This is a genomic window from Streptomyces sp. NPDC102451, from assembly GCF_044765485.1.
Lineage (GTDB): Bacteria > Actinomycetota > Actinomycetes > Streptomycetales > Streptomycetaceae > Streptomyces.
Map to the genome: position 1 here is coordinate 1 of NZ_JBIWKD010000018.1, position 56,691 is coordinate 56,691.

The 56,691-nt window shown below is 71.1% G+C and carries 52 protein-coding genes and 2 pseudogenes (1 of these 54 only partly in view); 29 read left to right on the plus strand and 25 right to left on the minus strand.

The annotated features are described in order from the left end of the window. Positions 1-90 precede the first annotated feature (90 nt). Positions 91-1,302: pseudogene (locus tag ACIRD8_RS30235) on the minus strand (tetratricopeptide repeat protein); the annotation flags it as partial. A 202-nt stretch (positions 1,303-1,504) separates the two neighbouring features. Between ACIRD8_RS30235 and ACIRD8_RS30240 the strand changes: the two are divergent. The 4 genes from ACIRD8_RS30240 to ACIRD8_RS30255 all read left to right on the plus strand — a co-directional run bounded on the left by ACIRD8_RS30240 (position 1,505) and on the right by ACIRD8_RS30255 (position 4,499). Beyond that, positions 1,505-2,254 carry a hypothetical protein gene (locus tag ACIRD8_RS30240; RefSeq protein WP_403998444.1) on the plus strand — a complete coding sequence of 250 codons (750 nt, stop codon included), beginning with the start codon at positions 1,505-1,507 and terminating at the stop codon, positions 2,252-2,254. Between the two features lie 79 nt (positions 2,255-2,333). Further along, positions 2,334-3,245, plus strand: a complete 912-nt coding sequence (locus ACIRD8_RS30245; protein ID WP_403998447.1) for an aminoglycoside phosphotransferase family protein — start codon at positions 2,334-2,336, stop codon at positions 3,243-3,245. Then, positions 3,246-3,938, plus strand: coding sequence for an SAM-dependent methyltransferase (locus ACIRD8_RS30250; protein ID WP_403998450.1), 693 nt, complete (start codon positions 3,246-3,248; stop codon positions 3,936-3,938). It abuts the gene before it with no gap. A 15-nt stretch (positions 3,939-3,953) separates the two neighbouring features. Then, positions 3,954-4,499 carry an HAD domain-containing protein gene (locus ACIRD8_RS30255; protein WP_403998453.1) on the plus strand — a complete coding sequence of 182 codons (546 nt, stop codon included), beginning with the start codon at positions 3,954-3,956 and terminating at the stop codon, positions 4,497-4,499. Positions 4,500-4,737: 238 nt separating this feature from the next. Here ACIRD8_RS30255 and ychF read toward each other — a convergent pair whose 3' ends face one another. After that, a complete protein-coding gene (gene ychF, locus ACIRD8_RS30260; RefSeq protein WP_403998456.1) occupies positions 4,738-5,826 on the minus strand; it encodes a redox-regulated ATPase YchF in 1,089 nt (362 codons plus the stop codon). A gap of 229 nt (positions 5,827-6,055) precedes the next feature. On the opposite strand from ychF, the gene ACIRD8_RS30265 reads away from it, so the two are divergent. Beyond that, the gene (locus ACIRD8_RS30265; protein ID WP_403998459.1) at positions 6,056-6,679 is read left to right on the plus strand and encodes a DUF6542 domain-containing protein; all 624 of its coding nucleotides are present in this window, start codon (positions 6,056-6,058) and stop codon (positions 6,677-6,679) included. A gap of 27 nt (positions 6,680-6,706) precedes the next feature. Here the strand turns inward: ACIRD8_RS30265 and ppgK are convergent, their stop codons facing one another. Together ppgK and ACIRD8_RS30275 are read right to left on the minus strand one after the other, a co-directional pair. Then, positions 6,707-7,444 carry a polyphosphate--glucose phosphotransferase gene (gene ppgK / locus ACIRD8_RS30270; protein WP_403998462.1) on the minus strand — a complete coding sequence of 246 codons (738 nt, stop codon included), beginning with the start codon at positions 7,442-7,444 and terminating at the stop codon, positions 6,707-6,709. Between the two features lie 99 nt (positions 7,445-7,543). After that, complete coding sequence (locus tag ACIRD8_RS30275; RefSeq protein WP_187281816.1) at positions 7,544-8,533, minus strand: 4-hydroxy-3-methylbut-2-enyl diphosphate reductase; 990 nt, start codon at positions 8,531-8,533, stop codon at positions 7,544-7,546. 78 nt (positions 8,534-8,611) lie between these two features. On the opposite strand from ACIRD8_RS30275, the gene ACIRD8_RS30280 reads away from it, so the two are divergent. The 4 genes from ACIRD8_RS30280 to ACIRD8_RS30295 all read left to right on the plus strand — a co-directional run bounded on the left by ACIRD8_RS30280 (position 8,612) and on the right by ACIRD8_RS30295 (position 12,236). After that, positions 8,612-9,955, plus strand: coding sequence for an APC family permease (locus tag ACIRD8_RS30280; protein ID WP_403998782.1), 1,344 nt, complete (start codon positions 8,612-8,614; stop codon positions 9,953-9,955). Positions 9,956-9,985: 30 nt separating this feature from the next. Next, complete coding sequence (gene xseA / locus ACIRD8_RS30285) at positions 9,986-11,197, plus strand: exodeoxyribonuclease VII large subunit (RefSeq protein WP_403998465.1); 1,212 nt, start codon at positions 9,986-9,988, stop codon at positions 11,195-11,197. Between the two features lie 61 nt (positions 11,198-11,258). Further along, positions 11,259-11,513 (plus strand): exodeoxyribonuclease VII small subunit, encoded by a 255-nt coding sequence (locus ACIRD8_RS30290; protein WP_403998468.1) that lies wholly within the window; start codon positions 11,259-11,261, stop codon positions 11,511-11,513. Between the two features lie 132 nt (positions 11,514-11,645). Then, positions 11,646-12,236 (plus strand): malonic semialdehyde reductase, encoded by a 591-nt coding sequence (locus ACIRD8_RS30295; RefSeq protein WP_403998471.1) that lies wholly within the window; start codon positions 11,646-11,648, stop codon positions 12,234-12,236. Between the two features lie 93 nt (positions 12,237-12,329). Here the strand turns inward: ACIRD8_RS30295 and ACIRD8_RS30300 are convergent, their stop codons facing one another. Next, positions 12,330-12,884 carry a DUF4245 domain-containing protein gene (locus ACIRD8_RS30300; RefSeq protein WP_403998474.1) on the minus strand — a complete coding sequence of 185 codons (555 nt, stop codon included), beginning with the start codon at positions 12,882-12,884 and terminating at the stop codon, positions 12,330-12,332. 144 nt (positions 12,885-13,028) lie between these two features. Between ACIRD8_RS30300 and glpX the strand changes: the two genes are divergently transcribed. Next, the gene (gene glpX, locus ACIRD8_RS30305; protein ID WP_403998477.1) at positions 13,029-14,060 is read left to right on the plus strand and encodes a class II fructose-bisphosphatase; all 1,032 of its coding nucleotides are present in this window, start codon (positions 13,029-13,031) and stop codon (positions 14,058-14,060) included. 61 nt (positions 14,061-14,121) lie between these two features. Here the strand turns inward: glpX and ACIRD8_RS30310 are convergent, their stop codons facing one another. Together ACIRD8_RS30310 and ACIRD8_RS30315 are read right to left on the minus strand one after the other, a co-directional pair. Continuing rightward, on the minus strand, positions 14,122-14,487 hold the full coding sequence (locus tag ACIRD8_RS30310; protein WP_099174696.1) for a WhiB family transcriptional regulator: 366 nt from the start codon (positions 14,485-14,487) through the stop codon (positions 14,122-14,124). Positions 14,488-14,650: 163 nt separating this feature from the next. Then, positions 14,651-15,322, minus strand: a complete 672-nt coding sequence (locus tag ACIRD8_RS30315; protein ID WP_403998480.1) for a DUF1707 domain-containing protein — start codon at positions 15,320-15,322, stop codon at positions 14,651-14,653. 191 nt (positions 15,323-15,513) lie between these two features. Between ACIRD8_RS30315 and ACIRD8_RS30320 the strand changes: the two genes are divergently transcribed. The 5 genes and pseudogenes from ACIRD8_RS30320 to ACIRD8_RS30340 all read left to right on the plus strand — a co-directional run bounded on the left by ACIRD8_RS30320 (position 15,514) and on the right by ACIRD8_RS30340 (position 23,132). Continuing rightward, a complete protein-coding gene (locus ACIRD8_RS30320) occupies positions 15,514-17,184 on the plus strand; it encodes a fumarate hydratase (RefSeq protein WP_403998483.1) in 1,671 nt (556 codons plus the stop codon). A gap of 149 nt (positions 17,185-17,333) precedes the next feature. Beyond that, positions 17,334-18,737, plus strand: a complete 1,404-nt coding sequence (locus ACIRD8_RS30325) for a class II fumarate hydratase (protein ID WP_403998785.1) — start codon at positions 17,334-17,336, stop codon at positions 18,735-18,737. Between the two features lie 44 nt (positions 18,738-18,781). Continuing rightward, complete coding sequence (locus ACIRD8_RS30330; RefSeq protein ID WP_403998486.1) at positions 18,782-19,534, plus strand: DUF402 domain-containing protein; 753 nt, start codon at positions 18,782-18,784, stop codon at positions 19,532-19,534. 382 nt (positions 19,535-19,916) lie between these two features. Next, on the plus strand, positions 19,917-21,860 hold the full coding sequence (locus tag ACIRD8_RS30335; protein ID WP_403998489.1) for a SpoIIE family protein phosphatase: 1,944 nt from the start codon (positions 19,917-19,919) through the stop codon (positions 21,858-21,860). A gap of 114 nt (positions 21,861-21,974) precedes the next feature. Further along, positions 21,975-23,132 (plus strand): annotated as a pseudogene (locus ACIRD8_RS30340) (catalase). Between the two features lie 69 nt (positions 23,133-23,201). Here ACIRD8_RS30340 and ACIRD8_RS30345 read toward each other — a convergent pair. Continuing rightward, positions 23,202-25,433 (minus strand): transglycosylase domain-containing protein, encoded by a 2,232-nt coding sequence (locus tag ACIRD8_RS30345; protein WP_403998492.1) that lies wholly within the window; start codon positions 25,431-25,433, stop codon positions 23,202-23,204. A gap of 227 nt (positions 25,434-25,660) precedes the next feature. Here ACIRD8_RS30345 and ACIRD8_RS30350 point away from each other — a divergent pair, with 227 nt between their 5' ends. From ACIRD8_RS30350 to ACIRD8_RS30370, 5 genes are all read left to right on the plus strand, one after another. Further along, complete coding sequence (locus ACIRD8_RS30350) at positions 25,661-26,632, plus strand: SPFH domain-containing protein (protein WP_403998495.1); 972 nt, start codon at positions 25,661-25,663, stop codon at positions 26,630-26,632. Beyond that, the gene (locus tag ACIRD8_RS30355) at positions 26,629-26,892 is read left to right on the plus strand and encodes a hypothetical protein (protein ID WP_403998498.1); all 264 of its coding nucleotides are present in this window, start codon (positions 26,629-26,631) and stop codon (positions 26,890-26,892) included. The genes ACIRD8_RS30350 and ACIRD8_RS30355 overlap by 4 nt, the downstream gene beginning before the upstream one ends. Before the next feature lie 188 nt (positions 26,893-27,080). Then, positions 27,081-27,605, plus strand: coding sequence for a PadR family transcriptional regulator (locus ACIRD8_RS30360; RefSeq protein ID WP_403998501.1), 525 nt, complete (start codon positions 27,081-27,083; stop codon positions 27,603-27,605). Continuing rightward, positions 27,602-28,288, plus strand: coding sequence for an ABC transporter ATP-binding protein (locus tag ACIRD8_RS30365; RefSeq protein ID WP_403998503.1), 687 nt, complete (start codon positions 27,602-27,604; stop codon positions 28,286-28,288). Before ACIRD8_RS30360 ends, ACIRD8_RS30365 begins: the two co-directional genes overlap by 4 nt. Then, positions 28,285-30,681, plus strand: a complete 2,397-nt coding sequence (locus ACIRD8_RS30370; protein ID WP_403998506.1) for an FtsX-like permease family protein — start codon at positions 28,285-28,287, stop codon at positions 30,679-30,681. The genes ACIRD8_RS30365 and ACIRD8_RS30370 overlap by 4 nt, the downstream gene beginning before the upstream one ends. A 29-nt stretch (positions 30,682-30,710) precedes the next feature. Here the strand turns inward: ACIRD8_RS30370 and ACIRD8_RS30375 are convergent, their stop codons facing one another. After that, positions 30,711-31,676: a LysR substrate-binding domain-containing protein gene (locus tag ACIRD8_RS30375; protein WP_403998509.1), complete on the minus strand. Its 966-nt coding sequence runs from the start codon at positions 31,674-31,676 to the stop codon at positions 30,711-30,713. 132 nt (positions 31,677-31,808) lie between these two features. On the opposite strand from ACIRD8_RS30375, the gene ACIRD8_RS30380 reads away from it, so the two are divergent. Both ACIRD8_RS30380 and ACIRD8_RS30385 read left to right on the plus strand, forming a co-directional pair. Continuing rightward, positions 31,809-32,363: a peroxiredoxin gene (locus ACIRD8_RS30380; RefSeq protein ID WP_014154322.1), complete on the plus strand. Its 555-nt coding sequence runs from the start codon at positions 31,809-31,811 to the stop codon at positions 32,361-32,363. Between the two features lie 11 nt (positions 32,364-32,374). Then, positions 32,375-32,908 (plus strand): alkyl hydroperoxide reductase, encoded by a 534-nt coding sequence (locus ACIRD8_RS30385; RefSeq protein WP_073744727.1) that lies wholly within the window; start codon positions 32,375-32,377, stop codon positions 32,906-32,908. Between the two features lie 59 nt (positions 32,909-32,967). Here the strand turns inward: ACIRD8_RS30385 and ACIRD8_RS30390 are convergent, their stop codons facing one another. The 4 genes from ACIRD8_RS30390 to ACIRD8_RS30405 form a co-directional block, all read right to left on the minus strand. After that, positions 32,968-34,362: an AI-2E family transporter gene (locus ACIRD8_RS30390; protein ID WP_403998512.1), complete on the minus strand. Its 1,395-nt coding sequence runs from the start codon at positions 34,360-34,362 to the stop codon at positions 32,968-32,970. A 128-nt stretch (positions 34,363-34,490) separates the two neighbouring features. Beyond that, positions 34,491-35,192: a lytic transglycosylase domain-containing protein gene (locus ACIRD8_RS30395; RefSeq protein WP_403998515.1), complete on the minus strand. Its 702-nt coding sequence runs from the start codon at positions 35,190-35,192 to the stop codon at positions 34,491-34,493. A gap of 389 nt (positions 35,193-35,581) precedes the next feature. Then, on the minus strand, positions 35,582-36,904 hold the full coding sequence (locus tag ACIRD8_RS30400) for a PhoH family protein (protein WP_403998518.1): 1,323 nt from the start codon (positions 36,902-36,904) through the stop codon (positions 35,582-35,584). A 335-nt stretch (positions 36,905-37,239) separates the two neighbouring features. Further along, positions 37,240-38,001 (minus strand): isoprenyl transferase, encoded by a 762-nt coding sequence (locus tag ACIRD8_RS30405; protein ID WP_403998521.1) that lies wholly within the window; start codon positions 37,999-38,001, stop codon positions 37,240-37,242. Between the two features lie 229 nt (positions 38,002-38,230). Here ACIRD8_RS30405 and mgrA point away from each other — a divergent pair, with 229 nt between their 5' ends. Next, positions 38,231-39,268, plus strand: coding sequence for an L-glyceraldehyde 3-phosphate reductase (mgrA, locus tag ACIRD8_RS30410; RefSeq protein WP_403998524.1), 1,038 nt, complete (start codon positions 38,231-38,233; stop codon positions 39,266-39,268). Positions 39,269-39,532: 264 nt separating this feature from the next. Then, positions 39,533-40,681 (plus strand): winged helix DNA-binding domain-containing protein, encoded by a 1,149-nt coding sequence (locus tag ACIRD8_RS30415; protein ID WP_403998526.1) that lies wholly within the window; start codon positions 39,533-39,535, stop codon positions 40,679-40,681. 71 nt (positions 40,682-40,752) lie between these two features. Here the strand turns inward: ACIRD8_RS30415 and ACIRD8_RS30420 are convergent, their stop codons facing one another. From ACIRD8_RS30420 to ACIRD8_RS30430, 3 genes are all read right to left on the minus strand, one after another. Next, a complete protein-coding gene (locus ACIRD8_RS30420; protein WP_403998529.1) occupies positions 40,753-41,208 on the minus strand; it encodes a hypothetical protein in 456 nt (151 codons plus the stop codon). A 103-nt stretch (positions 41,209-41,311) separates the two neighbouring features. Further along, a complete protein-coding gene (locus ACIRD8_RS30425; protein WP_403998532.1) occupies positions 41,312-42,145 on the minus strand; it encodes a class I SAM-dependent methyltransferase in 834 nt (277 codons plus the stop codon). An 82-nt stretch (positions 42,146-42,227) separates the two neighbouring features. Next, positions 42,228-43,019 carry a prepilin peptidase gene (locus ACIRD8_RS30430; RefSeq protein WP_403998535.1) on the minus strand — a complete coding sequence of 264 codons (792 nt, stop codon included), beginning with the start codon at positions 43,017-43,019 and terminating at the stop codon, positions 42,228-42,230. Between the two features lie 105 nt (positions 43,020-43,124). Between ACIRD8_RS30430 and ACIRD8_RS30435 the strand changes: the two genes are divergently transcribed. Beyond that, positions 43,125-43,514, plus strand: a complete 390-nt coding sequence (locus tag ACIRD8_RS30435) for a DUF192 domain-containing protein (protein ID WP_403998537.1) — start codon at positions 43,125-43,127, stop codon at positions 43,512-43,514. Here ACIRD8_RS30435 and ACIRD8_RS30440 read toward each other — a convergent pair. The 7 genes from ACIRD8_RS30440 to ACIRD8_RS30470 form a co-directional block, all read right to left on the minus strand. Beyond that, positions 43,486-44,253, minus strand: coding sequence for a hypothetical protein (locus ACIRD8_RS30440; protein ID WP_403998539.1), 768 nt, complete (start codon positions 44,251-44,253; stop codon positions 43,486-43,488). The two genes, ACIRD8_RS30435 and ACIRD8_RS30440, sit on opposite strands and share 29 nt — an antisense overlap. Positions 44,254-44,339: 86 nt before the next feature. Then, complete coding sequence (locus ACIRD8_RS30445; protein WP_403998542.1) at positions 44,340-45,527, minus strand: hypothetical protein; 1,188 nt, start codon at positions 45,525-45,527, stop codon at positions 44,340-44,342. Between the two features lie 102 nt (positions 45,528-45,629). Continuing rightward, positions 45,630-46,073 carry a hypothetical protein gene (locus ACIRD8_RS30450; protein WP_403998544.1) on the minus strand — a complete coding sequence of 148 codons (444 nt, stop codon included), beginning with the start codon at positions 46,071-46,073 and terminating at the stop codon, positions 45,630-45,632. Positions 46,074-46,206: 133 nt separating this feature from the next. Beyond that, positions 46,207-46,686 carry a hypothetical protein gene (locus tag ACIRD8_RS30455; protein ID WP_403998546.1) on the minus strand — a complete coding sequence of 160 codons (480 nt, stop codon included), beginning with the start codon at positions 46,684-46,686 and terminating at the stop codon, positions 46,207-46,209. A gap of 66 nt (positions 46,687-46,752) precedes the next feature. Further along, positions 46,753-47,286, minus strand: coding sequence for a hypothetical protein (locus tag ACIRD8_RS30460; protein ID WP_403998548.1), 534 nt, complete (start codon positions 47,284-47,286; stop codon positions 46,753-46,755). A gap of 29 nt (positions 47,287-47,315) precedes the next feature. Next, on the minus strand, positions 47,316-47,645 hold the full coding sequence (locus ACIRD8_RS30465; RefSeq protein WP_403998551.1) for a hypothetical protein: 330 nt from the start codon (positions 47,643-47,645) through the stop codon (positions 47,316-47,318). A gap of 54 nt (positions 47,646-47,699) precedes the next feature. Beyond that, positions 47,700-49,160 (minus strand): Hint domain-containing protein, encoded by a 1,461-nt coding sequence (locus ACIRD8_RS30470; RefSeq protein ID WP_403998554.1) that lies wholly within the window; start codon positions 49,158-49,160, stop codon positions 47,700-47,702. A gap of 277 nt (positions 49,161-49,437) precedes the next feature. Between ACIRD8_RS30470 and ACIRD8_RS30475 the strand changes: the two genes are divergently transcribed. From ACIRD8_RS30475 to ACIRD8_RS30485, 3 genes are read left to right on the plus strand one after another with little or no spacing between them, the layout of a single operon-like run. Further along, on the plus strand, positions 49,438-51,426 hold the full coding sequence (locus tag ACIRD8_RS30475; RefSeq protein ID WP_403998557.1) for a hypothetical protein: 1,989 nt from the start codon (positions 49,438-49,440) through the stop codon (positions 51,424-51,426). A 20-nt stretch (positions 51,427-51,446) separates the two neighbouring features. Continuing rightward, positions 51,447-52,028, plus strand: a complete 582-nt coding sequence (locus tag ACIRD8_RS30480; RefSeq protein WP_403998560.1) for a hypothetical protein — start codon at positions 51,447-51,449, stop codon at positions 52,026-52,028. 20 nt (positions 52,029-52,048) lie between these two features. Continuing rightward, positions 52,049-52,492 (plus strand): DUF3592 domain-containing protein, encoded by a 444-nt coding sequence (locus ACIRD8_RS30485; protein ID WP_403998563.1) that lies wholly within the window; start codon positions 52,049-52,051, stop codon positions 52,490-52,492. A gap of 110 nt (positions 52,493-52,602) precedes the next feature. On the opposite strand, the gene ACIRD8_RS30490 is transcribed toward ACIRD8_RS30485, so the two are convergent. Then, on the minus strand, positions 52,603-53,478 hold the full coding sequence (locus ACIRD8_RS30490; RefSeq protein WP_403998566.1) for a hypothetical protein: 876 nt from the start codon (positions 53,476-53,478) through the stop codon (positions 52,603-52,605). Continuing rightward, a complete protein-coding gene (locus ACIRD8_RS30495) occupies positions 53,475-55,916 on the minus strand; it encodes a Tox-REase-5 domain-containing protein (protein ID WP_403998569.1) in 2,442 nt (813 codons plus the stop codon). Before ACIRD8_RS30495 ends, ACIRD8_RS30490 begins: the two co-directional genes overlap by 4 nt. Positions 55,917-56,114: 198 nt before the next feature. On the opposite strand from ACIRD8_RS30495, the gene ACIRD8_RS30500 reads away from it, so the two are divergent. Further along, a protein-coding gene (locus ACIRD8_RS30500; protein WP_403998572.1) for a hypothetical protein crosses the window boundary here: on the plus strand, positions 56,115-56,691 show its 5' portion. 428 nt of this gene lie beyond the right edge of the window; the window shows 577 of its 1,005 coding nt (coding positions 1-577); its start codon is at positions 56,115-56,117; its stop codon lies beyond the right edge, outside the window.

The window sequence follows — 56,691 nt, forward strand, 5'->3', positions numbered from 1 at the left end:
GCCCTGCCTTCATGCACCTACCGCCGGAAGATCACCCCAGCGGGAAACCCGTTCGACTCACACGTTCCATCATCGGTTGAGATACGGCTTCTGAGTCCAGGCCGCGACCGCTTCGTCGGCTCGGGCCTGGGAGGCGAGGCTGTCGCCCAGGTCGGCGTGGGTGAGGGCGTGGACTCGCTTGTACTTCTCCGGGTCCCAGCGGGTGAGCGCGTCGCGGTGCTGCTGTTCCGTGCCGATATGGTCGGCGAGGTCGGTCAGCGTGCGTGCGGTGTGGCTGGCCACGGTGCCGGCGGCGGGGCCGCTGACGCGGGAGAAGCTGGGCTGGGGTCCGTCCTCGCGCAGGAGGGCGTCTTCGGCGGCGAGGAGAGCACGAGCGGCCAATGAGTTCTCGCCGACCGCTGCATAAGCGCGGGCGTGCGTGATGTGGAGGAGCGCTTCCGTCTGGCCGTCCACGTGGCCGAGGCCGCGGGTGAGGGCTCCCTTAACGAGATCCACGCAGTGGTGGGGTTGCTTGAGGCTGAGGGACTGGTGGGCGAGGGCGCGCATCATCCAGGCGGCATGGCCGTGAGGGTCGGCTTCGCAGGCGAGCTGATAGCCGACCTGGTAGTAGCGCTGGGCAGCGCCTTCGTGTCCAAGGTCGTGGTGCTTCCACCCTGCGAGGTAGGCGAGTTCGGCGACGGCGCCGAAGGCGGCCTGGCGTAAGACTTCTGCGGGGAAGCGGCCGCGCAGCATGGGGGCTGCCGTGTCGGCGAGGTACGCGGTGACCGTGGTCAGGCCGTGCCCGCCGCCGAGCCGTTCGTCGGCGGCGCTGAAGGCTGCCGTGATCTGTCGTACGACGTCGATGTCGTCGCTGCCGACGAGGGAGCGGGCGGTGCGGGCGCGGAGCATCCGCGAGGTGGATTCGTGGTCGTGCAGGAGCGGCATGGCCACGCCGGCCGTGGTGAAGGCGGCGATGGCGAGGAAGCGGCGGCGCTCGACGTCCGCGCGGCCGAGGTCGGTGACCGCGGTGACGGGGTCGGTGTCCGGGGGCGACTCCGTGTCGGGTGAGTGGAGGCCGAGCTCGGTTCGGGTGACGACGCGGCCCAGCCGCCGGGAGAGGGCTTCGGCGAGGTACTGGCCTGCCTGGCCGGACGGCGTGCGGGCACCGCCCACCCAGTGGGAGATGGCCGACTTGTTGGTCTGGAGCAGTTCGCCGTTCTCGGCGGCGATGCGCCGTACGTCCTTGGCGAGTGCGTCGTACGTGCACCCGGCGGCGTTGATCGTGTCGCGCAGGCGGGAGTTGGCGCTGGTCGATGCTGGCACGATCGCCTCCGCTCCGGATCCGTAAACCGTGTATACCGCTTGGCCTCGCTCACACCGTACCCACTCTGCGTAGCGGACGGTTCACTTATCGACAGCCGCCCCACTCACGGCATCGCGGGCCGGGCGGCCCCCAAGTTCCGTACGCCCCACCGGGCTCGGGCATTCCTGTGCCCCGGCCCGGACGATCAGAGACGGAGATACGGTGACCACCATCGACACCGCGACCATCACGGTCGAGCTGCCCGACGCCTTCGACCCGCGCTGGAACCGCCTGCCCGGCATCCACGTGGACGGCCGGAGCATCACCATCGACCCGGTCGAGTACTTCTTCCGCTTCGAGTCCAACACCTGGCTCGTCGCCGACTGGGAGCTGGTCAAGACTCAGCTCCTGGACGTGGACGAGACCACCGAGAGCGCGGTCGAGCAGCTCGCGCTCGACTTCATCAAGAACCACGGCGAGTCCACCTCCGACGCGGCCCGCGTGCTGGCAACGGCGTACGCGGTGTACTCGTACCTCTTCCGTGAGGAGCACCTGGCCGGCCTCCGCCTCCCGCAGATCACTGCCGACCACCTGCGCATGCTGCGTGAGGCGGCCACGCTGATGGCGCTCAACAAGGTCGAGCTGGACGGGCACATCTCCAACGTCGGTCCGTGCTGGTTCTTCCCCGCCGCCGCTTCCGTCGTCTTCGACCTGGACGACGCGACGGGCGGAATGCTGGACGAGGTCTACCACGGCGGCTGGTTCAACGAGCACCGCCGGATCGAGTCCATCAAAGCCCACGCCGCGCTCGGCGGCCGGCTCGTGCACGGCTGCCAGTCCGTGCCGGACCAGTCCGGCGGCGTCGTCGCGCCCTACGGTGCCTCGATGGCCAATTTCCGTGACGACCTGGCCGAGTTCAAGGCGGGCTGGATCGAGCAGGTCTACGCCCACCGCGTGACCGCAGCCGAGTAGCTCCCACCCCAGTACGGCTCCGGGGGGGGCCAGCTCGCGCGCGCCCGCCCCGGAGCCCACCAGTCCCCTGGAGACCCCCATGGACCAGAGCCTGTCCGCCACCCTGCTAGACGACCTGTGCACCCTCGTCGGCAAGCCCCTCCCCAACCGTGCCGAGATTCGCGTCTGGGGCATGTCCGGCGTCGAACGCGTCACCTTCCCCGACGGCACCACAGCCGTCTTCAAGTACGCCAAGGAGCCCTTCGACCGCGAGGCCCAGGCCCTGCGGGCGGCATACCAGCGCGGGCTCCCGGTCCCCGCCCTCCACGCCACCGCCATGCAGGACAAGTGGCTCGGGATGCTCATGGACGACCTCGGCACTCCCGTACGGGACGCCGACGACCTCGACGGCGTCGCCGCCGCCGTCATGCTCCATGCCGCCCGCCCTGCGGGTGGTCTGCCCCTCCTCGACGGGGCGGGCCTCGCGGCTCTGCCCGGTCGAGCCCTCGATCACCTCCAGCAGCTGCGGAAGAGCGACCGCTGGGCGGACTGCGACGACATCGAGACCGCGCTGGGGAAGATCTCCGCCGCAGCCGAGACCCGTGTCCAGGGGGCGACGCTCGACCCGTTCGGCTGGGTCCACTCCGAGTTCCACCCCACGAGCGTCCACATCGGAGAACACGGCTGGCACCTCCTCGACTTCGCCCGCGCCTTCACCGGACCCGGCCTGATCGACCTCGCCTCGTACCACGGCACCACCGACGTGCCGAGCCCCTTCCGCATGCGGGCGTTCCTGGAGCAGTACGTCACCGCAGGCGGTCACGCGGACGCCCTCGCCGCCCGGGGCGGCCTGACCGCAGAGGCATGGGCCCTGGGCTGGCACCGCATGTGGGCCGTGGAGTGGTTCATGGAGCAGGCCATCCGCTGGATCGACGACCCGGCCAAGGACCCCGCGTACATCCCCGTCGTCCGCCGCCACCTGAACGACGTGGTCCAACTCCTGGAGGTCTAAGTGCTCGCCCAGATCTCCCCCTGGTACGCCCACGCAGCCCAGCGCACGGCCGCTGCTCCCGCGCACACCCTCACCGCACCGGCCCGGATGGAATGGAGTACCCACGCGGGCATCGGTCCCGGCGCCGAAATCCTGGGACGGGACCTGTGCGGTAAACGCGTCCTGGAGCTGGGCTGCGGCCCCGGCCACAACGTGGCCCACATCGCGAAACACCACCAGGCCCGCGCCACCGGCGTGGACCTGGTCGGCCTCCAGGTACGCCGCGCCCGCTCCCACTACGGCCACATCGACGGTGTCACGTTCGCTGCCGGGCACGCACTGCACCACCTGAAGGCCACCGGCCGGGCCTTCGACGCGATCTACTCCGTATTCGGCGCTGTCGGCCTCGTCGCCCCCGAGCTCCTCCTCGCCGCCGTTTCCCGACGTCTGAAGCCGGGTGGTGTCCTGGCTTTCTCCGTTCCTCACCCGGCACGGGCCGGAAGACATCCATCGACGGACGACCGTCCGCGCGAGGACTACGTCACCATGCCCGACCGCACCCGACTGCCCCTCGCTCGATGGGAGTTCGACGCCCGCCGCTGGGGAGCCCACCTCTCCCGGGCGGGCCTGCGCGTCACCTCGACGGTGGAGCTGCGGCACCCGCGCCGCGACCCGTGGGCCACCACCCTCTTGATCACCGCCCGCAAACGCTGACCACCGGAGGCAACGATGCCCCTGCCCTATCTGCTTCTCGACATCGACGGCGTCCTCATCCCGTTCCCGGCCGCCGACGGCAGCACCCCGCCCACCCACGTCCGTCACACCGTCCTGCCCACCGGCCGACACCCCAACGACCCTGTGCCCATCTGGCTCGACCCGAGTCAGGGCAGCATCCTCACCGGCCTCACGACCAGCGGACTCTTCACCCCCGTGTGGTGCACGAGCTGGCGCAAGGACGCCACCACGATCATCGGCCCCCTCCTGGGGCTGCCCGACTTCCCCTACCTCGACCTGCCTCGCCTCCAGATCACCACCAGCCACCCCGACGGCTACCTCTGGAAACGCGACCACGTCGACGTCTGGCTGGCAGACGCCCCAGCCGTCTGGATCGACGACGACTTCACCAGCCTCGACCACGCATGGGCAGCGGAGCGCACCGCCGGGGGAGCGCCGACCCTCCTCGTGCAGCCCGACCCACATCGCGGGCTGCAGCCCGAGCATCTGACCGAGGTGACGAAGTGGGTCTCGCAGTTACCCACAGCCCGCGCCATCTGACGGCTGATGCCCTCGCCGCAGTCGGCGCCGCCGCGCTCCATACGGTGCGGACCTGGTCGCAGGCCAATACCGTCCGGCCCGGCGAACTCTTGGCTGCCGTCGTTGGCGGCGAGCCGCTCTGTTCAACTGCGGACTCGTCCTACCCTCTGGCGCAGTCGGAACGCTGCGGACTCCGTGCGGACCGCAAAGGCCGCCCAACCCACTCCGCCGCAGGTCAGACGGCCTTTCGCCGAACGTATTAGACGTTGAAGCGGAACTCCACCACGTCCCCGTCCTGCATCACGTAGTCCTTGCCCTCCATGCGCGCCTTGCCCTTGGCGCGGGCCTCGGCGACCGAGCCCGTCTCGACCAGGTCCTCGAAGGAGACGATCTCCGCCTTGATGAAGCCCTTCTGGAAGTCGGTGTGGATCACACCGGCCGCCTCCGGGGCCGTGGCGCCCTTCTTGATCGTCCAGGCGCGGGCTTCCTTCGGGCCTGCCGTCAGGTAGGTCTGGAGGCCCAGGGTGTCGAAGCCGACGCGGCCGAGGGTGGCCAGGCCGGGCTCTTCCTGGCCCATCGACTGGAGCAGTTCGAGGGCCTCGTCGTCGTCGAGCTCGATGAGCTCGGACTCGATCTTGGCGTTCAGGAAGATGGCCTCGGCCGGGGCGACCAGGGCGCGCTGCTCGTTCTTGAAGTCCTCGTCGACCAGCTCGTCCTCGTCGACGTTGAAGACGTACAGGAAGGGCTTCGTCGTCAGCAGGTGCAGCTCGTGGAGCAGGCGGCCCTTCTCGGTGCCGGCCGTGATGCCCTGGGAGAAGAGCGTGTCGCCCGCCTCGAGGATCTTCTGGGCCTCCTCGACGGCGGCGAGGACCGCGACCTTCTCCTTCTGGAGGCGGGACTCCTTCGTCAGGCGCGGGACGGCCTTCTCGACGGACTGGAGGTCGGCCAGGATCAGCTCGGTGTTGATCGTCTCGATGTCGTCCTTGGGCGAGACCTTGCCGTCGACGTGGACGACGTTCTCGTCCTTGAAGGCGCGGATGACCTGGCAGATCGCGTCGGACTCGCGGATGTTCGCCAGGAACTTGTTGCCCAGGCCCTCGCCCTCGCTCGCGCCCCGCACGATGCCCGCGATGTCGACGAAGTCGACGGTGGCGGGGAGCAGCTTCTGCGAGCTGAAGATCTCGGCGAGCGTGTGCAGGCGGGGGTCGGGGACGCCCACGACGCCGACGTTCGGCTCGATGGTGGCGAACGGGTAGTTGGCCGCCAGCACGTCGTTCTTGGTCAGGGCGTTGAACAGGGTCGACTTGCCGACATTCGGCAGGCCGACGATTCCGATCGTGAGCGACACTTTGGCGACTTCCTGAAGTGAGGAGAGGGGCTGTGCGGGCGGGCCGGGAGTGGACCGATTCTCCAGTTTACGGGCGGGGCCGGGCGTCCCGTCACGGGTGCGGAGGAGGGGGCCGGCCGAGGGCCGAACGGTGCGGTTTCGGCCGTGTGTGGTCGAACGCAACGCCAAGGTCACCCAAAGCGCGTGTCCAACGCCCGAAAGAGTGCACCCGGCGACCTAGGTTGTCGGGGTGGAGCAGCACAGGACACGTACCCCGCAGCGCGCGCAGTCCCCGCAGGTTCAGCCCGCCCCGCCCGGCGGCCTCGGCGAGGTCACGGCCGCGGCCGGCTATCCGGTGACGGTCGCGGTCGCCCCTGCGCCGACGACGGGCCCGGGGCCGGCGGCGCGGGGTTCCCGCCCCGGCGGCGTTCCGCCCGTGGTCCTGGCGCTGCGCAGATTCCCCAACCCGCGGCTGACCGGCATCGGCGCCGGGCTCTTCGCGGCCCTGACCATGTTCCTGCTGGCCTGCGTGGACCAGTTGCTGTTCGGCGGTTCGGACATCGTGTACGGGCTGCTGTTCCTGCCCGTCAGCGCCCTGACCGCCCTCTGGGTGCGGCCCGCCGACCTGGTGACCGCCCCGATCATCGTGCCCATCGCCTTCGCGGTCGGCGTGATCCCGGTCGCCGGGGGCTCGGGCGGCTTCGGCGGGCAGGCGATGGCCGTGGTGACCGCGCTCGCCGTCCATGCCGGCTGGCTGTACGGCGGCACGCTCGTCGCGGGTCTCATCGCCTCCGTACGGAAGATCCGGCAGATGCGGGAGCGGCAGCGGCACCTGCTCAGGGCCGGCCGCGCCGCCCGCCGCCCCCGCACGTAGGAACCGCACATAGGAACCGCGCGGGGACTACTTGCCGGCGGCCGCCATGGCGGCGCCCACGATGCCCGCGTTGTTCTGCAGCTGGGCCGGGACCATCTCGGCCCGTACGTGTTCGATGAGCGGCAGGAACTTCTCCGCCTTACGGCTGACGCCCCCGCCGATGATGAAGAGCTCCGGCGAGAACAGCATCTCCACGTGGACCAGGTACTTCTGCACCCGGTGCGCCCAGTGCTGCCAGCTCAGGTCCTCGTCCTCCTTGGCCTTCGTGGAGGCGCGCTTCTCCGCGTCGTGGCCGTGCAGCTCCAGGTGGCCGAGCTCGGTGTTGGGGACCAGCTGCCCGTCGGTGAAGACGGCGCTGCCGATGCCCGTACCGAGGGTCAGCATGATCACCGTGCCCTTGCGGTCGCGGCCCGCGCCGAAGGTCATCTCGGCGACCCCGGCGGCGTCGGCGTCGTTGAGGATCCTGACGGGCTGCCCGATCCGGTCGCTGAGCAGCGCCCGGGCGTCGGTGTCGATCCAGCCCTTGTCCACGTTGGCCGCGGTCCTGGTGATACCGCCCGTGACGACTCCGGGGAACGTGATGCCGACCGGGCCCTGCCAGTCGAAATGGCCGACGACCTCGGCCACACCGTCGGCCACGCTCGTGGGCGTGGCCGGGTGGGGTGTCAGTACCTTGTGGCGCTCCTGCGCCAGCTCTCCGCGGTCCAGGTCCACGGGCGCACCCTTGATGCCCGAACCGCCGATGTCCACACCGAAGATCTCCATGTGATCCACGGTACGGGCAGGTGGCGGGGATCACTCCCCGGAAGGGCGATCCGGCGGACGTGCCAGGGGGCGCCCGACGGGGAGCCGGGCGCTCCGGCGCTACTCCGCGGCGAGCGCGGCCGCCTCGGCGCGCAGGTCGCGCCGGAGCTCCTTGGGCAGTGAGAAGGTGATCGACTCGTCGGCCGTCTTCACCGTCTCCACGTCGGCGTAACCCCGCTCGCCGAGCCACTCCAGCACCCCGTCGACCAGGACGTCGGGCACCGACGCGCCGGAGGTGAGGCCGACCGTGGTGACGCCCTCCAGCCAGGCCTCGTCGATCTCGTCGGCGAAGTCCACCAGGTGGGCGGCGGGCGCGCCGGCGTCCAGGGCGACCTCGACCATGCGGATCGAGTTGGAGGAGTTCTTCGAGCCGACGACGATGACCAGCTCGGCGTCCTCGGCCAGCTTCTTCACCGCGATCTGGCGGTTCTGCGTGGCGTAGCAGATGTCGTCGCTCGGCGGGGAGAGGAGGTTCGGGAACTTGTTCTTGAGCGCGCCGACGGTCTCCATCGTCTCGTCGACGGAGAGCGTGGTCTGGGAGAGCCAGACGACCTTCGACTCGTCGCGCACCTCGACGTTGGCGACGTCCTCCGGGCCGTCGACCAGCGTGATGTGGTCGGGCGCCTCGCCGCTCGTGCCGATGACCTCCTCGTGGCCCTCGTGGCCGATCAGGAGGATGTCGTAGTCCTCCTTGGCGTAGCGGACGGCTTCCTTGTGGACCTTGGTGACCAGCGGGCAGGTCGCGTCGATCGTGGCGAGCTTGCGCTCGGCGGCCTCCGCGTGGACGGTCGGGGCGACCCCGTGCGCGGAGAACATCACGATGGAGCCCTCGGGCACCTCCGCGGTCACGTCGACGAAGATCGCGCCCTTCTTCTCGAGCGTCTGCACGACGTACTTGTTGTGCACGATCTCGTGACGGACGTAGACCGGGGCACCGTACTGCTCCAGGGCTTTCTCGACGGCGATCACGGCGCGGTCCACACCCGCGCAGTAGCCACGGGGTGCGGCGAGCAGGACACGGCGGGCAGGCGTTGCAGTCATGCGTCCCATCGTAAGGCCGTATCGAACAGGCGCCGGGACGGTGTGGTGGTGAGACTGATGCGTACGCGGACCAGCGACGGAGGCTTCATGGCGGGGAGCAGTACGGAGAAGGGGAAGCTGCGGCGCACACTCGGGTTCCGGGACCTGGTGGTCTACGGACTGCTGTTCATCGCGCCGATGGCCCCGGTCGGGGTCTTCGGCACGCTGGACGCCAAGTCCGACGGGGCCGTGGCGCTGGTGTACCTGGTGGCGACGGTGGTGATGGCCTTCACCGCGTTCAGCTACGCCCAGATGGTGCGCGTGGCCCCGTTCGCCGGATCGGTCTTCGCGTACGCCCGTAAGGGGCTCGGGGAGGGCCCCGGGTTCATCGCCGGCTGGATGGCGATGCTCGACTACCTGCTCATCCCCGCCGTCGCGTACCTCTTCTCCGGGATCGCGATGAACGCGCTGGTCCCCGAGGTGTCGCGGTGGGTGTGGACGGCGATCGCGGTCGTCGTGACGACCCTGCTCAACCTCTGGGGCGTACGGGCGGCTGCCCGGGTGGGCTTCGCGGTGCTCGCCATGGAGATCGTGGTGCTGCTGGTGTTCGTGGTGTCGGCGGTGGTGGTGCTGGCCCGGGACGGGGCGGAGCGTGGCTGGCTGACGCCGCTCACCGGGGACACCGGGTTCTCGATGACCGCGGTGCTGGGGGCGGTGTCCGTCGCGGTGCTCTCCTATCTGGGCTTCGACGCGATCGCCTCGTTCGCGGAGGAGGTGACGGGGGGTTCGGCGAAGGTGGCGCGTGCGGTGCTGTTCTGCCTGGTGCTCGCCGGGGCCCTGTTCGTGGTCCAGTCGTATCTGGCGGCGCTGCTGGAGCCGGTGAGTTCGGCGGAGCTGGCCGCGGACCCGGTGAAGCAGGGGTCGGCGTTCTACGACGCGGTGGACGCCTCGGTCGGGACGTGGCTGCACGATCTGGTGGCCGTCAGCAAGGCGATCGGCGCGGCCTTCGCGGCGCTGGCCGGGCAGGCGGCGGCGGGCAGGCTGGTGTTCGCGATGGGCCGGGAGGGGCGGCTGCCGTCGTTCCTGTCCCGGGTCGACAGCCGGTCCGGGGTGCCGCGTGTCGCGATCGCGTGCGCCGCGGTCGTGACGCTGGTGGCGGCGGTGTGGGCGGCCCGGCGCGACGACGGCCTCGACCATCTGGTGTCGATCGTGAACGTGGGCGCGCTCACCGCGTTCGTGCTGCTGCACGCGTCGGTGGTCGGCTGGTTCGCCGTACGCCGGATGGAGGGGCCGCCGAGCTGGTTGCGCCACATCGTGGTGCCGGTGGTGGGCGCCGCCGTCCTGGTCGCGGTGATCCTGGAGGCGACGACGAGCGCCCAGCTGGTGGGTGTGTGCTGGCTGGGCATCGGGCTGGTGGTGCTCGCGGTGCAGTGGGGGCGGCGGGCGGCCTGATTGTCCTTACCGGCCGATACGCTCGCCCGTATGGCTCTCACTACGTCCCCGGAAGCCCCGCTGCCCGTCGGCGACGTGTCGCGGCTGATCGGCGGGTGGATCGACCGGCTCGGCGCGGTCTGGGTCGAGGGGCAGATCACCCAGCTCTCGCGCCGGCCCGGCGCCGGGGTGGTGTTCCTGACGCTGCGCGACCCGTCCCACGACATCTCGGTGAGCGTGACCTGCTTCCGGCAGGTCTTCGACCGGATCGCGGATGTGGTGACGGAGGGCGCCCGGGTGGTCGTCCTCGCCAAGCCCGAGTGGTACGCCCCGCGCGGCCAGCTGTCCCTGCGGGCCACGGAGATACGGCCGGTGGGCATCGGCGAGCTGCTGGTGCGGCTGGAGCAGCTGAAGAAGTCGCTGGCCGCCGAGGGGCTCTTCGCCCTGGACCGCAAGAAGCCGCTCCCCTTCCTGCCGCAGCTGATCGGCCTGGTCTCGGGGCGGGCGTCGGCGGCGGAGCGTGACGTCCTGGAGAACGCCAGGCGGCGCTGGCCGGCGGTGCGCTTCGAGGTGCGCAACACCGCGGTGCAGGGGGTCCACGCCGTGAACCAGGTGGTGCAGGCGGTCCAGGAGCTGGACGGGCTGCCGGAGGTCGACGTGATCGTCGTCGCCCGGGGCGGCGGCAGTGTCGAGGACCTGCTGCCGTTCTCCGACGAGGCGCTGATCAGGGCGGTGGCCGCGTGCCGTACGCCGGTGGTCTCCGCCATCGGGCACGAACCGGACTCCCCCCTGCTCGACCTGGTGGCCGACTTCAGGGCGTCGACGCCGACGGACGCGGCGAAGAAGGTCGTGCCGGACGTGGGCGAGGAGCTCGACCGCGTCCAGCAGCTCAGGGACCGCGCGCTGCGGACCGTGCGGGGGCTGATCGACCGGGAGGAGCGGGGGCTGGCCCACGCGCTGGGCAGGTCCTCCATGGAGCGGCCGCAGCGGATGGTGGACGAGCGGGAGGCGGAGGTCGACGCGCTGGTGGGGCGGAGCCGCAGGGTGCTCGGGCATCTGCTGGACCGGGCCGACTCGGAGCTCGCGCACACCCGGGCCCGGGTGGTGGCGCTGTCGCCCGCGGCGACGCTGGAGCGGGGTTACGCGGTGCTCCAGCGGCCGGACGGCCATGTGGTGCGCTCCCCCGCGGACGCCGGGGCGCCGGGCGAGGAGCTGCGGGCGCGGGTCTCCGAGGGCGAGTTCACCGTACGGGTCGCGGAGTGACGGCCCCGGGCGAGCTCGTGAGGGGCCGGGTTTGTCGGAGGCCGCGCATAGGGTGGTCGGCATGACGGACGACGGGACGACGACGGCTGCCGCGACGGGCACGCTCGGGTACGAGCAGGCGCGGGACGAGCTGATCGAGGTCGTACGCCGCCTGGAGGCGGGCGGCACGACGCTGGAGGAGTCGCTGGCCCTGTGGGAGCGCGGCGAGGAGCTGGCGAAGGTGTGCCGGCGCTGGCTGGAGGGCGCCCGGGCCCGGCTGGACGCGGCGCTGGCGCGCCCCGAGGAGGCCTCGGAGCCCGGCGGCACCTCGGAGTAGGGGCGGCCCGGGCGTTTCGCGGGGGCTTGTGCGGTGGATCACTCCGGAGCAGATTTAGTTGAAGTTTAATCTATTCCTCGGTTACGGTGATCGCATCGCTTGACCCGCACCGTCCGGAAGGTAACGCTCCAGATGTCCCTCGTTCTTGACCCCGCCGCCCAGGACCTCCTCTTCCGCGAGGCCCGCACTGCCAACACGTTCACCGACGAGCCGGTGACCGACGAGCAGGTCCAGGCGATCTACGACCTGGTCAAGTACGGCCCCACGGCCTTCAACCAGTCGCCTCTGCGCGTCATCCTGGTGCGTACGCCGGAGGGTCGCGAGCGTCTCGTGAAGCACATGGCCGAGGGCAACCGGCCGAAGACCACCGCCGCCCCGCTGGTCGCGCTCCTCGTCGCGGACCACGAGTTCCACGAGGAACTCCCGGCGCTCATGCCGCACTTCCCGCAGGCCAAGGACGCGTTCTTCTCCGAGCGCCCGGTCCGCGAGCAGTCGGCCGCGCTGAACGCCGCGCTGCAGGCCGCCTACTTCATCATCGGCGTCCGCGCCGCCGGTCTGGCCGCCGGCCCGATGACCGGCTTCGACGCCGCGGGCATCGAGAAGGAGTTCCTGGACGGCGACCACAAGCTCCTCATGGCCGTCAACATCGGCAAGCCGGGCGAGGACGCCTGGTTCCCGCGTCTGCCGCGCCTCTCCTACGACGAGGTCGTCACGACCGTCTGAGCCCCTGCCCGGGACGGCACGAGAGCCCCCGGACAGCACAGAGCCCCGCAACGCCGAGCGTCGCGGGGCTCTCGCGTGGTCGCGTGCGGCCCGTCAGGAAGCGGCGGGAGAGGCGGAGGCGTCGTCGGCGGAGGCCGTCTTCAGCGCGGCGGCCATCTCCGCCAGCCGGTCGGCGGGGGCGGAGCCGGTGACCACCGTCGTCACGCCCTCGGCATGCAGCACCAGCGCGTCGTACTTCGGCCCCTTCCAGACCTCCCAGGCCCGGCCCGAGACATCGCGCGTGCGGCCGGTGTTCTCGGCGTCCTGGCTGACCGCGGGGATGTACTTCTTCGCCGGGGTCGTCGACTGCTCCACGGCCACGTACTTGTCGTCCGGGTCGAGGAAGCCGAGGTGCCAGCCCGAGCCGTTCTGTCCCTCGTACGAGACGGAGGTCGGCTTCCAGCCCTCCGGCAGCCCGGCCGGGGCCGCCACCGGGTACGGCGCGGCGCGTCGGGCCGTCGCGAGCTCGACCCGGTAGTCGACCGCCTTGATCGGGTCGGCCTTGTCGTCGTGCGGAATGAAGATGTAGACGACGCCCGCCACTGCGGTGATCACGAGCATCGACAGGATCATGTCCCGGACGGTCTGCTTGCCTCGCTTGCTTGCCACGGACTCAATGGTGGCATGAGCCGCCGGGCGCCCGGCCAGCGGGCACCCGCTCATAAGTGACCCGCCCTGCTCATTTTATCGACCTACCGATAGAGTCACAGCACCCTCTTTTCCGGTCGTCGTCGTACAGAAAGGTGCGCTCCGATGTCCGAGCATCATCTGCCGTCCCAGCTCGAGGTCTCCCCGGAGGCCCCCGACCGCAACCTGGCCCTGGAGTTGGTGCGGGTCACCGAGGCCGCCGCCATGGCCGCCGGGCGCTGGGTCGGCCGCGGCGACAAGATCGGCGCCGACGGCGCCGCCGTGAAAGCCATGCGCACCCTCGTCTCCACCGTGTCGATGAACGGCATCGTCGTCATCGGTGAGGGCGAGAAGGACGAAGCCCCCATGCTGTTCAACGGCGAACGCGTCGGCGACGGCACCGGAGCCGAGGTCGACATCGCCGTCGACCCGATCGACGGCACCACGCTCAACGCCAAGGGCATGCCGAACGCGATCGCCGTCCTGGCCGCCGCGGACCGCGGCGCGATGTTCGACCCGTCCGCGGTCTTCTACATGGACAAGCTGGTCACAGGGCCGGAGGCGGCGGACTTCGTCGACATCAACGCGCCCGTGGCGGTGAACATCCGGCGCGTCGCACGGGCGAAGAACTCCGCGCCCGAGGACGTCACCGTCGTCGTCCTGGACCGCCCCCGGCACGACGGCATCGTCAAGGAGATCCGCGAGACCGGCGCCCGGATCAAGTTCATCTCCGACGGCGACGTGGCGGGCTCCATCATGGCCGCCCGGGAGGGCACCGGCGTCGACCTGCTGATGGGCATCGGAGGCACCCCCGAGGGCATCATCTCGGCGTGCGCCATAAAGTGCCTCGGCGGTGTCATCCAGGGCAAGCTCTGGCCCAAGGACGAGGCGGAGCGGCAGAAGGCGCTGGACGCGGGCCACGACCTGGACCGGGTGCTGTCGACCGACGACCTGGTCAGCGGCGACAACGTGTTCTTCGTGGCGACGGGGATCACCGACGGTGAGCTGATGCGCGGTGTGCGGTACCGCGCGGAGACGGCGACCACCGAGTCGATCGTGATGCGGTCCAAGTCCGGCACGATCCGGACGATCTCCTCGACCCACCGGCTGTCGAAGCTGCGCGCCTACAGCGCGATCGACTTCGACCGCGCCAAGTAGCCCAGGAGCGCATGGATGTGGGGGACGCCCGGCCGGGCGTCCCCCACATCCACGTACGGTCTCAGCCGGCTATCCGGCCTGTCGGCGCCGCGGCCTTGAGCTCCACGTCCCGCCTGCGGCGCCGGGCGAGCACCACACGGCGCTCGGCGGCGGTGAGGCCGCCCCACACCCCGTAGGGCTCGGGCTGCACGAGCGCGTGCTCCCGGCACTCCACCATCACCGGACATCCCGCGCAGACCTGTTTCGCGGCCTGCTCACGGGACAGCCGGGCAGCAGTCGGCTCCTTCGACGGGGCGAAGAACAGCCCGGCTTCGTCCCGGCGGCACACCGCCTCCGAGTGCCAGGGCCCCGCCTGGTCCTCCCGCGCGGGTGTGCGCTGGGACGGAACGGCGGCGACCTGCAGGGGCTGATGCGGCATGTGCAGCACGGTCCACTCCTGACGACGGCTTCGGCTTCGTGAGCGAGAGGCGATGCAGCACTCCCTACCCGCTGTACGCACGCCTATGCACTGAGTGGCGCCGCCGTCCGGCCCCCGCCGCGCCACCGTGTCGCCCGTTGGCCTGAATTCGCCGTGAACCGGCCACCCGGCCTCAGTGGCCGAGGTGCTTGCGCAACTGCTTGTGGAGATTGGTGATGAGCTTGCCACGCTTGGGCTTTGCCTCGACGGTCCCGAACACCGAGTAGCCGTTCACGACGACCACCGGGGCTTCCGGGTCGGTGGATTCCAGAGTGTCGACCTCGAAATTGCCGAAAATGCCCGTCCCGCTGCCGCGCAGCGAGATGTTCTCGGGGACCTTGATCTCGACGCTGCCGAAGATGGACGTCGCGTTGATGACGGTCAGACGCTGGCCGAACAGGGCCTCGGTCAGGTCGATCTCCACGCTGCCGAAGAGCGAGAACGCGTTCGTACGCCCGCCGACGCGCCAACGGCCCCTGCGGGTGGAGCTGCTGAAGACCGCCACCAGGTTCTCGGCGGGGCCGGTCGCCGCCTCGGGGCCGTAGCTGTAGGGCGAGGCGGCCGGCCGGGCCGCGCCGCCCGCCGCCGGCAGGTCCTGGACCAGCGGCTCCAGCTCGCCGACGGTCTTGGCCCGGTAGACGAGGTCGACCCGCTCGGCATGCTCCTCGGCGGTCAGCCGGCCCTCGGCCACGGCGTCCCGGAGGATGTCCGCGATCCGGTCACGGTCCGCGTCGGAGGCGCGGATTCCGGCGGGCGCGGGACCGGCCGGAGCGACGGGCTGCTGGGGCTGCTTCTCGAGGTCCACCGGCCCAGCGTACCCAAACGCGATAGATCGCGACCAGTACCTCTCCGGCCTTGCGCGGAATCGGCCGTACGGGATCAAGCGTTCCGGGGTGAGCCTTACCTCACAGGCCCGGCGCGTCGGCGGCGTTCTACCCTGGTGGATGCGCTGCCCAAGGGTGGTCAGCTGCTGTCGCCGAGTGAGGAATGGCCGTAATGCCAGAGTTTGCGTACTCCGATCTGCTCCCCCTGGGAGAGGACACCACGCCGTACCGGCTGGTGACCGCCGACGGCGTCTCGACCTTCGAGGCCGACGGCCGTACGTTCCTCAAGGTGGCTCCGGAGGCCCTGCGCACGCTGGCCGCCGAGGCCATGCACGACATCTCGCACTACCTGCGCCCCGCCCACCTGGCGCAGCTGCGCCGCATCGTGGACGACCCCGAGGCCTCGTCCAACGACAAGTTCGTCGCGCTGGACCTCCTGAAGAACGCGAACATCGCCGCCGCGGGCGTCCTGCCGATGTGCCAGGACACCGGTACGGCGATCGTCATGGGCAAGCGCGGGCAGAACGTGCTGACCGAGGGCGGTGACGAGGAGGCCCTGTCGCACGGCATCTTCGACGCGTACACCAAGCTCAACCTGCGCTACTCGCAGATGGCCCCGCTGACCATGTGGGACGAGAAGAACACCGGCTCGAACCTCCCGGCCCAGATCGAGCTGTACGCCACCGACGGCGGCGCGTACAAGTTCCTCTTCATGGCGAAGGGCGGCGGCTCGGCCAACAAGTCGTTCCTCTACCAGGAGACGAAGGCGGTCCTCAACGAGGCCTCCATGATGAAGTTCCTGGAGGAGAAGATCCGTTCGCTGGGTACGGCGGCCTGCCCGCCGTACCACCTGGCGATCGTCGTCGGCGGTACGTCGGCGGAGTTCGCGCTGAAGACCGCGAAGTACGCCTCCGCGCACTACCTGGACGAGCTGCCCGCCGAGGGCTCCCCGACCGGCCACGGCTTCCGGGACAAGGAGCTGGAGGAGAAGGTCTTCGAGCTGACGCAGAAGATCGGTATCGGCGCCCAGTTCGGCGGCAAGTACTTCTGCCACGACGTGCGGGTCGTCCGCCTGCCCCGGCACGGCGCCTCGCTGCCCGTCGCCATCGCCGTGTCCTGCTCGGCCGACCGCCAGGCCACCGCGAAGATCACCGCCGAGGGCGTCTTCCTGGAGCAGCTGGAGAAGGACCCGGCGCGCTTCCTCCCCGACACCACCGACGAGCACCTCGACGAGGCCGGCGGGGACGTCGTGGAGATCGACCTCAACCGGCCGATGGACGAGGTGCTGGCCGAGCTGACCAAGTACCCGGTCAAGACCCGGCTCTCGCTGACCGGCCCGCTGGTCGTGGCGCGCGACATCGCGCACGCCAAGATCAAGGAGCGGCTGGACGCGGGCGAGGAGATGCCGCAGTACCTCAAGGACCACCCGGTGTACTACGCGGGCCCGGCGAAGACCCCCGAGGGTTACGCCTCCGGCTCCTTCGGCCCGACGACGGCCGGCCGCATGGACAGCTACGTCGCGCAGTTCCAGGCGGCGGGCGGCTCCAAGGTGATGCTCGCCAAGGGCAACCGGTCCAAGCAGGTCACCGACGCGTGCGACGCGCACGGCGGCTTCTACCTCGGCTCGATCGGCGGCCCCGCCGCGCGTCTCGCCCAGGACTGCATCAAGAAGGTCGAGGTCGTCGAGTACGAGGAGCTCGGCATGGAGGCGGTCTGGCGGATCGAGGTCGAGGACTTCCCCGCGTTCATCGTGGTCGACGACAAGGGCAACGACTTCTTCACCGAGCCCGCCCCGGCGCCGACCTTCACCAGCATCCCGGTCCGCGGCCCCGGCCTCGGCTGACCGCACACCTGACGGAGGGGCGCGACCGGTGACGGGTCGCGCCCCTCCGGCGTGTCCGGAGGGGCACACGGCCGGGCAGCGGGTAGCAGAGGGAGCGGGGAATACGGCGGGCGCGGACCGTGCTCGCACCGGCAGGAGGTATGAACACCATGGGCGAACCGGCCGAGGACACGCAGTACCGCGTCGAGCACGACTCGATGGGCGAGGTGAAGGTGCCCGTCCACGCGAAGTGGCGGGCGCAGACACAGCGCGCGGTGGAGAACTTCCCCGTCTCGGGGCAACGGCTGGAGCGGGCCCACATCGAGGCCCTGGGCCGGATCAAGGCCGCGGCGGCCAAGGTCAACGCCGAGCTGAAGGTGCTGGATCCGGACATCGCGGACGCAATCCAGGAGGCCGCCGCGGAGGTGGTGGCGGGGCGCTGGGACGAGCACTTCCCCGTCGACGTGTTCCAGACGGGCTCCGGCACGTCGTCCAACATGAACACCAACGAGGTCGTGGCGACGCTCGCCACGGAGCGGCTGGGGCGCGAGGTCCACCCCAACGACCACGTCAACGCCTCCCAGTCGTCGAACGACGTGTTCCCGTCGTCGATCCACATCGCCGCGACCGCCGCCGTCACCGCGGACCTGATCCCGGCGCTCGAACACCTGGCTGCATCCCTGGAGCGGAAATCAGCCGAATTCTCGGAGGTCGTGAAGTCGGGCCGTACGCACCTGATGGACGCCACCCCCGTCACCCTGGGCCAGGAGTTCGGCGGTTACGCGGCGCAGATCCGCCACGGCGTCGAGCGGCTGCACGCCTCGCTCCCCCGGCTCGCCGAACTCCCCCTGGGCGGAACCGCGGTGGGCACGGGGATCAACACCCCGCCCGGCTTCTCCGCCGCGGTGATCGCCGAGGTCGCCCGCTCCACCGGGCTGCCGCTCACCGAGGCCCGGAACCACTTCGAGGCGCAGGGCGCCCGGGACGGGCTCGTCGAGGCGTCGGGCCAGCTCCGTACCATCGCCGTATCGCTCACCAAGATCTCCAACGACCTCCGCTGGATGGCCTCCGGGCCCCGCACCGGTCTGGCCGAGATCAGCCTGCCTGACCTGCAGCCGGGGTCCTCGATCATGCCGGGGAAGGTCAATCCGGTCATCCCCGAGGCCGTGCTGATGGTCGCGGCCCAGGTCACGGGCAACGACGCCACGGTCGCCGTCGCGGGAGCGGCCGGCAACTTCGAGCTCAACGTCATGCTCCCGGTGATCGCGAAGAACCTGCTGGAGTCGGTGCGGCTGCTCACCAACGCCTCCCGGCTGCTCGCCGACCGTACGGTCGACGGCATCACGGCCCATGTGGAGCGGGCCCGGCAGTACGCGGAGTCCTCGCCCTCGGTCGTGACCCCGCTGAACAAGTACATCGGCTACGAGCAGGCGGCGAAGGTCGCCAAGAAGTCCCTGGCCGACGGCACGACGATCAGGGAGACCGTGCTGGCCGGAGGATACGTCGAGCGCGGCGACCTGACGCTGGAACAGCTCGACGAGGCCCTGGACGTGTTGCGTATGACCCGACCCTGACGCGTAACGCACCGTGCGGGCGGGCGCGTCCCTAAGATCTCTTCATGACAGCGACGGAAGCGGGTACGGGAGCAGGCACCGGGGCGGGTGCGGGGGACGGCGGGCGCTGGTCGCCCGGGGACCGGATCCTCTGGCGCTACCGGGACAACGGAAGACCCCGTCCCGGCAACGGCCACGGCAACGCCGGTGGCAGTGGCGGTGGCGGTCAGGCGGTCCACATCTGCCGGCCGGTCACCGTCGTCCAGGACACCGACGAGCTACTGGCGGTGTGGATGGCGTCCGGCACCGAGTGCGTGAAACCCGTCCTCGCCGACGGCACCCAGGTGCACGCCGAGCCGCTCGCCACCCGCTACACACGCCCGCGCACGACGGTGCGCTCCCGGTGGTTCGGCTCGGGTGTGCTGAAGCTCGCCCGGCCGGGCGACCCCTGGTCGGTCTGGCTGTTCTGGGACCGCGGCTGGCTCTTCCGCAACTGGTACGTCAACCTCGAGGAGCCTCGCTCACGCTGGGCGGGCGGGGTCGATTCGCAGGACCATTTCCTGGACATCTCGGTACGTCCCGACCACAGCTGGGAGTGGCTCGACGAGGACGAGTTCGCACAGGCGCAGCGGGTCGGGCTGATGGACGAGGCCACCGCACGGCGGGTGCGGGAGGCGGGGCTGGCGGCCGTCGAGGTGATCCAGCGCTGGGGCACGCCGTTCAGCGACGGCTGGGAGCACTGGCGGCCCGACCCCCGCTGGCAGGTGCCCCCGTTGCCTGATGACTGGGACCGCACCCCTGCCCCCACGCCGCCGTGAGACCCTTGATGCACCCCAGGGGGGCAAACGTAGGATCGCCCTCCACGACCGCTCCGCCGGACCGATGTGCCACAACCGGCGTGACCGGCCAGGGGCCTGACCACCAGTCACCGCACGCACCGCATGAGTCGCACGGCCCACGGAGCCGGGCGGACCGTGCGTCGCACGAACCACTTACGAGGGGTGGAGACGTGTTCGCTGTCCGCTGCCCAGCCGCCGGAGGAACCCTTACCGGTCGACCTGGTGGCCGTACGGTTTCGGCCCCTTTTCCGAGGGCATCCGGTGACAGCCGTTGTTCTCACCGCTCTTGCCGGGGCACAGTGGCGCAGCCCCCCGAGGTGATTGCCTCATACAACCGGCCCGGACGGACGGAATCCCACGCGTGACGGAGCACCCCACCTCCCACGAAGGCCGGCAGCCCCTCGCCGCCCGGCCGCAGGAACGCGCCCGGCCCCGGCAGGAGGAGGCCCCGCCGGGCGCCGCTGCCACCGCCGCGATCCCCGGCCCTTCCCCGGTGCCTCACCCGGCGAAGGGCCCGGTCCCGGGCGCCGTACCGAGTCCGGCGCCCGGCCCCGATGCCGCCACGCCCGTCGCCGACACGCAGACGGTCAGCCGCCGCGAGGGGGACCGGCTGCGTTTCGTCGGCGCGGCGACCCGCCGGATCGCGCGCGGCATAGACCTGGACGAGATCGTGCTGGGCCTGTGCCGGGCAAGCGTGCCCACGTTCTCCGACGCCATACTCGTCTACCTCCGCGACCCGCTCCCGGTGGGCGACGAGCGGCCCGTCAGCCCCTTCGTGCTGCGGCTGCGGCGCACCGACCGGCTGCGGCTGGCCGACGAGGAGAGCGAGAGCGGGCCGGAGGGCGAGCGGCTGCGGCTGTCCGTCACCGACCCGCAGGCCGGGCTGCTGCCCGCCGCCGACCTGTGCGAGATCCGGGCGGGCGGGGCGCTCGCCGAGGTGCTGCGCGGGGTGCGGCCCGTCTTCGGGGACTCCGCTGCGGCCCGTGTCGCCCTGCCCGAGCTGCTGGGTGCCGGACGGACCGTGCCGACCGGGCACCGCGCGATCCTGGCTCCGCTGCGGGGCCGCCGCCGGGTGATCGGCGCCGCCGTCTTCCTGCGGGGCACGGACCGTCCGCCGTTCGAGGCGAACGACCTCCTGGTCGCGGCCCAGCTGGCCACGCACACCGCGCTGGGCATCGACAAGGCCGTGCTGTACGGCCGTGAGGCGTACATCGCCGACGAACTCCAGCGCACGATGCTCCCCGACTCCCTGCCGCAGCCCACCGGCGTACGCCTGGCCTCGCGCTACCTCCCGGCCGCCGAGACGGCCCGGGTCGGCGGGGACTGGTACGACGCGATCCCGCTGCCCGGCAGCAGGGTCGCCCTGGTCGTCGGTGACGTGATGGGGCACTCCATGACGTCCGCGGCGATCATGGGCCAGCTGCGCACCACCGCGCAGACCCTGGCCGGCCTCGACCTGCCCCCGCAGGAGGTCCTGCACCATCTGGACGAACAGGCGCAGCGGCTCGGCAGCGACCGCATGGCGACCTGCCTGTACGCGGTGTACGACCCCGTCGCCCACCGCATCACCATCGCCAACGCGGGCCATCCGCCGCCCGTGCTGCTCCACCTGGGCGGCCGGGCCGAGGTGCTGCGGGTGCCGCCGGGCGCACCGATCGGTGTCGGCGGGGTCGATTTCGAGGCGGTCGAGCTGGACGCCCCGGCGGGGGCCACGCTGCTGCTGTACACGGACGGTCTGGTGGAGTCCCGGCTGCGGGACGTCTGGACGGGCATCGAGATCCTGCGGGAGCGGCTCGCCGCCACCGCGCAGCTGACCGGCCCGGACCATTCGCCGCCGCTGGAGGCGCTCTGCGACGACGTGCTGGACATGCTCGGCCCCGGCGACCGGGACGACGACATCGCTCTGCTGGCCGCACGCTTCGACGGGATCGCGCCGAGCGATGTCGCGTACTGGTTCCTGGAGCCGGAGGACGCGGCGCCCGGCCGGGCCCGCAGGCTGGCCCGCAGGGCGCTGAGCCGGTGGGGTCTGGACGATCTCTCGGACGAGGTGGAGCTGCTGGTCAGCGAGGTGGTGACCAATGCCGTGCGCTATGCGGAGCGGCCGGTGACGCTGCGGCTGCTGCGTACGGACATCCTGCGCTGCGAGGTCGGCGACGACTCCCCGCAGCTGCCCCGGCAGCGGCGCGCCCGGGAGACGGACGAGGGCGGGCGCGGGCTGTTCCTGGTCAACCGGCTGGCCAGGCGGTGGGGGGCGACCCGGCTGTCGACGGGCAAGGTGGTCTGGTTCGAGATGGCCACTCCGTAGGGGTTCGTACCGTCTCCTCCCGTTTCACGTGTTGCCGACCTCCCGTCGGCGGAGTTGACTTCAGTCGTGAACGAAGCGACCTGACCGATACCCCACCCCGACGGGAGGACGCTCCTGACCCAGGAAGCCCAGAAGGTTCCGTACACCACGAACAATGCCGGGATCCCGGTGGAGAGCGACGAACACTCGCTCACCGTCGGACCGGACGGACCGGTGCTGCTCCAGGACCACTACCTAATCGAGAAGATGGCCCAGTTCAACCGTGAACGGGTCCCCGAACGCGTGGTCCACGCCAAGGGCAGCGGTGCTTACGGCACCTTCGAAGTGACGAACGATGTCAGCCAGTTCACCAAGGCGGATCTTTTCCAGCCGGGCAGGCGCACCGAGATGCTCGCCCGCTTCTCCACCGTCGCCGGTGAGCAGGGGTCGCCCGACACCGGCGTGACCCCGTGGATTCGCACTGAAGTTCTACACGGAGCACGGGAACTACGACCTGGTCGGCAACAACACGCCGGTCTCCTCACGGACGGTGACGTCCACCGCCGTGACCTGTTCGAGTCGATCGAGCGCCGTGATTTCCCGAGCTGGACCCTGAAGGTCCAGATCATGCCGTTCGACGACGCTCCGGACTACCGGTTCAACCCGTTCGACCTGACCAAGGTGTGGCCGCAGGGCGACTACCCGCTGATCGAGGTCGGCCGGATGACGCTGAACAAGAATCCCGAGGACTTCTTCGTCCACATCGAGCAGGCCTCGTTCGAGCCGTCGAACATGGTCCCCGGGATCGGTCCCTCGCCCGACAAGATGCTGCTCGGCCGGCTGTTCTCGTACCCGGACACCCACCGGTACCGGATCGGGCCGAACTACCAGCAGCTGCCACCGAACCGGCCGCGTTCGGCCGTCCACTCGTACGCGAAGGACGGACCCATGCGGTACGAGCCGTCTCGCACCGGGGCGGTCTACGCGCCGAACTCGTACGGCGGGCCGGCGGCCGACACCGAGCGCTACGGCGACCCGGCGGGCTGGGCCTCGGCGGGCGAGATGGTCCACGAGGCGTACAAGCTGCGCAGCGAGGACGACGACTGGGGGCAGCCCGGCACCCTGGTGCGCGAGGTGCTGGACGACGCGGCGCGCGAGCGGCTCGTCTCCAACATCGCCGGGCATCTGCTGGACGGCGTGAGCAAGCCGGTCCTGGAGCGTGCCGTGCAGTACTGGCGCAACGTGGACAAGGGTCTCGGTGACCGTGTCGCGACGAAGGTCAACGGCGGCTGACGCCGGACACGGCTGAGGGGCGGGTGCCGGCCGGCACCCGCCCCTCAGCCATCCGCCCCTCAGCCGTCGCTACTGCCCCAGCAGGCTGTCGCTGCCCGGGCGCTCGCCCGGCGGCTGGTCCCCGTCGTCGGGGTCCTTCGTGGCGCTGGGACTCCCGCTCGGCTCCCCGGAAGGGGTCTCGCTCGGCGTCTCGGCCGGCGGCGACTCCTCGCCGGCTGTCTCGCTCGGCGACTCGGTGGGCGTCTCGGGCTCCTCGGAGGGGGTCTCCGACGGCTCCTCGGTCTCGGACGGGGTGGTGGAGGGGGTCTCGGTCACCGCCGTCTCACCGCTCTCCACGCCCTCCAGGTCGAAGGTGGCGTCCGAACCGCCGCCGAGTGCGCCCAGGGTGTAGTCCGCCCAGATCTTCGCGGGGAATCCGCCGCCGTTGGCCCGGCCGGAGTTGGCCGTGCCGGTGAGGCTGACCTGGCCGCCGCCCTCCTTGGTCGACTCGCCGTACAGGGCGACGACGGTCGTGAGCTCCGGGGTGTAGCCGGCGAACCACGCCGCCTTGTTGTTCTCCGACGTGCCCGTCTTGCCCGCCGCGTCGTAGGCGGAGGTGTTCGCCTCGTGCCCCGAGCCGACGTCGACGACCTCGGTCAGCGCCTGCGTCACCGTGTCCGCGGACGCCCGGCTGATCACCTGGCTGCCCACCCCGTCGACGGGCTCCATGGTGCGGTCGCGGTGCTCGGCGGACTTCACGATGGTCGGGGTGACCTTCTTGCCGTGGTTGTCGAGCGTGGCGTAGACGCCGGCCATGTCCCACGTCGAGGCGTTCATGGTGCCCAGGGTGATCGCGGGGCGCTCGGGGAAGTTCTCGTCCGGCACGCCCAGGTCGAGGGCGGTCCTCTTCACCGCGGCCGGGGTGACGTCGACGACCATCTGCGCGAAGACCGAGTTGATCGACTTGTCCATCGCCGTCCGGACGGTCGGGCTGTCGTAGCTGCGGTCGTCCTCGTTCTCCGGGGCGAACGGGGTGTCGCTGCCGACGACCGGGCGCTTGCTGGTGCCGTCGTAGACCGTGTTCAGGCCGATCAGGTCGCCGTCCTGGGTGGTCGATTCGTTCTCCAGCGCGGAGGCGAGCACCAGCGGCTTGAAGGTGGAGGCCGGCTGGTAGTCCCGGCGGGTGGCGTTGGAGATGTAGTGCTCGGTCGCGCCGACACCGCCGTACAGCGCGACGACCTTCCCGGTCTTCGGGTCCACGGACGTGGCACCGGCCTGGACGGTCGAGTCGACCTTGTTGTTCTTGCGGTCGAGCTGGTCCTCCAGCTGCTGGTCGACCGACTTCTCCAGCTGCTTCTGCCGCTTCTTGTCGATGTTGAGGGTGATCGTCCAGCCGCCGGCCTCCCGCATCTCCTCGGTGATGCCCTGGCGCTCCATCTCGCGGTTCGCGGCCTCGACGAGATAGCCGGTCTGGCCCTCCATGCCCGGGGCCGCCTTGGGCGCGTCCGGGACGGGGAACGTCAGCTTGTCCCGCTCGGCCCGGTCCAGCCAGCCCTCGTCGACCATGTTGTTCAGCGTGTAGGCCCAGCGCTCCTTGACGAGCTTCTTGCCGGTGGGCGTGGCGTTCGCCCAGTCGTACTGGCTGGGCGCCTGGAGCAGGGCCGCGAGATAGGCGCCCTGGGAGGTGTCGAGGTCCTTGGCGTCCACACCGTAGTAGGCCTGGGCCGCCGCCTGGATGCCGCTCGCGCCACGTCCATAGTAGACGGTGTTGAGGTACCCGGCGAGGATGTCGTCCTTCTTCATGCGCTGGTCGACCTTGAGGGAGATCACCAGCTCCTTGAGCTTGCGGCTGACCGTCTGGTCCTGCGTGAGGTAGTAGTTCTTCACGTACTGCTGGGTGATCGTGGAGCCACCCTGCTTGCCCTTGCCGGAGAGGGTGTTGAGCAGGCCTCGCGTGGTGCCCTTGAGGTCGACGCCCTGGTCCCGGTAGAAGGACTTGTTCTCGGCGGCGACGAACGCGTGCTGGACCTTCTTCGGTACGACGCCGAGGTCGACTATCTCGCGGTTGACACCCTTGCCGGTCCGAGCCAGGAGCGTGCCGTCGCTGTACTTGTACACGTTGCTCTGCTTCTGGGCCTGGGCGTTGGCCTCAGGCACGTCCACGTAGACGTAGAGCGCCGCGAAGGCGCCCATCACGAGCAGGCAGAGCCCGAAGAAGGTGCCCAGCATCTTCCGCCAGGTGAAGAGCCGGCGTATGCCACCGCCCCTGGCGGCCCGGCGCGCTTCCCGCCCCTGGGCTCGTCGCGCTTCCGCTCGACCCATCGCTGTGGTGCTCCTGTTCTTCTGCTCGTACCGCTCCGGCCAGTCAGACCTGCCAGCTAACACCGAAAGCCTGGACAAAAGACAAGCGATCCGGCCTTTTCCGGACGTGAGAATCAGCACCCGGTTCTGAAGGAACCGACTCACGAGAGGTGCGCAAGGTTGCGAGGGGCGTTAATGTGTAATCACATTGCTAGCGCGGTGATAAGCCGCACGGAACGGGGGGACCCATGTCCGCACCGCACGACCTTCCCGGCGCCACCGGCCCCGGCGCCGAACTGACGCCTGACACGCCCGAGATGCCCGCGCCCCAGGTCAGGGAGGTGACCGCCCACTCCATCCCCGGCGGTCTCGGCCTGCTGCTCACGGTCCTCGGGGTCTTCCTCGGCGTGGCCCTGGCCATCATCGGCGGCGTTCTCGGCTCCGACGGCCACAACGGAGTCGGCATACCGCTCTTCATCCTCGGGCTGCTCCTGACCATCGCCTCCTTCTTCTGCATGAGCGGTGTGAAGATGGTCGCTCCGGGCGAGGCCCGGGTCATCCAGCTCTTCGGCCGCTACGTCGGCACGATCCGCGCGGACGGCCTGCGCTGGATCAACCCGCTGACGTCCAGCCGCAAGATCTCCACCCGGGTCCGTAACCACGAGACGGCCGTCCTGAAGGTCAACGACGCCTACGGCAACCCGATCGAGCTCGCGGCGATCGTCGTCTGGAAGGTCGAGGACACCGCGCAGGCGCTCTTCGAGGTGGACGACTTCCTGGAGTTCGTGGCCACCCAGACCGAGGCGGCCGTCCGGCACATCGCGATCGAGTACCCGTACGACGCCCACGAGGAGGGCGGGCTCTCCCTGCGGGGCAACGCCGAGGAGATCACCGAGAAGCTCGCGGTGGAGCTCACCGCGCGGGTGCAGGCGGCGGGCGTCCGCATCATCGAGTCCCGCTTCAGCCACCTCGCGTACGCCCCCGAGATCGCCTCGGCGATGCTCCAGCGGCAGCAGGCGGGGGCGGTCGTCGCGGCGCGTCAGCAGATCGTCGAGGGCGCGGTGGGCATGGTCGAGATGGCGCTGACCCGGATCGCGGAGCAGGACATCGTCGAGCTCGACTCCGAGCGGAAGGCGGCCATGGTCAGCAACCTGATGGTGGTGCTGTGCGGTGACCGTGCGGCGCAGCCGGTCCTGAACACGGGGTCGCTCTACCAGTGACCGACGACGCGGCTCCTCCTCCCGACCGGGGGGCCCGGCGCGGGCCCACCCGTAAGCAGATGCTGCTGCGGCTCGATCCGGCGGTGCACGATGCGCTGGCTCGGTGGGCCTCGGACGAGCTCCGCAGCGCGAACGCGCAGATCGAGTTCCTGCTGCGGCGGGCGCTGTCGGAGGCGGGCCGGCTTCCGGGCGGGGCGTCCCCGATCGCCCGCCGGGGGCGGCCCCCGAAGAGCGCGCCGCCGGAGCCACCGCCGGAGTGACTCTCCCGGCCCGCCCATTCAAGCCCCGCCGGCGATTGAGGCGCGGGGGTCCGGGGGCGGAGCCCCTGGTGGCCCGCACTCCGGGCCCGGGTGTCCTCAATCGCCGGACGGGCTTGAATTCGCCCCCTGCGTCCCGGGCGCCGGGGGCGTATACATGCCGGGTATACACAACGTGTACAGTGCGGGGCATGTCAATCGGTCACACCCTCCTCGGGCTCCTGGAGTCCGGCCCCCGCCACGGTTACGACCTCAAGCGCGCCTTCGACGAGAAGTTCGGGCACGATCGTCCCCTGCACTACGGGCAGGTCTACGCGACCATGTCCCGCCTGCTCAAGAACGGGCTCGTCGAGGTCGACGGGGTCGAGACGGACGGCGGCCCCGAGCGCAAGCGGTACGCCATCACGGACGCGGGCATCACCGACGTCGCCACCTGGCTGGCGCAGCCCGAGAAGCCGGAGCCGTACCTCCAGTCGACCCTGTACACCAAGGTCGTCCTGGCCATGCTCACCGGCCGCAGCGCCGCCGACGTACTGGACGCCCAGCGCTCCGAGCACCTGCGCATGATGCGCATCCTCACCGACCGCAAGCGCAAGGGTGACCTCGCCGACCAGCTGATCTGCGACCACGCCCTGTTCCACCTGGAAGCCGATCTGCGGTGGCTGGAACTGACCGCCGCACGGCTCGGCAAGCTCGCCGAGGTGGTGGCCCCGTGACCCCCGCCGGCTCCCTGCTCGCCGCCCACGACCTGCGCAAGACCTACGGGTCGACACCCGCGCTCGACGGCGCCTCGTTCTCCGTCCACCCCGGCGAGGTCGTCGCCGTGATGGGCCCCTCCGGCTCCGGCAAGTCGACCCTGCTGCACTGCCTCGCCGGGATCATCACCCCCGACTCCGGCACCATCACCTACGCGGGCCGGGACCTGTCCGCGATGTCCGACGCCGAGCGCAGCGCCCTGCGCCGCAGCGATTTCGGCTTCGTGTTCCAGTTCGGCCAGCTCGTCCCCGAGCTGACCTGCGTGGAGAACGTGGCACTGCCGCTCCGGCTGAACGGCACCCGGCGCAAGGCCGCCGAGCGCACCGCACTGGAGTGGATGGAGCGTCTGGAGGTCGAGGACCTCGGGGCCAAGCGCCCCGGCGAGGTCTCCGGCGGCCAGGGCCAGCGCGTCGCCGTGGCCCGTGCGCTGGCCGCGTCCCCGAAGGTGGTCTTCGCCGATGAGCCGACCGGCGCCCTCGACTCCCTCAACGGCGAGCGCGTCATGCAGCTGCTCACCGAGACGGCCCGGTCCGCCAACGTCGCCGTGGTCCTGGTGACCCACGAGGCCCGTGTCGCCGCCTACTCCGACCGCGACGTCACCGTGCGCGACGGCCGGGCCCGCGACCTGGAGCACGCCATATGACGCTGCTCGACGAGAAGCGGACCCCGACACCCGCACCCGCACCGCCGGCCCGCCCCTCCCGCACCCCGCCCTGGCTGCGCGACCTCGCCCTCGGCGTCCGCTTCGCCGTCGGCGGCGGCCGCGAGGGCTGGACCCGCACCCTGCTCACCGCCGTGGGCGTCGGCCTCGGGGTGACGCTCCTGTTCCTCGCCGCCTCCGTGCCGCACGCGCTCGACGCGCGCAACGCCCGCGACCAGGCCCGCAGCGAGACCAAGATCTCCGAGAACCCCGACGCGCAGGGGAAGAAGTCGGACAGCTCGGTCCTGCGGATCTCGGCGGACTCCGAGTACCACGACCGCACCATCACCGGCTATCTGATGCGCGCCGAGGGCGACCACCCGGTCCTCCCGCCGGGCATCGACGCCATGCCGGCGGCCGGCGAGATGGTGGCCTCCCCCGCCCTGAAGGACCTGCTGGACTCCCCGGACAACGCCCTGCTCAAGGAGCGTTTTCCGTACGAGGTGACCGGCACGATCGCGGACGAGGGGCTGCGCTCACCCGGCGAACTGTGGTTCTACGCAGGCAGCGACACCCTGACCACGGCCGCGGGCGGCCACCGGCTCACCGGATACGGCGACCCCGGCCCGAACCCACCGCTCGCCCCGCTGCTCATCGTGCTGGTGATCATGGTCTGCGTGGTGCTGCTGGCACCCGTCGCCATCTTCATCGCCACCGCCGTACGCTTCGGCGGCGACCGCCGCGACCGCCGGCTCGCCGCCCTGCGCCTGGTCGGTACGGACATCCGGTCGACCCGCCGGATCGCGGCCGGCGAGGCCTTCTTCGGCTCACTGCTCGGCCTTCTCGTCGGACTGGCACTGTTCCTGACAGGACGCCAGTTCGTCGGCTACGTGGAGATCTGGGACGTCAGCGCCTTCCCCGCCGACCTCGCCCCCGACCCGCGGCTGTGCCTGCTCATCGCACTCGCCGTCCCGCTGACCGCGGTGCTCGTCACGCTGACCGCGATGCGCTCGGTGGTCATCGAACCGCTCGGGGTCGTACGCAACAGCCGGGCCCGCAAGCGCCGCCTGTGGTGGCGGCTGCTGTTCCCGCTCGCGGGGCTCGGCGTGTTCGGGCTCACCGGCAAGGCCGGCGAGTACCAGGTCGTGAACCCGTACGCCATCGCCGGCGGCGCGGTCCTGGTCCTCGTCGGGCTCGCCCTGCTGCTGCCGTGGCTGGTCGAAGCCTGCGTGAACCGGCTGCGCGGCGGCCCGGTGCCCTGGCAGCTCGCCACCCGCAGGCTCCAGCTGAGCAGCGGAGCGGCCTCCCGCGCGGTGAGCGGCGTCACCGTGGCGGTGGCCGGCGCGGTGGCCGTGCAGATGCTGTTCGCCGCGATGAACGCCGACTTCAACAAGGCCACCGGGCAGGACACCACCCGCGCCCAGTTCTACGCCTCGTCGGAGCAGGTCAGCGGCGACGCCGCCGTGCGGACGATCAAGGAGTTCCGCGCCACCAGGGGCGTCACCCAGGTCATCGGCATGGTCGAGGCGTACGCCACCAAGCCGGGGAAGTACTCCGAGGACGACATCCAGCCCACCACCTCCTTCAGCGTCGGCGACTGCGCCACCCTGCGCGAGGTCGCCCGCATCGACTCCTGCGAGGACGGCGACACCTTCGTGGTGCACCCCAGGGGCGACAAGGACATGGCGGACTGGATGGACCAGACCGCCCGCAAGGGCGAGGTGGTCCAGTTCGACTCGGGCAGCAGCAAGTCGCTGCGCTGGACGCTGCCGGCCGACGCGAAGACCGTGACGAGCCGCAAGGACCCGGTCGGCGAGGACCGCTGGGGGATCATGGTCACCCCCGGGGCGATCGACGCGACCACCCTGCCGGGCGCGATCACCGTCTCGCAGATCCGCATCGACGACAGCGTCCCGGACGCCGCCGAGTACGTACGCAACACGGCGGCCCGCATCGACCCCGGCATGCGCCTGGTGACCATGATGTCCGTCGAGCGCGACCGGCAGTACGCCAGCATCCAGACCGGCCTCCAGGTGGGCGCGACCGCCACCCTGCTGCTGATCGCCGCGTCCATGCTGGTCTCCCAGCTGGAGCAGCTCCGTGAGCGCAAGCGGCTGCTGTCGGTCCTGGTCGCCTTCGGCACCCGACGGGTCACCCTCGGCTGGTCGGTGCTGTGGCAGACGGCGATCCCGGTGGTCATCGGCCTGCTGGTCGCGGTGGCCGGCGGTCTCGCCCTCGGCGCCACCCTGTGCTGGATGATCGACAAGGAGGTCTCGGACTGGTTCCTGTTCCTGCCGTTGGCAGGTGCGGGCGCGGCCCTCATCCTCCTGGTCACCCTGCTCTCCCTGCCGCCGCTGTGGCGCATGATGCGCCCCGACGGGCTGCGCAGCGAATAGCGTCCGGGCGGCCGGCCGGACCCGTGGTCTCAGGTCCGGCCGGCCGCCGCCACGCGTACCGGCAGTGCCTCCATCGCACCGCGCAGCGCGACGGCGAGCTCCTCGAACTCCTCGTGGCGCGCCGAGCCCGTCCGCACGGCCAGCGCCACCCGCCGCGAGGGCGCCGGCCCCTTGAAGTAGCCGGTGGACAGCGCCTCGTTCCGCCCGGTCTCCACCGCCACCGCCGTACGCGGCAGCAGCGTCACCCCGAGCCCGCCCGCGACGAGCTGGACCAGGGTGGAGAGCCCGGCCGCGGTCGTCGTCACCGGCGCCCCCTGGGTGCGCCCCGCCTCCCGGCAGACGTCCAGCGCCTGGTCGCGCAGGCAGTGCCCCTCGTCGAGCAGCAGCAGCGGCAGGTCGCGCAGCGTCTCGCGCGGCAGGCCGGTGCGCCCGGCCAGGTGGTGCTCCTTCTCCATGACGAGCACGAAGTCCTCGTCGAACAGCGGAAGTTCCGTGACCCCGGGCATCCCGAGCGGCACCGCGAGCAGCAGCAGGTCCAGCCGGCCGGCCGCCAGCCCCTCCAGCAGCGAGGAGGTCTGCTCCTCGTGGACCTGGAGGTCCAGGTCCGGGTAGCGCTCATGGACCAGCCGGAGCACGGCGGGCAGCAGATACGGCGCGACCGTCGGGATCACGCCGAGCCTGAGCACCCCGGTGAACGGCGCGCGCACCGCCTCGGCCTCCTCCATCAGCTCCCCGAGCGCCTCCAGCACCACCCGGCTCCGCACCGCGAGGCGCTCCCCCGCGGGCGAGAGCAGCACCTTCCGCGTCGTACGCTCGATGAGCTGGACACCCAGTGCCACCTCCAGCGCGGACACCGCTCCGGAGAGTGCCGGCTGACTCATCCCGATTGCTGCCGCCGCGTCCCGGAAGTGGAGATGTTCCGCCACGGCCGCGAAGGCGCGCAGCTGCGAGAGGCTGGGCTGCTTGGCCCGCATAGTCTGATTTACGTACGCCACTGATAGGCACCTCCGATCATCCCGACCGAGTGTAGCTATTTCTGTGATCAATGCACTCTGTGCCAAGGTGGGGGCAGTCCAACCCCCAGGAACGCCCCCAAAAGGGAATTTCCTATGCAGCAAGGAGTGCGCGTGCTCACTGTCGGTGACAAGTTCCCCGAGTTCGACCTGACCGCTTGCGTGTCGCTGGAGAGCGGCAAGGAGTTCGAGCAGATCAACCACAAGACCTACGAGGGTCAGTGGAAGATCGTCTTCGCGTGGCCGAAGGACTTCACCTTCGTGTGCCCCACCGAGATCGCCGCCTTCGGCAAGCTGAACGACGAGTTCGCCGACCGTGACGCGCAGGTCCTCGGCTTCTCCGGTGACTCCGAGTTCGTGCACCACGCCTGGCGCAAGGACCACCCGGACCTGACCGACCTGCCCTTCCCGATGCTGGCCGACTCGAAGCACGAGCTCATGCGTGACCTCGGCATCGAGGGCGAGGACGGCTTCGCGCAGCGCGCCGTCTTCATCGTCGACCAGAACAACGAGATCCAGTTCACGATGGTGACCGCCGGTTCCGTGGGCCGTAACCCCAAGGAGGTCCTGCGGGTCCTCGACGCCCTGCAGACCGACGAACTGTGCCCCTGCAACTGGACCAAGGGCGAGAACACCCTCGACCCGGTCGCCCTCCTCTCGGGCGAGTGAGCTGATACGACATGGCACTCGATGAACTGAAGTCCGCCATACCGGACTTCGCCAAGGACCTGAAGCTGAACCTCGGTTCGGTCATCGGCAACAGCGAGCTCCCCCAGCAGCAGCTGTGGGGCACCGTGCTGGCCTGCGCGATCGCCTCGCGTTCGCCGAAGGTGCTGCGCGAGCTGGAGCCGGAGGCCAAGGCCAACCTCTCCGCCGAGGCGTACACCGCGGCGAAGTCGGCCGCCGCCATCATGGCGATGAACAACGTCTTCTACCGCACCCGGCACCTGCTGTCGGACCCCGAGTACGGGAACCTCCGTGCGGGCCTGCGGATGAACGTCATCGGCAAGCCCGGCGTGGAGAAGGTCGACTTCGAGCTGTGGTCGCTCGCCGTCTCCGCGATCAACGGCTGCGGCCAGTGCCTGGACTCCCACGAGCAGGTGCTGCGCAAGGCGGGCGTCGACCGTGAGACCATTCAGGAAGCCGTCAAGATCGCCTCGGTGATCCAGGCGGTCGGCGTGACCCTCGAAGCCGAGGCCGTGCTCGCCGAGTAGTACCCCGTGAACGAGAAGGGCCCCGAGGACGACCGACCGTCCCCGGGGCCCTTCTTATGTCACTTTCCCGGCTCGTCCGCCGGGTGCTCCGGCCGCTCGTCCCCGCCCGCGGGCTCCTCCGCCTGCCGGGCCGGGGGCGGTTCGGTGGGCGGTATGGCCGACAAGGCCGTGGCGCCGTGCGGCCCCGGCCCCTGGAGCACGGCCGGGTCCTGTCCGTACGAGCGCAGATAGCCGACCACCGTGTTGGTCACCGCGACCAGCGGTACGGCGACGACCGCGCCGCCGATGCCGGCGACCATGCCGCCCGCCGCGACGGACAGCACGACGGCCAGCGGGTGGACGCGTACGGCGCGGCCGAGGATGAAGGGCTGCAGGATGTGGCCCTCGATCTGCTGGACGGCGAGCACGACGATCAGCACCATCAGCGCGGTGAACACGCCCTGGGTGACGAGCGCGACGACCACCGCGAGGGCTCCGGAGACCACCGCGCCGACCAGGGGGATGAACGCGAAGAGGAAGATGAAGACGGCGAGCGGCACCGCCATCGGCACATCGAGGAAGTAGATCCCCAGCCCGATGAAGATCGCGTCGATCAGGGCGACGATCACCGTGCCCCGCACATAGGCGGTCAGCGTGCGCCAGGCGCGCGGTCCGGCGCCGGCGACGCCCGGCCGGGCCTGGGCGGGGACCAGTTTGAGCACCCACTGCCAGATGCGCTTCCCGTCGTACAGCAGGAAGAGCGTCGAGAACATCGCCAGCAGCATCCCGGTGAGGACCTCCACCATCACGGTGACGCCCTGGAGCCCGGCGGAGGTGATCTCCTCGGTGTTGGTGCCGATGGTGTCGCTGAGGTTCTTCGCGATGTCGTTGATCTGCGACTCGGTGACGTGGAACGGGCTGTCGAGGAGCCAGCGCTTCAACTCGTCGATGCCGTCGCGCACCTTGTCGGAGAGCGTGTCCAGGTTGTCCATCACCTGCCACACGACGAACCAGCCCACCAGGCCCATCACGACGAAGCCGAGCACCGCCGTGACCGCGGTGGCCAGACCGCGTGGCAGCCCGGTCCGCCTCAGCCGTACGACGGTCGGCTGGAGCAGCGCGGTCACCAGCAGGGCGGCGACGAACGCGAGGACGACCAGCTGGACGGCGCTGATGATCCGCATGAGCACCCAGAGCGTGCCGGCGAGGACCAGCAGTCGCCAGCCCGCCTCGGCCGCCACCCGCATCCCCCAGGGGATCGCGGCCACCGGGTCGGGTTTCGCCGCCACGGAGGGGGCGTAGGCGGGCGGGGCGGGCACCTGTTCGGCGACGACCGTGGAGAGCGTCGACGACGAGCCGCTCACGGCATCCGCGTCGGCTCTGCGCTCGTCCTCGGCGCGGCGTTCTTCCAGGCGCGCCCCGATCTCGGTGAGTTCGGCGCCCAGCCGGCCGAGCCACCCCGGAAGTTTCGACATGGATCTTCCCTTCCCCCGTCCGCTCCCCGCACGCCCCCCGGAGCTCTCCGGGTCGACCGTACACGCGGGAAGCCCCGCACCGTAGGACGGTGCGGGGCTTCCCGGAGTTGAGCGAACCTCGCGGGGTTCTAGTACCAGTTGTTGGCCTGCCAGAAGGACCAGGCGCCGCACGGGCTGCCGTAGCGGCCGTCCATGTAGCTGAGGCCCCACTTGATCTGGGTGGCCGGGTTGGTCTGCCAGTCGGCACCGGCGGACGACATCTTGGAACCGGGCAGCGCCTGGACCAGACCGTACGCGCCCGAGGAGGGGTTGGACGCCTGGTAGTTCCAGCTCGACTCGTGGTTCACGATGTTGCTGAAGCACTGGAACTGGTCGGCCGGGATCATCTGGCGGGCCATCGCCTGCACGTCGGCCACGCTGTAGGAGCCCTGCGCCGAGAACGAGGTGGCGTCGCGGACGGCGGACCGGCTCGCCCGGTCGGCCTCCTTCTTCGCCTGGCGATCCGCCTCCAGCTTGTCCTCGGCCGCCTGCTTCTTCGACTTGGCGTCCTTGGCGGCCTGGATGCGGGCCGTCTCCTCGGCCGACTTCTTCGCCGCCGCGTCGGCCGCGGACGCCTGGGCGTCGGCCTGCTGCGTCAGCGAAGCGGTCTGAACCTGGGCCTGCTGGCCCGCGGGGATGTCTGCGAGCAGCGTGGTGTCGGCTGCGGCCGCCTCGAAGTTGTTGTCGTCGGCAGCGGGAGTGCTGCCCGACGCAACGCCCACGACGGCGCCTACGGTGGTTACGGCGGTGGCGGATGCCACGGCGAACCCCCGGACCGAGATCCGGCTCACACGGTGTCCTTCCAGCATCGCCCGCTTAGGTGACCTCGCGGGCGCAATCGTGCCCCTGACACTGGCCTCCCTACTGCTTGGGTCACGGGAGGCACGGGCCCGGTGGGCGACTTCCTCACGGAAGCGCCGCGTGGTGCTCGCGGGCGGCATACGGACGGCGATTGTTGAGTTGTGTGGTGCGTGGCGCCTCTGGAGGTGCCCAAGTGCCGTATGCGGGGCCTGACGGAAGCAAGACTCTGCCGGACGGACACGGCCCGTTGCAATTCTGTGTTGCGTGGGAAAGGTCACACCCCGTTTGGCGCACCACTTTTTCGGAAATGACGGCGCAGCACAATGCCGCCCGGCTAAGCTCCTTGGCTCGCCGGGCGGCATCTATGGGGTGTTACGGGTCAGATGTGACCGTCCTCCAGCATTTCGGTCACCAGTGCGGCGATCGGCGAGCGCTCGGAGCGGGTGAGCGTGACGTGCGCGAAGAGCGGATGCCCCTTCAGTTTCTCGACCACGGCGACGACTCCGTCGTACCGGCCGACCCTGAGGTTGTCCCGCTGCGCCACGTCATGCGTGAGCACCACCCGCGAATTCGCCCCGATACGGGACAACACGGTCAGCAGGACGTTCCGTTCCAGCGACTGCGCCTCGTCCACGATCACGAACGCGTCGTGGAGCGAACGGCCCCGGATGTGGGTGAGCGGCAGGATCTCCAGCATCCCGCGCCCCAGCACCTCTTCGATGACCTCGCGCCCGGCGACCGCCGACAGCGTGTCGAAGACGGCCTGCGCCCAGGGGCTCATCTTCTCGGCCTCGCTGCCGGGGAGATAGCCGAGCTCCTGCCCGCCGACCGCGTACAGCGGACGGAAGACCATCACCTTCTGGTGCTGGCGGCGCTCCAGCACGGCCTCCAGGCCCGCGCAGAGCGCCAGGGCCGACTTGCCGGTGCCCGCCCGGCCGCCCATGGACACGATGCCGACGTCCTGGTCGAGGAGCAGATCGAGCGCGATGCGCTGCTCGGCGCTGCGGCCGTGGATCCCGAAGGCCTCCCGGTCGCCGCGCACGAGACGCACGTTGCCCTCGGCCGTGACCCTGCCGAGCGCCTTGCCCCGCTCGGACTGGAGGACCAGCCCCGTGTGCACCGGGTATTCGGCCGCCTCCGGGATGAACAGGCTCTCCTCACCGAACAGCAGATCGACCTGTTCCGCGGCGAGGGAGAGCTCCGCCATCCCGGTCCAGCCGGAGTCGGTGACGGCGAGTTCGGCGCGGTACTCCTCGGCGAGGAGGCCGACCGAGGACGCCTTGATCCGGAGCGGCAGGTCCTTGGAGACGACGGTGACGTCGTACCCCTCGGCCTGCAGATTGCGTGCGACCGCGAGGATCCGTGAGTCGTTGTCCCCCAACCGGTAGCCGGCGGGCAGTACGCCGGGGTCGGAATGGTTGAGTTCGACACGGAGCGACCCGCCCAGATCCCCGAGCGGGATCGGGGCGTCCAGCCGGCCGTACCGGACGCGGAAGTCGTCCAGCAGACGCAGGGCCTGCCGGGCGAAGTATCCCAGCTCGGGGTGGTGCCTTTTGGCCTCCAGCTCCGTGACCACGACGATCGGCAGCACCACTTCGTGCTCGTCGAACCGGGTCATGGCTTTGGGGTCGGCCAGCAGGACGCTGGTGTCGAGAACATAGGTGCGCCTGTCGGGCATGCGGCGCTTAGTGCTGGTCACCACGGAAGGACGTACCCCCTCGGACGAGGTCGGGGAGTGCGACGCACGTCGCGGAACTTCCCGAAGGGAGAGGACGGACCGGGTTCGGGCCCCGTGCGCGGGCCGAACACCGGCCCTCCGCGTCGGCCGCACGGTGTGCGGTCCTTCGTGTGCAAAGGGCCTCCCGGGCGAGCGGGCTGGGTGCCGCTCACTTGGCTGCGACGTCCGCCTGGTTACTGACCGGACATCGACCTGAGAGCTGTATTCCCTCGAACACGCGAAGCCATGCCCCTGCCTGCGACAAGGGTCTTCCGTTCGGATCGGCCCGCACCCGGGTGAGGAGGTGCGGGGCGGCGGCCTCAGGCCCCGTAGCGCCGGTGGCGGGCCGCGTAGTCACGCAGGGCGCGCAGGAAGTCGACCTTGCGGAAGGCCGGCCAGAAGACCTCGCAGAAGTAGTACTCCGAATGGGCGCTCTGCCAGAGCATGAAGCCCGACAGCCGCTGCTCGCCGCTCGTACGGATCACGAGGTCCGGGTCGGGCTGTCCGCGGGTGTAGAGGTGCTCGGAGATCAGGTCCGTGGAGACGACCTCGGCGAGCTCCTCGAAGGTGGTGCCCCGGGAGGAGTGCTCCAGGAGGAGGGAACGGACCGCGTCCGCGATCTCCTGGCGTCCGCCGTAGCCGACGGCGACGTTGACGATTATCCCGTCGACGCCCGCAGTGGCCTCCTCCGCCTCCTTGAGGACGGCCTGGGTCCGGGAGGGCAGCAGGTCGAGGGTGCCGACGTGGTGGACGCGCCAGCGCCCGTCGGACGCCAGCTGGCGCACGGTGTTCTCGATGATGCCGAGCAGCGGGATGAGCTCCGCCTCCGGCCGGTCGAAGTTGTCCGTGGAGAGCAGCCAGAGGGTGACGACCTCGACATCGGTCTCGCTGCACCAGCCGAGCAGCTCCGAGATCTTGTCCGCCCCGGCCTGGTGTCCCTGCACGGCCGAGCCGCCGGACGCCTTCGCCCACCGCCGGTTGCCGTCGAGGATGACTCCGATGTGCTTGGGCACCTGGTCGTGGTCCAGGCGGCCTCCCACCCGGCGTGCGTAGAGCCCGTACACCAGGTCGCGCAAGTTCACTGAGTTCACCCTCTCGGTTCCGTACGGGCACCGGGCCCGCCCTCCCCCTCGCGGGGGGTCCGGGGCCGCCCCCCGGGGGATCGCCGCGCGGTCCGCGCACCGCGCTGCTCGCGCCGCGGACCGGCATGTCCCGAAGCCGCCACATTACTGCGGCGGGGTCACAGGGGCCCAACCCGGCCTGTCACAACTCCGCGATAAGCCCGGCCGCCGGCCGGCCTTAGAGTGAAACGTGACTGATTCCTTCTCCTACCTCCCCGAAGCGTCGCGCTACGACTCCATGGAGTACCGCCGCACCGGCCGCAGCGGCCTCAAGCTGCCGGCGGTCTCGCTCGGCCTCTGGCACAACTTCGGCGACGACCGGGGCCTCGGCTCCCAGCGGGCGATCCTGCGCCGCGCCTTCGACCTCGGCGTGACCCACTTCGACCTGGCCAACAACTACGGCCCGCCGCCCGGGTCCGCCGAGCTGAACTTCGGCAAGCTCTTCCGCCAGGACTTCGCCCCGTACAGGGACGAGCTCGTCATCTCCACGAAGGCCGGCTACCGGATGCACCCGGGCCCGTACGGCGAGTGGGGGTCCCGCAAGTACCTGCTCTCCTCGCTCGACGCCTCCCTGCAGCGGATGGGCCTCGACCACGTCGACATCTTCTACTCCCACCGCTTCGACCCCGCGACCCCGCTCGAGGAGACGATGGGGGCGCTCGCCTCCGCCGTGAGCCGGGGCAAGGCGCTGTACGCCGGTGTGTCCTCCTACAGCGCGGAGCAGACCGCCGAGGCGGCCCGCATCCTCAAGGAGATGGGCGTGCCCGCCCTGATCCACCAGCCGTCCTACTCGATGGTCAACCGCTGGATCGAGGCCGACGGGCTGCTCGACACGCTGGAGACCGCGGGCATGGGCTGCATCTCCTTCGCGCCGCTCGCCCAGGGGCTGCTCACCGACAAGTACCTGTCGGGCATCCCCGAGGGTTCGCGCGCCAGCCAGGGCAAGTCCCTGGACCCGGGTCTGCTGTCCGACGAGATGGTGCGCCGGCTGCGCGGGCTGAACGAGATCGCGCGGGGCCGCGGGCAGTCCCTCGCGCAGCTGGCGCTGAACTGGGTCCTGCGCGACAACCGTATGACCTCGGCCCTGATCGGCGCGTCGAGCGTGCGGCAGCTGGAGCAGAACGTGGCCGCGCTGGGCGCCCCGGCGCTGACCGCCGCCGAGCTGAAGGAGATCGACACCTTCGCCGTGGACACCGCGAGCACGAACATCTGGGCCAACCGCGGCTGACGCGGGGCGCCCCCGGCTGCGGACCGGAGTCCGGGCACAAAAAAACGGGCCGGTCCGTGGGGGGGGTTACGGACCGGCCCGAGGGGGGGTTTCCACCATAACCCTTCGTAAGTGATGCTGCGTGCCACGGCACGAAATAATCACTCTCCGAATTTGCTGGATCGCGCTGCGGGCACACCTTCCGGGGCCTTCCGGGGCTTTCCGGGGCGCCCATTGGCGTCGTACAGGACAGTTCCTGTCCTGTAGGCGTCCTACCTTCGGCCCATGACGACACGAGCCCGCACGATGACCGTGAGCTGGGACCGGGCGAACGCCCGGCGCCTGGACCGGCAGTTCTCCGCCCATGGCGTCACCGGGGCCGTCTCGGCGATGCTCGGGGCGCACGCACAGGTGCTGTCGGCCGCCGAACTCTCGGCCGGGCTCCGCGCACCGGGGGCGACGCGTACGGATGTGCGTACGGCGCTGTGGACGGACCGGGCCCTCGTCAAGACGTTCGGCCCGCGCGGCACCGTGCACCTGCTGCCCGCCGATGAGCTGCCGATGTGGACGGGAGCCCTGTCGGCCGTGCCCATGGGCAGCAGCCCGTTCCCCAAGGACGCCCGGATGACACCGGAGCAGGTCGAGGCGGTCGTGGCCGCGGTGGCGGACGCCCTCACGGGGGCCGAGCTCACGGTCGACGAGCTCTCCGACGAGGTGATCGCCCGCACCGGGCCCTGGGCGGGCGACCTGGTGATGCCCGCGTTCCAGGGCATGTGGCCGCGCTGGCGCCAGGTGCTGCACCTGGCGGGCCACCGGGGCGCCCTGTGCTACGGGCCGAACCGGGGCCGGAAGGCCACGTACACCAACCCCGGGGCCGTCCCCATGCCCGCCCGGGAGGCGACGGCCGAGCTCGTACGGCGCTATCTGCGGGCGTACGGTCCGGCCACCCCGGAGCACTTCGCCCGGTGGCTCGCGGCGCCGCGCGGCTGGGCGGGCCGGCTCTTCGAGGAGCTGGCCGGGTCCGGCGCGATCGAGGCGGTGGAGTTCGAGGGCTGCGGGGCGGCCTGGGTGGCGGCGGGCGACACCCGCTTCCCGTCGGACCCGCCGCGCGGGGTGCGGCTGCTCCCCTACTTCGACGCGTTCGCCATCGCCTCCCGGCCCCGCGAGCGGCTCTTCCCCGGCGCGGCGTACGGACGCGCGCTGGCAGGCGGCCAGGCGGGCAACTTCCCGGTGCTGCTGGTGGACGGCGTGGTCGCCGGGGTGTGGCACCAGCGCCGCTCGGGGAAGCGGATCGCGGTGACCGTGGAACCGCTGATCACGCCGGACGCGGGGCGGACGCGGGCGCTGGAGGAGCAGGCGGAGGCGGTGGGCCGGGTGCTGGAGGGGAGTCCGGAGCTGACGGTGGGAGAGGTGACCGTGGGCGGGCACGCGTAGGCGGAGCCTCCCCGGGGGCCGGCAGGGGCGGGGCGTCCCGGCGGGCAACAGGGGCGGAACGTCCCCGGCGGTCAGCAGGGTACGAAGCGGATCGCCACCGTGTCGCCGCCGATGATCACGAAGTCGCCGTTCTCGCACCGGATCACCGCCTCGCGCACCTCCCCGTGCTCGTCGCGCCGCTCCTGCGTGCCGATGACGGTCCAGACCCCGCCGTACGGAGGAGGAGGCAGCCGGCTCAGCTGCTCGAACTGCCACTGGCCCGCGGGCACACACCAGTCGGGAAGGCCGGGCCAGGCTCCGGAGGTGATGCCCAGCGTCCGCCCGCTGGCACAGGTCAGCAGCACCGACTGCCCGCCCTCCAGCACGAATTCGACGGCTTCCGGCTCCCCCGCGCGGCCCTCGGGCCGGTAGAACAGGCCCTGGACGGCGGTGATCCGCGCGCCCGTGAGCCAGTCGGCCTTCCCGTGGCGCGGCCGGCCCGTCGGCGCACTGATGTCTCCGCCCGGCATATCCCTTCCCACCGACATGACCTGCTCCTTCGTTGTGCGCTCAACCACCAGGGTCGCACTACTCATCGGTAGGACGGAGAGGCAGGGGATGCCGTTGCATCCGGGTCCGGGGAAGCCGCCCTCAGCGTAGGCCCGTCGGCCGTCGGCCAGGCTTGCGCGCCTCGATCAGGAAACGGGCACTGTGCGCGACGAACGGCCCTTCCCCCTCGATCCGCCGGTGGAGGGACCGCAGTTGGGGCAGGTAGGCGCCGACGGTGAACCCCGGCACCATCCAGATGACCTTGCGCAGGAAGTGGACGACGGCGCCGATGTCGAAGAACTCGACACGCAGCCGCTCGGCCCGCAGGTCCGTCACCTCCAGCCCGGCGGCCTCAGCGTCGTCGCGGGCGCGCCCCGGGTCCCGGGCGCCGCGCTCCTCCTCGGTCCGCGGACCGAGGAAGTACTCGATCAGCTCGAACACGCTCTCCCGGCCGACCTGCTGGGAGAAGTACGTCCCGCCGGGCGCCAGGACCCTGGCGATCTCGTCCCACCACGTCGTCACCGGATGCCGGCTGACGACCAGGTCGAAGGCCCCGTCGGCGAAGGGCAGCGGCGGCTCGTCGGGGTCCGCGACGACGGCTGCGCCGCGCGGATGGAGCAGGGCGGTGGCGCGGGCGACGTTCGGCGGCCAGGACTCGGTGGCCACGGTCAGCGGCGCCAGTACGGGCGCGGAGGCGAGGACCTCCCCTCCCCCGGTCTGGATGTCGAGGGCGGCCCCGGCCTGTGCCAGCCGGGCCGCCATGGAGCGCGCGTACCCCCAGGAGGGGCGCTGCTCCGTGGCCCGCCCGTCGAACCACGAGAAGTCCCAGCCGTCGACGGGGACGGCGTCTGCCTCCGCGACGAGGGCCTCGAAACGCTCGTCGGAGGAGGCTGCGGGAACGGAGGAGGAAGCGGCGGGGACGGATGATCCGGTCATACGGGGAGGGTGTCAGCCGGTCGAGGCCCGGCGCGACCGGATATTCCGTGCATCCGTGTGCCGGGTGAGGCGGAGGGCGGCGTCATGCGGCGAGGCCCCCGAACAGCAGGCCCGTCAGCGCGCCGGCGATCATGAACGGGCCGAACGGGATACCCGTCTTACGCCCGGCGCGCCGCAGCAGCATCAGCCCGGCCCCGTACAGCGCGCCGAACAGGAAGCCCGCGAAGCCGCCCGCGCAGAGCACCCCCCAGCCGTACCAGCCGAGCGCGACGCCCAGGCCGAGGGCGAGCTTCACATCGCCGTAGCCCATGCCGTTCGGGTTGATCCGGTAGAGCAGAAGGTAGAAGCCGCCGAGCGCCGCCCCGCCGAGCAGGGCGGAGGTCCAGGACCCGCCGTGCTCGGGCAGCAGGGCCGCGCCGCCCAGGAGTACGGCGGCGGCACCGGCCAGGGGAAATGTCAGCGTGTCAGGGAGCCGGTGGACACGGCGGTCGATGGCGGCGAGCAGCACGGCGACGGGGGCGAGCAGCAGCCAGACGAGGGTCTCCGGGCGGGTGCCGACGGCGGCGGCGAGGGCCGTACAGGCGAGCACGGTGACGACCGGGACGAGGACGGCGGGGGCGTAGCGGCCCCGCGCGTCCGGCGCCGGGACCCCCGGAGCGGTGCCTCCCGGGAGCGCGGGGACGGCCACGGCGCACACCGTGCACCTGGCCGGGCCGAGCCACCCCCGGGCGGGCCCCGTGAGCGCGTGTCCGGCCGGGCAGGCGTCCCGCCAGGGCTCCTCGGGCTCGACGGAGAAGCGGTACGCGGCACGCGGGAGCAGCAGTCCGGCGGCGGCGCCCCAGAGCGCGGCGACCGCAATCAGTGTGGCGTCCACAGCTGCGACCCTAAACCGGCCCGCGCGGCGGGGTCTTGGGCCCGTGGGCCCACTGCGGGCCGTTCCGGACCCACACGCCGGTCGCGGCGGCTACGGTCGGTTCCCATGGGGAAATGGCGTAACGGCAGCGGGACACTGACGGTCGGGGCGGACTCCGAGGTGCGGGAGGTGCCGCTGCGCATCGCCGCCTCGTACCGGGCGCGGACGCGTGGGCTGCTCGGCGCCGACGGCGTCGACGGTGCGCTGCTGATCACCCCGTGCGGGAGTGTGCACACCTTCCGCATGCGGTTCACCATCGATGTGGCGTACCTGGACCGGAAGTTCGGTGTGCTGGCGGTGCGCACGATGAAGCCGGGCCGGCTCGGCCTGCCCAGGCTCCGGGCCCGCCATGTGGTGGAGTCGGAGGCCGGGGCGATGGAGCGCTGGGGGCTGCGGCCCGGGACGCGGGTGCGGGTCTCCGTACCCGTTACGGAAGTTTCGCCGCCTGCGCGGTGACGAGAGCGGCCGGGACCTCCGGAACCGCCGCGCCGAGGAAGTTGGCCGCGTAGAAGGTGACGACCGTGGACCCGGTCCGTACGAGGTGGAAGACCAGGGGCACCCTGACCCCTTCCAGGCTGCCCGTCACCTGGTAGGCGAACGACTCCTGGCCCGCCCCGGGCGCGGGCAGCGTCTTGACCCCGGTGTAGGTGGACGGGCCGTCCTCGCTCGTCGTACGGAACCCTCCGGCGCAGGCCCGCGCGGCCTCGCGGACCGAGCGCAGCAGCTCCTCGGCACCGCCCTTCGGGTGCGAGGTGAGGATCTCGGTGACGACGGTCTGGTCGTCCTTGCCCTCCTCCGCCGTGTCCATGGCCGTACGGAAGACGATGGCGGCCGGGGCGGGTTCGGGCGAGCCGTTGATGATCGCGGCGATCGGCCGGCAGGCCTCGTCCTCGGACTCCTCCGTGCCGCGCTCGTCGGTGCCCTCCAGGGGCGCGACCTCGTAGCCGGGCACTTCGCCCGTGGTGAGGGCCACCTTCGCGAGTTCGGCCTCGGTGAGGGTCCTGCCGTCGCTGGTGGGCGTGGGGGCCGGAGTTGTGCCTGCCTCGGGCGCGGCGGAGGCGGAGGCTTCCGGTGTCCGCGAGGCGGTGGCCTTCCCCCCGGACCCCTTGCCCTCGCCGTCGTCGGGCCCGCATCCGGCTGCCGCGAGACAGAGAGCGAGCGCGCTCGTCGCCACGGCCGTGCCACGTACCTTCATCGCTCACCGCTCCTGACCCCCGCCGTGCACCGGGTCAGCACGCTAACAACCGGGGTGCTCCCGGCGCGTGGGCCCGTGGGCCCAACTCACGGCGGGCCGGGTCCCAGCAGCGTCCACGCCCCGTACGCGGCGGAGCCGACGGCGAGCGCGGCGAGGACCGTGCCCGTGCGCACCGTCGTACGCAGCCCTGTCAGCGCGACGGCCGGGGGCAGCAGCAGGGGGAACGCGGGCATCATCAGACGCGGCCTGGACCCGAAGTAGCCGGAGCCGACGAGCGAGACGACGACGATCGCGATGCCGTACACCAGCACGGGCAGCGGCTGCCGATGCCGTACACACAGGAACACCAGCCACCCCAGCAGTCCCAGCGCGGCGCAGAGTCCGAGCGCGGCAGGGAGCGGGAGCCCGGCGATGAACGCGGCGAGCGCCCGGCCGCCGTCGATGCTGTTGCCCCACTGCGCCTGGACGTCGAAGTACGCGAACGGGCCGCCCTGCCGTACGGCGACGAACACCACGTAGGCCAGCCACCCCAGCGGCGCCAGGCAGACCCCCAGCAGCATGCGCGCGTTCCGGCGCAGCAGGTCCCGCCGGTGGCCCGCCCGCCATTCCCGTACGAGGACGGCTGCGGCGGTGAGCGCGAGCGCCGCGATGAGCGCCGCGGCCGAGGGGCGGGTCAGCCCGGCGAGCACGCACAGGGCGCCGGCGGCGATCCAGCGGCCCCTGAGCACGGCGTACAGGGACCAGGCGGCGAGCGCGGTGAACAGGGTCTCGGTGTACGCCATCGACTGCACGAACGCCGTCGGGTACGCGCCCCACAGCGCGGCCAGCACCACACCGGTCCGCCGCCCGTGCAGCCGGGCCCCGACGGCGAAGATCCCCCAGGCGGCGAGGAGCCCCGCCAGCCAGGCGACGGCGATCCCGGCGCCCTGCACGGTGAACGGGGTGACCGCGGCGAGACCGCGCTCCAGGGCCGGGAGGAGGGGGAAGAAGGCCAGGTCGGGGTGGACGCCGCCGTCGGGGAGGGTGACGGTGTGGCCGTAGCCGTGCGAGGCGATCCGCTGGTACCAGACGGAGTCCCAGCGGCCGCCCAGCAGGTACAGGGCGTCCTTCCCGGCGGCCGACGCCGACACCCAGAACACGAGGAGCCCGACGGCCCTGACCGCCGCGTAGGCGCCCAGGGCGGGCGCGGCGGCGGTGAGCAGGGCCTTGGCACGGGGCACGGCGGCACGGGTTTCGGGCGCCACCGGGCGGGGGCGCGTCTGCTGATCGGGCATCCGCTGATTATGAGCCCGCCACCGCACCGGCCACCGAGCCGGGGCTCTCAAGCGGTACGGGTCACCAGGCCGGGCCCGGCACGCGGCGGGGGCGTACGGGGGTCACCAGGCCGGGGCGGGCGGCGGTCCTCCGCCGGCCCGCAGCACCTCCGTGTGCGGGTCCTGCCGGGTGCCGAGCCCCCGGCCGACCAGCGGGCCGACCGTGCGGATCAGCTTCAGCTGCGCGGAGCGCAGGACGCGCATCGTGGTGTCGTCGGGCCAGCCGGTCGTGGTGGACCACTCGTATCCCGAGCCGACCACCTCGCTGACGAAGGCCAGCTCGGTCGCCAGCAGGGCCCGCGCCCAGTCCATCGGGTCGAGCGCCGCCTTCTCCGCGAGGGCGCCGCGTATCGACATGCCGCGCCGGCTCAGGTCCTGGGCGCTGTCGAAGCCCATGGCCACGGCGAACTCCTCCGTGCAGCGGGCGGGGCCGCACCATTCCATCAGCCCTTGCTGGAGGAGACGGGTCTCCTCGTCGGTCAGGCTCAGCTGCTCAGCGGTGGGCACGCGCCGTCACCTTCCGGTTGCGGCCCGGCCCGGCGCCGTGGGGGTGCGCCGGGACGGGCGTCGATCACCTGCGGCACAGACGCTAGGGGTACGGAGGCCACCCGTCTTGGGCCCAGGGGCCCAACCCGGGGCCTCAGCCGTCCTGCCGGGCTTCGACGATGCGCTCCACCCGGGCCCGGGGCAGCTGGGCGACAGCTCTCTCGACGGCGTCGACGGTGAAGACGGGGCGCCCGTCCCCGTCCATGCCTCCGTCCAGCACCCGGGCCCGTGTCCTGATGCCGTCCGGAGTGGCCGCCCAGTAGGCCGACGGGCGCACCCCGTCGGCCGGATGGAGCACGGTCGTACCGAGCCGGGCGGCGAGCCGCAGGGCCGCCTCGGCCTCGGCCGGCGGCGCGGGCCCGGCGTGCGGTGACACATGGACGTCCCAGGCGAGCGTCAGGTCACCGGCCAGGCTCATGCGGTCGCACAGCACCACGGCCGCCCAGTCACGGTGCCCGGCGGACTCGTCGGCGACGTCCACGTCGGCCGCCGTCACCCCGACCGCCTCGGCCAGGGCCACCGCCATGGCGGCCGCCGAGAGCCGGTGCACGGTCAGGAACGTGTACGCGGCCATCGGCGATCCCCCTCAGTGCTTCCCCAGGCCCGTGGACCGGCCGTCCCGGTGCTTCCCGATGCTTCGTCAGGCGGGTGGGCCGGCCTTCCCGATGGCCGCCAGCGACTCGGTCGCGGTGCGCCGGATCCTCTTCGTCCTGCCGTGCCCGGCCAGCAGCTCCAGGACATGACGGCGACCCTCCGCACGGCCGTGCGCCACCCGGAGCTGCAGCCAGTCCGACCAGGACCCGACCTCCGCGGCGTCGTAGCCGGCGGCGTTCCGGTCCAGGGAGCCGAGCACCGCCAGTTCCCCCGAGCGCCGTTCGGCGAAGTCCCGGACTTCGGGGTCCAGGGCGGCGGTCCAGCTGCCGTGCTCCGCGACGGGCGTCCTCTCCAGCATCAGGACCACGACGGCCGAGGAGAGGGGCCCGTCGTCCTCCGCCCGCACGGCGTCCAGCAGGAGCGCGTGCGCCGCGGGCTGCTCCGCGGCCCGGCGGTAGAGCTCCCACCGGGCATGGCCGTCCTCCCAGGAGGCCTTGCCCGGGGGTGCCGTATCCCCGTCCACCGCCGCGTCCAGCGCGGACAGCCGTGCCGGCAGATCGTGCTCGGACTCAGCAGCCATGGTTCACGAGTCCGGCCCGTACCTCTGGGTCAATCGCCCTCCAGATGGAGTTCCGTGGAGGAGTCCTCCTGGCAGATCCTGGCCAGACGACCGACCTCGTCCAGAGCCGCTCGCTGCGACGCCTCGGTGACACCCCTGCGCGTCGCGTCGATCTCGGAGAGCAGTTGCGCCATTTCGACGGCTGTCAGGACCAGTGTTCCGTAGGGATCGACCCGGGAGAGCATCGGCAGACCGCTCCCGGTACAGAGCCGCGCGAACAGGTCCGCTTCGTCCACGAAGACATCGACCTGGGTCAGCCGGCGCCGTCTCGGGCCGGTGCCGGGCTGTGCCACCCGCATCAGCACTGCGTCGACGCCCATGGGCCACCTTCGTCTCTCATGTCTCACCGTCGGAGTCATTGTCACGGGCCCGCCCTACGGCGCTGCGGACGGGAACGCGGTGATGAGTTTCCCATCACGCACGACCACTCGGATGTAGTACTGGGGATCTCCCGACGCAGTCTTGCCGATGGCCGCGTTGAACTTGTGGTAGTACGTCCCGTCGCGTGTCTCGCCGTTGAGGGCGCGCTTGATCATCTTCTCGATCTTGGGCTTGCTCGTGGTGGTGAACTTGCTCTTGTTCGGGTACTTCGACCGATTCACATGGCGATCCCAGATGTGGTCCCATCGCCCCTTCGAGATCGGAACGCCACAGTCGGTGTTGTGCACCAGGACCGCCTCGGACCCGGCGACCACGTAGTACGTGTGGATGCCGGAGACGGTGAGGTCGTACGTCGTCTGCCGCTCCGTGTAACGGGAGACGGAAGCCACCGTCAGTGTGGTGCCGTCCGCCGTACGCAGATCCGCTCCGGGCCGGATGTCTCCCGCGTCGAGCCACCGTCCCTTGTCGAGCTGCCAGAAGGGGTGGGTGTCGGTCGCCGTGACGACTGCGGGACCTGCCGGCGTACGGAACGTCAGCCGGGTGAAGTGTTTGTCGTCGTGTGTGGTGATCAGCCGCTCGACAGCACGGGGCTCGGACAATCCGGTGTCCGGGTCCGTCGCGTACACCAGGGAACCGGCGGTGACCTTCTCGATCCCGATGCGACGACCGTCCGCCAGCAGGACCCGCGTTCCCGGAGGGAAGCTGTGTGCTGCCGGGCACGTGGTCGGTTTGCCGTCCGGCTTGTCGTCCTTCTTCGGAGGGTCCTTCTTCTCGGCGTCGAGCTTCTTCTTCGCGTCGGCGAGCTTCTTCTCGGCGTCCTTGACCTTCTTACGGTTCTTGACCAGGCCCTTCAGCCCGTCGTAGAGGTCCCCGCCGTGCTTCTTCAACGCCTTGATGAGCTTGGCGGCCTTCTTCCACTTCCACGGCGCCCCGTACTTCGCCGCGAGTTTCCCGACCGCACCCCCGATCAGGCTCAGCAGCACGTTGATCAGCGTCTCCGTGCAGGCGCCCATGTCGCCCTTGGTGATGCAGTCCAGGGCGTCGGTGATCCCCAGCTCCTCGGCCAGGATCTTGGCGAGCTCCTTCGCCGCCTCCAGCGCCTTGTCCGAGCTGGTCTTCTCCGCGCTCTGCGCGTCCTGGAGCTCCTTCAGCGCGGCGTCGTAGTCGATCTGCGACTGGGACTTGGGCGTGCCGTCGTCGGAGAGGGGCTCGCCGTCCCCCGGGGAATTCTGCGCCTCGGGATTCCCGCCGCCACCGCAGTCACCGCCCCCGGTGACCCGGCAGATCTGTACGCCGATCTTCTCCGACAGCTCCGCACCGATCCCGGTCGCCACCAGCGCACCGACGATCGCCGCGACGATCATGACCAGACCGACGTACTCGATCGCGCCTTGACCGCGCTGGCCCCGGCGCGAACGCTTCAGCCCCAGCAGGCGCACCCCGGTCCGCGGCACCCTCCCCCGCGACCAACGGCGTAACCGACGACGCACATCCCCCGGACCAGTCATACCCGCGACGCTAACGACCGTACGGCTCCCAGGTCTTGGGCCCGCGGACCCAAACCGGCCCCGCCCGCACCCAAAGGCACCTCAGGAGACACCGTCCCCACATCGCTGTTCATACAAGCCCGTTGGGCCCGTCTTTGGGGCCGAGGGCCCAGGTCAGGCGCGTCGCCCGGCCGTACATTCACCCCCAGAGGCAGCAGGGCAGGTGACGGCGAGAGGGTGAACCGTGAGTGGTGGCGGCGGCTGGGGGGACAGGAGCACGGGCCATATACCGCCGAGCGGTCCGGAAGGCGGGTGGTTCTTCCCGTTGAGCCGCAGCTGGGCGGCCGGTGCGCTCGTCTACGTCTTCGCCGGGTACCTGATGGCGCGGGCGCTCGTCGAGACCCTCGCGACCGACGAACGGCTCGAACTCTTCGGCTGGCGGCTGGCGCTGCTGCATCTGCCCGGCGTCCTCGTCACCGTACTGACGGTCCTGGCGGCCGCCCGCGCCCTTCCCGCCCGGCACCGCGACTCCCGGCTCCTGTATCTCCTCGCCACGCTGGCGGTCCCCGTCGCCGGGCTGGCGTACGGCTATGCCGTGGCGTGGGACGTGGTCGGCACCGAGGGACTGGTGATGCCCGCGGTCGCCATGGTCACGGGCACCGCCGTGGGTCTGGCCCTGGACCGGCTCGTCGAGGACCGGGACGACGGTCCCGCGCCCTCGTCGGCGTACACCCGCTCGTACGACTGGCGTGACGGCGGCGCCACGGCGACCGAGTACCTGGGCGTCATCGTCCTCGTCGTCGCACTGGTCGGCGCGCTCGCCCTGGCCGGGCTCGGGGGCCGGATCGGGGACGGCATCCGCTGTGCCATCAGCTCGCTCACCGGGGAGGGCGGCGGCGGCTGCACGGCGGGCGGGGACGGCACGGCGAAGCCGAAGACCGACGCGGACTACGAGCCCAAGCTCTGCCAGATCTCCAACGTCTCCGACACGGCGGGCGGCAAGGTCAAGATCGGCTGGTTCGAGTGGGGCGAGGAGTACGGCTTCCAGCAGAAGGTCTCCCAGGCCAACACCGATGTGAACGAGGACGGGAAGGTCGACGAGAACGACAAGCTCGTCCACATGACGTTCACCGACGCCGCGTCCGCGGGCGTCAACGCCAGCACACCGGGCGTCAAACTCGGCAGTCTGGGCAAGGCGGACGTCGACATCGGCGGCGGCATCAAGATCACCAACGGGGACACCTGGGTGTTCAAGAGCGAGGCCGACGCCCAGAAGATGCGGGACGACATCGAGGAAATGAAGATGTGGGAGACCTCGATGAAGCACAGCGGCGGCTACGGCGGCAACTGGTACTCCGGCATGAAGTGGGCCGAGAAGAAGGAGGACATCGAGAAGAAGATCGGCGACAAGAAGATCTCCTACTCGACCATCGGCCTCAACGTGTACGCGGACGGCGGCCTCTCCATCAAGGCGGGCGACGAGGACAAGCTCGGCGCCAAGCTGGGCGGCAAGGCCAAGTTCTCGCCGGACGTGACGATCACCAAGGACGACGTCAACGGCAACGAGTCGTACACCTACACCGCCAAGCTGGAGATCGAGGGCAAGGTCGGCGGCAACGCCGGCCCGCTGGGCGGCACCGCCGGGGCCAAGGACTCGCGCACCGGGGCGCTCACCGTCACCCGTGACCAGAAGACCGGGAAGATCGTCCGGATCGACATGACGAAGACGGTGGAGAAGACCTCGACCTCCGACAAGGGCGAGGTCGGGGGCGACAACGGCCAGAAGGGCTCCGACAAGCGGGGCGGCAAGGGCGGCATCACCGACTCCTCCGGGGACACGGGCATCGAGGTGCAGACGAACTCGATCGTGTTCGGCAAGGAGACCGACAAGGCCACCGAGGCCAAGCGGTCCCTCGCCGAGGAGTGGCTCGACGGCTCCGGCAACAACACCGCGCCGTTCGAGTACATGTTCGGCGATCGTTCCCTGCAGGAGAAGCCCGCCGGGACCGACGCCTTCGACCAGCTGATGTACCAGGACGGCCTGTCCAGCACGATGCGGTACCACGGCGAGACGGACGCCCAGGAGTTCGGCTTCGAGGTCTCGCTCGGCATGAGCCTCGGCCTCTCCATCTCCGACGAGCACAAGAAGGAGACACTGACGGACGCGCAGTTCCTCGGGGCTCCGCAGGGCGACAAGCGCACGTATCTCCCGTACAGCTACTGCGCGCAGTGAACACCCCCATGGAAGAGGCGATGACGTTGACGAAGTCCAGGACGCTCGGCGCGGCCGTCGCCGCCACCCTCGGGCTGACGCTGCTCGGCGGCTGCGGCGGCACGGACACCGCCGCGGTCCCGGACGGCTGGGGCACGCTCGACACGAAGAGCGTCTCCGTCGGCTACCCCGAGGACGAGGGGTACGCCCCGCAGCCGGCCGCCGAGCGCAGCGAGGCCAACGCGGCGGTCGCGCTCAAGGAGGAGAAGGGCGTGCGCACCGGCATGGTCTCGGTCCAGCTGGACTTCGCCACGGGCGTCAGCGACGCCGGTGAGGCCGCCGCCGCGGCGGGCGCCGGGATCGGCCTCGGGACCACCCGCAAGGAGACCCGGGAGGTGCGCCTCGCGGGTGAGGAGAGCGCCCGTGAAGCCCGCAGGATCGACTACGAGTTCACCTCCACGGGCGAGGAGTCGACCCCGGCGGAGGGTACGCGGATGACGGGGGTCGTGGTGGCCGGCGTCGACTCGAAGGACGTACCGTTCGCCATCCGGATCAATGCGGTGAAGGACGCGCTGAGCCCGGCCGACCTGGACTCGTTCGTCGAGTCGATCACCGTCAAGTAACCCGTACCGGAGCGTTGTCGATGGACGTACTGCCCGGTGGCACGGCCACCTTCCTGCTGCTGTTCGGCCTGTTCCTCGGCGCGTTCGCGGTCCGCTCCGGTCTGCGGCTGTTCCGTGTGCTGCGGCTGGTCCGGCACGGTGAGCGCGCCGAGGGCCGGTGCTCGGACCGGCGCGTGGAGGACCGTGGGACCGGCACGGAGAACCGTTACCGCACGGAGTACGTCTTCGCCTTCCGCACTACGGAGGGCCGGGAGCTGGAGTTCACCGACCACGCCCCGGGCCCGTTCGGCTTCGAGGTCGGGGCACCCGTGCGCGTCTCCTACGACCCGGCGGCCCCGGAGCTGCGGGCCACGGTCGCGGGGCCGGGTGCGTGGGGGCCGCTGCTCATGCCGGCGGTGTTCGCGGCGGTCCTGGGCCTGTTCTCGCTGGGGCTGCTGGCGGGGTTCGCGGTGACGTGGTTCTGACGCCCGACGCACCAGGACGGCTGGCCGGGTTCGCGGTGACGTGGTTCTGACGCCCGACGCACCAGGACGGCTGGCCGGGTTCGCGGTGATGTGCGTCTGACGGCTGCCCGTCAGAGCTTGGCCCGGTCGAAGGGCGTGGCGAGCGGCTCCAGCGCGCCCGTCGCCCGGAGCTGCGTGTTGACGTCGATGACGGTCTCCGCCGACGGCGTCTGCGTGCCGCCGTACGTCAGGTCGATGATCAGCCCGCCGTGCGCGGCAGGCGTGTACGCACCCGGCAGCCCCTCCGGGGCGAGAGCCGCCCGCCGTTCGGAGAGGAAGACCGCCCTGCCGCAGCGCGGGTCGGAGTTCTTCAGGCCGAAGTGGTCCGCCACCGCCCGGTACAGCGCCCTGTCGTACACCTGGCCGCCGTCGATGTCCCACGCTTCACCGATGGCCGCCAGGATCTCGGGGGTGCGCCGGATGACGTCCGCGTCCTCGCCCACCGTGCGCGAGCGGAAGGTGACCAGGACGGAGTTGGTGAGGTACGGGGACGAGCCACCCACACGGATGGCCGAGGTCACCTTCGGCGCACCCGAGTTGTGCGCCCACAGGGATGCCCCGTAACCCACCACTTCGAGGTCCGGGCCGGTGTTCTCCCGTACGACGTAGTCGGCCAGCGCGGGAACGGAAGGCATCAGCAGAGGGTCCGCCGGGACGCCGTCGCCCGCCTCGTGCCACCCGTGGAACGTCCCGCCGTCCAGCTCCCCGAGCCGCGCCAGAGTGGCGTACCACCGCTCGGCGATCACCTGCGGGCCCTCGTCCCGGACACCCCAGAAACCGTTGACGACGACGTTCAGCACGACGCTCTCCCCGCCCTTCTCCACGCCTGCTCCGGGGCCCTGCTCCACGCCCTGCTCCGGGGCCCTGCTCCGGCGCCCTGCTCCGGCGCCCTGCTCCGGGGCCCTGCTCCGCCGCGCCGCCGGTTCGCGCTTCCGTCGGCGGCTCACCCCGTCACATCGTCAGGCGTGTTGATGACCTTAACGTTGATGCCCCGGTCCTCGAAGAGCTCCCGCGCCGCCTCGGCGACGTCCGGGTCGGACAGGTGCCACTCGACGGGCTTGCCCCGGGCCGCGTCCACCTGCCGGGTCGCCTGTTCCGCCCAGCGCTGCTGGACCTTCGGGGTGAGCTCCCCTGTCTCGGCGTTGTAGAAGTCCTTGCCCCGGTAGCCGTACTTCGCCTCCAGGTAGGTGCCCCGCGCGGCGTCCCAGCCGTCGAAGTCGACCGGCTTTCCCGTGAGCTTGTCGAGGGGGACCTGGTACTCCTTGCCGCGGGCCACCTTGGAGATCTGCTCCTGGTAGCGGGCACCCATTTCGGTCGGGTAGTTCCAGACGCCCGGCTTGATCTTCGTCCAGGCGCCGGTGCCGCCGTCCTTCGAGCCGGCCCGGGGGTTCTTGAGGTCCTTGTACCAGGCCGGTTTCGGCAGGTTCCTGGCGCGCTCCAGCTCCTTCTTCCGCTTGGCCTCGGCGGCGGCCTTCTTGGCCTCGTCGGCCTGCTTCTGCGCCTCCTCGGCGGCTGCCTTCTTCTCGGGGTCGACCTCGTCGCACTGCTGGGCCAGGAATCCGACGCGCACCGAGGCGTGCGGGGCCGCCATGACGCCGGTGCCGGTGCCGGGGTGGCCGATCGTGCCGCTGCTGCCACTGCCGCCATGGCCGTCATCACCGCCGTCGCCGCCGTCGCCGCCATCGCCGTACGGAACGCGCAGGAGGCCGCCCAGTCCGACGGTGCAGCCGGTCAGGCCGGCCTCGTCCGCGGCGTCGTCCGCGTGCTTCTGCGCGTCGGCGGCGGCCTTCTCGGCGCCTTCCACATCGCCGGCCTTGGCGGCCTTCCTGGCCTTCGCCGCGGCCTCGGAAGCCTTCTGGGCGACCTCTCCCAGCTTGCCGAGCTTGCCCAGTTTGCCGAGCTTCCCCACCTTGCCGACGAGCTTGGCCTCGCCGTAGCCGGGGATGAAGAGGGAGCCGATGTTCCAGAGGCCGGTGCCGATGGCCTGGCCCTCGTTCCCGTCCTTCCACTGGTCCCGCACCTCGTCACCGATGAAGACGTCGTCGAGCACCTTCAGGCCTGTGCCGCCGCTCGCCTTGGTCCAGTCCCAGGCGGCCCCGAAGTAATCACCGTCCGACCACTTGTCGCCGGCGCCCTTTGAGTCCTGGGACCACTTGTCGCCGAGGCTCTTGCCGTAGTCCATCAGGCCGTTCCACGCCTTGACGGGGTGGATGACGGTGTCGAACGTGCCGGTGACGTCGCCCCACAGGCCGTTGGCGAACACGCCCGTGAAGAAGCCGCCGGTCTGGTGCGCGGCGCAGGAGAAGAACGCGCCCACGCCCGAGGTGCAGCTTTCGCCGCCCTTCTCCTCGTCGTCGCCGCCGTCCCCCGGATCGCCGCCGTCCGCTCCGCCCGAGTCGTCCACGTCGTCGCCGCCGTCACCGACCTGCACAGCGTCGGGACCACCGGTGGAGCCGCCCGCGGACTTGCCACCCGTGGAGTTGCCGCCCGTGGAGTTGCCGCCCGCCCCGCCGTTGGAACCACCGTTCGCCCCGCCGCCGGAACTGCCGGAGCCGCCGCCACTGCCGGAGCCGCCGGAGGTGGTTCCCCCCGCGTCGCCACCAGCGCTGTCGGCTCCCCCGGCGTCCGTGCCGCCTGCGTCCGTGCCGCCTGCGTCCGTACCGCCCGACGCCGAACCCCCCGATGCCGCGCCGCCCGTCCCCGTACCGCCGGTATTCCCGTCCCCGGGGCCGGTCTCCTCGCCGGACTCGGGGCCGTCGCCCGCGACGACCTCGCTTCCGTCGGGCGCGGGGCATGCGCTGCCGGTCAGTTCGCAGATGGCGCTGCGCATCCCCCCGGCCAGCTGGCCGCCGATCCCGGTCGCCAGGAGGCCGCCGATGATCGCAACGACGATGACGATCAGGCCCAGGTACTCCGTCGCCGTCTGGCCCCCGTCCCGGCGCCACCGGATCAGGCGCGCGACGCTGAACGGCCGGTGCTCGACGCGCTGCGAGGCAGGCAGCTCGAACCAGTCACGCGAGCTACGGCGCAGCAGCAGGATCAGGGTGACGACCGGGATCACCAGCTGCGGTACGCCCCGCGTGCCGTAGTCCCCACCCAGCGTCGCCAGCGCGCCGAGCAGGAACCACGTGTGTACGGCGACGAGCCCGCGCCAGATCCAGGTGTCCCCGGAGCGTACGTACGCCGACAGCGCGAACCCCGCCGCGCCCGGCAGCGCCGCGTACAGCAGGAGCCCGAGCAGCTCTCCGTCGACGGCGTCGACCGACGACGCCCGCAGGAGTACGCCGATGCCTCCGACGACCGTGAACACGAACAGCGTCCGGACGAGGAGCAGCACCACCCGCAACGGCCGCGGCAGCGGAATCCCGCCTGCCGGAGCGGGCACCCCGGCGAAGCCCCCCGATGCCGCGAATCCGCCTATACCAGACACTCCGGCCCCCAACCAGGCGCTGCAAGGCGAGAGTTCACCCGCCTGGCCCATCGGACCACGGCGGGGCGGCCGAAAGCATGGGCCCCAGGGCCCAAAAGGGCCGGTTATCCACAGGCTTGCGCGGCCCACGCCCCGATCGTGGATCGTTGGCCCATGAGCCGTACGGAAGCCTGGAACACGGAAGCCTGGAACCCGCCGCACGCGCAGGAGACGCGCCCCCGGCGCCGTGACCGTGAGTTACGGGAGCTGGGCGACCTGACGTCCGGCGGCATCCTCCTCGTCTCGGAGGCGGTGAAGGCCGACTGGCCGCCCCGCCTGCTGAACCGGCGCCTGCACGCGGGAGGCTGGCAGCGGGTCCATCAGGGCGCGTGGGCGGCTCCCGGCCGGCTGGTGGACTGGCTGACCTACGCCTGGGTCGCGCAGAAGCTGCAGCCGCACCTGGTCTGCAGCCACCGGACCGCTGCCGCACTGCACCTCGTGGAGCTGCCGGGACGGCCGTGCCAGGAAGCCCAGTTCACCGACCCGCGCCCCGGCGTGTACCGCCGCCCGGGCGTCCGCGTGCACTGCGCGGCACTCGGCCCTGCCGACCGGACGGTGCGCCGGGGGCTGTGCACGACCACTCCGGCCCGCACGGTCGGCGACCTCATACGGTGCCTCCCGCGCGACGACGCCGTCGCCGCGGCGGACTCGGCGCTCAGCGCCCGTACGGTGCGCGGGGTCCGGCGCCCCC

Excerpts from the sequence above, each read along its gene's own strand:
- ACIRD8_RS30320 (WP_403998483.1), top strand. The coding sequence starts at position 15,514 with ATGCCAGAGTTTGCGTACTCCGATCTGCTCCCCCTGGGAGAGGACACC.
- ACIRD8_RS30280 (WP_403998782.1), top strand. The coding sequence starts at position 8,612 with ATGGCGGGGAGCAGTACGGAGAAGGGGAAGCTGCGGCGCACACTCGGG.
- ACIRD8_RS30290 (WP_403998468.1), top strand. The coding sequence starts at position 11,259 with ATGACGGACGACGGGACGACGACGGCTGCCGCGACGGGCACGCTCGGG.
- ACIRD8_RS30295 (WP_403998471.1), top strand. The coding sequence starts at position 11,646 with ATGTCCCTCGTTCTTGACCCCGCCGCCCAGGACCTCCTCTTCCGCGAG.
- ppgK (WP_403998462.1), bottom strand. The coding sequence starts at position 7,444 with ATGGAGATCTTCGGTGTGGACATCGGCGGTTCGGGCATCAAGGGTGCG.
- ACIRD8_RS30245 (WP_403998447.1), top strand. The coding sequence starts at position 2,334 with ATGGACCAGAGCCTGTCCGCCACCCTGCTAGACGACCTGTGCACCCTC.
- ACIRD8_RS30460 (WP_403998548.1), bottom strand. The coding sequence starts at position 47,286 with ATGGCTGCTGAGTCCGAGCACGATCTGCCGGCACGGCTGTCCGCGCTG.
- ACIRD8_RS30370 (WP_403998506.1), top strand. The coding sequence starts at position 28,285 with ATGACGCTGCTCGACGAGAAGCGGACCCCGACACCCGCACCCGCACCG.
- ACIRD8_RS30275 (WP_187281816.1), bottom strand. The coding sequence starts at position 8,533 with ATGGGACGCATGACTGCAACGCCTGCCCGCCGTGTCCTGCTCGCCGCA.
- ACIRD8_RS30445 (WP_403998542.1), bottom strand. The coding sequence starts at position 45,527 with ATGCCCGATCAGCAGACGCGCCCCCGCCCGGTGGCGCCCGAAACCCGT.
- ACIRD8_RS30480 (WP_403998560.1), top strand. The coding sequence starts at position 51,447 with ATGACGTTGACGAAGTCCAGGACGCTCGGCGCGGCCGTCGCCGCCACC.
- ACIRD8_RS30330 (WP_403998486.1), top strand. The coding sequence starts at position 18,782 with ATGACAGCGACGGAAGCGGGTACGGGAGCAGGCACCGGGGCGGGTGCG.
- ACIRD8_RS30425 (WP_403998532.1), bottom strand. The coding sequence starts at position 42,145 with ATGACCGGATCATCCGTCCCCGCCGCTTCCTCCTCCGTTCCCGCAGCC.
- ACIRD8_RS30485 (WP_403998563.1), top strand. The coding sequence starts at position 52,049 with ATGGACGTACTGCCCGGTGGCACGGCCACCTTCCTGCTGCTGTTCGGC.
- ACIRD8_RS30465 (WP_403998551.1), bottom strand. The coding sequence starts at position 47,645 with ATGGGCGTCGACGCAGTGCTGATGCGGGTGGCACAGCCCGGCACCGGC.
- ACIRD8_RS30455 (WP_403998546.1), bottom strand. The coding sequence starts at position 46,686 with ATGGCCGCGTACACGTTCCTGACCGTGCACCGGCTCTCGGCGGCCGCC.
- ACIRD8_RS30435 (WP_403998537.1), top strand. The coding sequence starts at position 43,125 with ATGGGGAAATGGCGTAACGGCAGCGGGACACTGACGGTCGGGGCGGAC.
- ACIRD8_RS30440 (WP_403998539.1), bottom strand. The coding sequence starts at position 44,253 with ATGAAGGTACGTGGCACGGCCGTGGCGACGAGCGCGCTCGCTCTCTGT.
- ACIRD8_RS30390 (WP_403998512.1), bottom strand. The coding sequence starts at position 34,362 with ATGTCGAAACTTCCGGGGTGGCTCGGCCGGCTGGGCGCCGAACTCACC.
- ACIRD8_RS30420 (WP_403998529.1), bottom strand. The coding sequence starts at position 41,208 with ATGTCGGTGGGAAGGGATATGCCGGGCGGAGACATCAGTGCGCCGACG.
- ACIRD8_RS30350 (WP_403998495.1), top strand. The coding sequence starts at position 25,661 with ATGTCCGCACCGCACGACCTTCCCGGCGCCACCGGCCCCGGCGCCGAA.
- ACIRD8_RS30345 (WP_403998492.1), bottom strand. The coding sequence starts at position 25,433 with ATGGGTCGAGCGGAAGCGCGACGAGCCCAGGGGCGGGAAGCGCGCCGG.
- ACIRD8_RS30255 (WP_403998453.1), top strand. The coding sequence starts at position 3,954 with ATGCCCCTGCCCTATCTGCTTCTCGACATCGACGGCGTCCTCATCCCG.
- ACIRD8_RS30415 (WP_403998526.1), top strand. The coding sequence starts at position 39,533 with ATGACGACACGAGCCCGCACGATGACCGTGAGCTGGGACCGGGCGAAC.
- ACIRD8_RS30360 (WP_403998501.1), top strand. The coding sequence starts at position 27,081 with ATGTCAATCGGTCACACCCTCCTCGGGCTCCTGGAGTCCGGCCCCCGC.
- ACIRD8_RS30385 (WP_073744727.1), top strand. The coding sequence starts at position 32,375 with ATGGCACTCGATGAACTGAAGTCCGCCATACCGGACTTCGCCAAGGAC.
- glpX (WP_403998477.1), top strand. The coding sequence starts at position 13,029 with ATGTCCGAGCATCATCTGCCGTCCCAGCTCGAGGTCTCCCCGGAGGCC.
- ACIRD8_RS30325 (WP_403998785.1), top strand. The coding sequence starts at position 17,334 with ATGGGCGAACCGGCCGAGGACACGCAGTACCGCGTCGAGCACGACTCG.
- xseA (WP_403998465.1), top strand. The coding sequence starts at position 9,986 with ATGGCTCTCACTACGTCCCCGGAAGCCCCGCTGCCCGTCGGCGACGTG.